Origin of the sequence: Kitasatospora sp. NPDC086791 (assembly GCF_040685975.1) — a bacterium.
Classification (GTDB): domain Bacteria; phylum Actinomycetota; class Actinomycetes; order Streptomycetales; family Streptomycetaceae; genus Kitasatospora.
This window is the reverse complement of sequence record NZ_JBFBOC010000019.1, coordinates 1-56,381: the sequence shown is the minus strand read 5'-3', so window position 1 is coordinate 56,381 and position 56,381 is coordinate 1. Positions and strand designations below refer to the sequence as shown.

50 protein-coding genes and 1 tRNA gene are annotated in these 56,381 nt (G+C 74.8%); 27 read left to right on the top strand and 24 right to left on the bottom strand.

Translation table 11 applies throughout. The features are described 5' to 3' along the window. Positions 1-258: 258 nt before the first annotated feature. Complete coding sequence (locus tag AB0Q99_RS23420; protein WP_363574777.1) at positions 259-1,086, bottom strand: MerR family transcriptional regulator; 828 nt, start codon at positions 1,084-1,086, stop codon at positions 259-261. A 375-nt stretch (positions 1,087-1,461) separates the two neighbouring features. Here AB0Q99_RS23420 and AB0Q99_RS23415 point away from each other — a divergent pair, with 375 nt between their 5' ends. Continuing rightward, complete coding sequence (locus AB0Q99_RS23415; protein WP_363574775.1) at positions 1,462-2,364, top strand: ribosome-inactivating family protein; 903 nt, start codon at positions 1,462-1,464, stop codon at positions 2,362-2,364. 245 nt (positions 2,365-2,609) lie between these two features. On the opposite strand, the gene AB0Q99_RS23410 is transcribed toward AB0Q99_RS23415, so the two are convergent. Together AB0Q99_RS23410 and AB0Q99_RS23405 are read right to left on the bottom strand one after the other, a co-directional pair. Continuing rightward, positions 2,610-3,116 (bottom strand): NUDIX domain-containing protein, encoded by a 507-nt coding sequence (locus tag AB0Q99_RS23410; protein WP_363574773.1) that lies wholly within the window; start codon positions 3,114-3,116, stop codon positions 2,610-2,612. Further along, positions 3,113-3,409, bottom strand: a complete 297-nt coding sequence (locus tag AB0Q99_RS23405) for a hypothetical protein (protein ID WP_363574771.1) — start codon at positions 3,407-3,409, stop codon at positions 3,113-3,115. The genes AB0Q99_RS23410 and AB0Q99_RS23405 overlap by 4 nt, the downstream gene beginning before the upstream one ends. 128 nt (positions 3,410-3,537) lie before the next feature. On the opposite strand from AB0Q99_RS23405, the gene AB0Q99_RS23400 reads away from it, so the two are divergent. Both AB0Q99_RS23400 and AB0Q99_RS23395 read left to right on the top strand, forming a co-directional pair. After that, positions 3,538-4,377: a helix-turn-helix transcriptional regulator gene (locus AB0Q99_RS23400; protein ID WP_363574769.1), complete on the top strand. Its 840-nt coding sequence runs from the start codon at positions 3,538-3,540 to the stop codon at positions 4,375-4,377. After that, positions 4,370-4,579, top strand: a complete 210-nt coding sequence (locus AB0Q99_RS23395) for a DUF397 domain-containing protein (protein ID WP_363574767.1) — start codon at positions 4,370-4,372, stop codon at positions 4,577-4,579. The genes AB0Q99_RS23400 and AB0Q99_RS23395 overlap by 8 nt, the downstream gene beginning before the upstream one ends. A 96-nt stretch (positions 4,580-4,675) precedes the next feature. Here the strand turns inward: AB0Q99_RS23395 and AB0Q99_RS23390 are convergent, their stop codons facing one another. Beyond that, the gene (locus tag AB0Q99_RS23390) at positions 4,676-5,035 is read right to left on the bottom strand and encodes a VOC family protein (RefSeq protein WP_363574766.1); all 360 of its coding nucleotides are present in this window, start codon (positions 5,033-5,035) and stop codon (positions 4,676-4,678) included. A gap of 348 nt (positions 5,036-5,383) precedes the next feature. Between AB0Q99_RS23390 and AB0Q99_RS23385 the strand changes: the two genes are divergently transcribed. Then, the gene (locus AB0Q99_RS23385; RefSeq protein ID WP_363574764.1) at positions 5,384-6,040 is read left to right on the top strand and encodes a hypothetical protein; all 657 of its coding nucleotides are present in this window, start codon (positions 5,384-5,386) and stop codon (positions 6,038-6,040) included. Positions 6,041-6,119: 79 nt separating this feature from the next. Here AB0Q99_RS23385 and AB0Q99_RS23380 read toward each other — a convergent pair whose 3' ends face one another. Both AB0Q99_RS23380 and AB0Q99_RS23375 read right to left on the bottom strand, forming a co-directional pair. Further along, the gene (locus AB0Q99_RS23380; RefSeq protein ID WP_363574762.1) at positions 6,120-6,842 is read right to left on the bottom strand and encodes a heparin lyase I family protein; all 723 of its coding nucleotides are present in this window, start codon (positions 6,840-6,842) and stop codon (positions 6,120-6,122) included. A gap of 158 nt (positions 6,843-7,000) precedes the next feature. Continuing rightward, positions 7,001-8,404, bottom strand: coding sequence for a solute carrier family 23 protein (locus AB0Q99_RS23375; protein WP_363574760.1), 1,404 nt, complete (start codon positions 8,402-8,404; stop codon positions 7,001-7,003). A 369-nt stretch (positions 8,405-8,773) separates the two neighbouring features. On the opposite strand from AB0Q99_RS23375, the gene AB0Q99_RS23370 reads away from it, so the two are divergent. Then, positions 8,774-11,680 carry a BTAD domain-containing putative transcriptional regulator gene (locus tag AB0Q99_RS23370; protein ID WP_363574758.1) on the top strand — a complete coding sequence of 969 codons (2,907 nt, stop codon included), beginning with the start codon at positions 8,774-8,776 and terminating at the stop codon, positions 11,678-11,680. On the opposite strand, the gene AB0Q99_RS23365 is transcribed toward AB0Q99_RS23370, so the two are convergent. The 3 genes from AB0Q99_RS23365 to AB0Q99_RS23355 form a co-directional block, all read right to left on the bottom strand. Beyond that, a complete protein-coding gene (locus AB0Q99_RS23365; protein ID WP_363574756.1) occupies positions 11,641-12,198 on the bottom strand; it encodes a TetR/AcrR family transcriptional regulator in 558 nt (185 codons plus the stop codon). The two genes, AB0Q99_RS23370 and AB0Q99_RS23365, sit on opposite strands and share 40 nt — an antisense overlap. 80 nt (positions 12,199-12,278) lie before the next feature. Next, positions 12,279-13,673, bottom strand: a complete 1,395-nt coding sequence (locus AB0Q99_RS23360) for an amidase (protein ID WP_363574754.1) — start codon at positions 13,671-13,673, stop codon at positions 12,279-12,281. Then, positions 13,673-13,882 carry a hypothetical protein gene (locus AB0Q99_RS23355; protein ID WP_363574752.1) on the bottom strand — a complete coding sequence of 70 codons (210 nt, stop codon included), beginning with the start codon at positions 13,880-13,882 and terminating at the stop codon, positions 13,673-13,675. Before AB0Q99_RS23355 ends, AB0Q99_RS23360 begins: the two co-directional genes overlap by 1 nt. A gap of 141 nt (positions 13,883-14,023) precedes the next feature. Here AB0Q99_RS23355 and AB0Q99_RS23350 point away from each other — a divergent pair, with 141 nt between their 5' ends. The 3 genes from AB0Q99_RS23350 (at position 14,024) to AB0Q99_RS23340 (ending at position 15,833) form a co-directional block, all read left to right on the top strand. Next, positions 14,024-14,917, top strand: coding sequence for an MBL fold metallo-hydrolase (locus AB0Q99_RS23350; protein ID WP_363574750.1), 894 nt, complete (start codon positions 14,024-14,026; stop codon positions 14,915-14,917). A gap of 131 nt (positions 14,918-15,048) precedes the next feature. Continuing rightward, positions 15,049-15,534 (top strand): hypothetical protein, encoded by a 486-nt coding sequence (locus AB0Q99_RS23345; protein ID WP_363574748.1) that lies wholly within the window; start codon positions 15,049-15,051, stop codon positions 15,532-15,534. After that, entirely contained in the window at positions 15,531-15,833 is a 303-nt protein-coding gene (locus AB0Q99_RS23340) for a hypothetical protein (protein WP_363574746.1), read from the top strand. The genes AB0Q99_RS23345 and AB0Q99_RS23340 overlap by 4 nt, the downstream gene beginning before the upstream one ends. 118 nt (positions 15,834-15,951) lie before the next feature. Here the strand turns inward: AB0Q99_RS23340 and AB0Q99_RS23335 are convergent, their stop codons facing one another. Beyond that, a complete protein-coding gene (locus AB0Q99_RS23335; RefSeq protein ID WP_363574744.1) occupies positions 15,952-16,575 on the bottom strand; it encodes a TetR/AcrR family transcriptional regulator in 624 nt (207 codons plus the stop codon). 133 nt (positions 16,576-16,708) lie between these two features. Between AB0Q99_RS23335 and AB0Q99_RS23330 the strand changes: the two genes are divergently transcribed. Together AB0Q99_RS23330 and AB0Q99_RS23325 are read left to right on the top strand one after the other, a co-directional pair. Continuing rightward, complete coding sequence (locus tag AB0Q99_RS23330; RefSeq protein ID WP_363574742.1) at positions 16,709-18,937, top strand: MMPL family transporter; 2,229 nt, start codon at positions 16,709-16,711, stop codon at positions 18,935-18,937. Between the two features lie 86 nt (positions 18,938-19,023). After that, a complete protein-coding gene (locus AB0Q99_RS23325; RefSeq protein ID WP_363574740.1) occupies positions 19,024-19,851 on the top strand; it encodes a hypothetical protein in 828 nt (275 codons plus the stop codon). Between the two features lie 280 nt (positions 19,852-20,131). Here AB0Q99_RS23325 and AB0Q99_RS23320 read toward each other — a convergent pair whose 3' ends face one another. The 3 genes from AB0Q99_RS23320 to AB0Q99_RS23310 form a co-directional block, all read right to left on the bottom strand. Next, positions 20,132-22,156, bottom strand: coding sequence for an NHL repeat-containing protein (locus tag AB0Q99_RS23320; RefSeq protein ID WP_363574738.1), 2,025 nt, complete (start codon positions 22,154-22,156; stop codon positions 20,132-20,134). 215 nt (positions 22,157-22,371) lie between these two features. After that, positions 22,372-23,577, bottom strand: a complete 1,206-nt coding sequence (locus AB0Q99_RS23315) for an MFS transporter (RefSeq protein WP_363574736.1) — start codon at positions 23,575-23,577, stop codon at positions 22,372-22,374. Between the two features lie 250 nt (positions 23,578-23,827). Further along, positions 23,828-24,295: a MarR family transcriptional regulator gene (locus AB0Q99_RS23310; RefSeq protein WP_363574734.1), complete on the bottom strand. Its 468-nt coding sequence runs from the start codon at positions 24,293-24,295 to the stop codon at positions 23,828-23,830. A gap of 268 nt (positions 24,296-24,563) precedes the next feature. Here AB0Q99_RS23310 and AB0Q99_RS23305 point away from each other — a divergent pair, with 268 nt between their 5' ends. From AB0Q99_RS23305 to AB0Q99_RS23280, 6 genes are all read left to right on the top strand, one after another. Beyond that, positions 24,564-25,154, top strand: coding sequence for a lytic polysaccharide monooxygenase (locus AB0Q99_RS23305; RefSeq protein ID WP_363574732.1), 591 nt, complete (start codon positions 24,564-24,566; stop codon positions 25,152-25,154). A gap of 269 nt (positions 25,155-25,423) precedes the next feature. Beyond that, positions 25,424-26,521, top strand: coding sequence for a chemotaxis protein (locus tag AB0Q99_RS23300; protein ID WP_363574730.1), 1,098 nt, complete (start codon positions 25,424-25,426; stop codon positions 26,519-26,521). 373 nt (positions 26,522-26,894) lie between these two features. Then, positions 26,895-28,157 carry an FAD-dependent oxidoreductase gene (locus tag AB0Q99_RS23295; protein ID WP_363574926.1) on the top strand — a complete coding sequence of 421 codons (1,263 nt, stop codon included), beginning with the start codon at positions 26,895-26,897 and terminating at the stop codon, positions 28,155-28,157. Positions 28,158-28,443: 286 nt separating this feature from the next. Continuing rightward, on the top strand, positions 28,444-29,235 hold the full coding sequence (locus tag AB0Q99_RS23290; protein ID WP_363574729.1) for a sigma-70 family RNA polymerase sigma factor: 792 nt from the start codon (positions 28,444-28,446) through the stop codon (positions 29,233-29,235). Beyond that, positions 29,232-30,206 carry a MerR family transcriptional regulator gene (locus AB0Q99_RS23285; RefSeq protein WP_363574727.1) on the top strand — a complete coding sequence of 325 codons (975 nt, stop codon included), beginning with the start codon at positions 29,232-29,234 and terminating at the stop codon, positions 30,204-30,206. Before AB0Q99_RS23290 ends, AB0Q99_RS23285 begins: the two co-directional genes overlap by 4 nt. 107 nt (positions 30,207-30,313) lie before the next feature. Continuing rightward, a complete protein-coding gene (locus AB0Q99_RS23280; protein WP_363574725.1) occupies positions 30,314-31,807 on the top strand; it encodes an SDR family oxidoreductase in 1,494 nt (497 codons plus the stop codon). A gap of 30 nt (positions 31,808-31,837) precedes the next feature. On the opposite strand, the gene AB0Q99_RS23275 is transcribed toward AB0Q99_RS23280, so the two are convergent. From AB0Q99_RS23275 to AB0Q99_RS23260, 4 genes are all read right to left on the bottom strand, one after another. Next, positions 31,838-32,143, bottom strand: a complete 306-nt coding sequence (locus AB0Q99_RS23275) for a hypothetical protein (protein ID WP_363574724.1) — start codon at positions 32,141-32,143, stop codon at positions 31,838-31,840. 293 nt (positions 32,144-32,436) lie between these two features. Further along, positions 32,437-33,324, bottom strand: coding sequence for a biotin-dependent carboxyltransferase family protein (locus tag AB0Q99_RS23270; RefSeq protein ID WP_363574722.1), 888 nt, complete (start codon positions 33,322-33,324; stop codon positions 32,437-32,439). Then, complete coding sequence (locus AB0Q99_RS23265; protein WP_363574720.1) at positions 33,321-33,998, bottom strand: allophanate hydrolase subunit 1; 678 nt, start codon at positions 33,996-33,998, stop codon at positions 33,321-33,323. Before AB0Q99_RS23265 ends, AB0Q99_RS23270 begins: the two co-directional genes overlap by 4 nt. After that, positions 33,995-34,570, bottom strand: coding sequence for a hypothetical protein (locus tag AB0Q99_RS23260; RefSeq protein WP_363574718.1), 576 nt, complete (start codon positions 34,568-34,570; stop codon positions 33,995-33,997). The genes AB0Q99_RS23265 and AB0Q99_RS23260 overlap by 4 nt, the downstream gene beginning before the upstream one ends. Before the next feature lie 222 nt (positions 34,571-34,792). Here AB0Q99_RS23260 and AB0Q99_RS23255 point away from each other — a divergent pair, with 222 nt between their 5' ends. From AB0Q99_RS23255 to AB0Q99_RS23235, 5 genes are all read left to right on the top strand, one after another. After that, positions 34,793-35,491: a GntR family transcriptional regulator gene (locus AB0Q99_RS23255; protein WP_363574717.1), complete on the top strand. Its 699-nt coding sequence runs from the start codon at positions 34,793-34,795 to the stop codon at positions 35,489-35,491. Positions 35,492-35,761: 270 nt separating this feature from the next. After that, positions 35,762-36,571 (top strand): GNAT family N-acetyltransferase, encoded by an 810-nt coding sequence (locus tag AB0Q99_RS23250; RefSeq protein WP_363574716.1) that lies wholly within the window; start codon positions 35,762-35,764, stop codon positions 36,569-36,571. A gap of 67 nt (positions 36,572-36,638) precedes the next feature. Then, complete coding sequence (infA, locus tag AB0Q99_RS23245; RefSeq protein ID WP_363574715.1) at positions 36,639-36,863, top strand: translation initiation factor IF-1; 225 nt, start codon at positions 36,639-36,641, stop codon at positions 36,861-36,863. 136 nt (positions 36,864-36,999) lie between these two features. Next, the gene (locus AB0Q99_RS23240; RefSeq protein WP_363574713.1) at positions 37,000-38,001 is read left to right on the top strand and encodes a DUF4232 domain-containing protein; all 1,002 of its coding nucleotides are present in this window, start codon (positions 37,000-37,002) and stop codon (positions 37,999-38,001) included. A gap of 329 nt (positions 38,002-38,330) precedes the next feature. After that, entirely contained in the window at positions 38,331-38,666 is a 336-nt protein-coding gene (locus AB0Q99_RS23235; RefSeq protein WP_363574711.1) for a hypothetical protein, read from the top strand. Positions 38,667-38,877: 211 nt separating this feature from the next. Here the strand turns inward: AB0Q99_RS23235 and AB0Q99_RS23230 are convergent, their stop codons facing one another. After that, entirely contained in the window at positions 38,878-39,858 is a 981-nt protein-coding gene (locus tag AB0Q99_RS23230) for an AraC family transcriptional regulator (RefSeq protein WP_363574924.1), read from the bottom strand. A gap of 184 nt (positions 39,859-40,042) precedes the next feature. Between AB0Q99_RS23230 and AB0Q99_RS23225 the strand changes: the two genes are divergently transcribed. Further along, a tRNA-Glu gene (locus AB0Q99_RS23225) sits at positions 40,043-40,111 on the top strand. 100 nt (positions 40,112-40,211) lie between these two features. On the opposite strand, the gene AB0Q99_RS23220 is transcribed toward AB0Q99_RS23225, so the two are convergent. Continuing rightward, positions 40,212-41,315, bottom strand: coding sequence for a serine hydrolase domain-containing protein (locus AB0Q99_RS23220; protein ID WP_363574922.1), 1,104 nt, complete (start codon positions 41,313-41,315; stop codon positions 40,212-40,214). Between the two features lie 513 nt (positions 41,316-41,828). Between AB0Q99_RS23220 and AB0Q99_RS23215 the strand changes: the two genes are divergently transcribed. Next, positions 41,829-42,821, top strand: coding sequence for an LD-carboxypeptidase (locus AB0Q99_RS23215; RefSeq protein WP_363574710.1), 993 nt, complete (start codon positions 41,829-41,831; stop codon positions 42,819-42,821). Positions 42,822-42,839: 18 nt separating this feature from the next. Here the strand turns inward: AB0Q99_RS23215 and ligA are convergent, their stop codons facing one another. From ligA to AB0Q99_RS23200, 3 genes are all read right to left on the bottom strand, one after another. Then, on the bottom strand, positions 42,840-44,957 hold the full coding sequence (ligA, locus tag AB0Q99_RS23210) for an NAD-dependent DNA ligase LigA (protein ID WP_363574709.1): 2,118 nt from the start codon (positions 44,955-44,957) through the stop codon (positions 42,840-42,842). 238 nt (positions 44,958-45,195) lie between these two features. Next, positions 45,196-45,396: a hypothetical protein gene (locus AB0Q99_RS23205; RefSeq protein ID WP_363574934.1), complete on the bottom strand. Its 201-nt coding sequence runs from the start codon at positions 45,394-45,396 to the stop codon at positions 45,196-45,198. Between the two features lie 367 nt (positions 45,397-45,763). Next, complete coding sequence (locus AB0Q99_RS23200) at positions 45,764-47,446, bottom strand: FAD-dependent monooxygenase (RefSeq protein WP_363574707.1); 1,683 nt, start codon at positions 47,444-47,446, stop codon at positions 45,764-45,766. 301 nt (positions 47,447-47,747) lie between these two features. Here AB0Q99_RS23200 and AB0Q99_RS23195 point away from each other — a divergent pair, with 301 nt between their 5' ends. Further along, on the top strand, positions 47,748-48,779 hold the full coding sequence (locus tag AB0Q99_RS23195) for a glycosyltransferase family 2 protein (RefSeq protein ID WP_363574705.1): 1,032 nt from the start codon (positions 47,748-47,750) through the stop codon (positions 48,777-48,779). Positions 48,780-48,828: 49 nt separating this feature from the next. On the opposite strand, the gene AB0Q99_RS23190 is transcribed toward AB0Q99_RS23195, so the two are convergent. Together AB0Q99_RS23190 and AB0Q99_RS23185 are read right to left on the bottom strand one after the other, a co-directional pair. Next, the gene (locus AB0Q99_RS23190) at positions 48,829-49,035 is read right to left on the bottom strand and encodes a hypothetical protein (RefSeq protein WP_363574703.1); all 207 of its coding nucleotides are present in this window, start codon (positions 49,033-49,035) and stop codon (positions 48,829-48,831) included. 504 nt (positions 49,036-49,539) lie between these two features. Next, positions 49,540-49,812 (bottom strand): hypothetical protein, encoded by a 273-nt coding sequence (locus AB0Q99_RS23185; protein WP_363574701.1) that lies wholly within the window; start codon positions 49,810-49,812, stop codon positions 49,540-49,542. A gap of 790 nt (positions 49,813-50,602) precedes the next feature. Between AB0Q99_RS23185 and AB0Q99_RS23180 the strand changes: the two genes are divergently transcribed. The 3 genes from AB0Q99_RS23180 to AB0Q99_RS23170 all read left to right on the top strand — a co-directional run. Then, positions 50,603-51,583, top strand: coding sequence for a thioredoxin domain-containing protein (locus AB0Q99_RS23180; RefSeq protein WP_363574699.1), 981 nt, complete (start codon positions 50,603-50,605; stop codon positions 51,581-51,583). A 238-nt stretch (positions 51,584-51,821) separates the two neighbouring features. After that, positions 51,822-52,637, top strand: coding sequence for a thioredoxin domain-containing protein (locus tag AB0Q99_RS23175; RefSeq protein ID WP_363574697.1), 816 nt, complete (start codon positions 51,822-51,824; stop codon positions 52,635-52,637). 1,066 nt (positions 52,638-53,703) lie between these two features. After that, positions 53,704-56,381 (top strand): hypothetical protein (locus tag AB0Q99_RS23170; protein WP_363574695.1); only part of this gene is annotated, 2,678 nt, incomplete at its 3' end.

Here is a 56,381-nt window from a genome sequence, read left to right as displayed (position 1 = left end):
GCCCGGGTTCGCAGGGGTCACCACGAGGTCGAAGGTCAGACGGATCGATGACCTTGGTCCCGAAGCGGACGGGCCCTCCGCCCGTGCCGATCCACGGCCCGCCCAGTGCTGGCGGGGCCGATCGCCGTCCGCGCGCCGGATCGTGCACACGGCGTGACCCTGCTCACTCCGAGGGGCCCGGACGGCCCCGCCGCTGTGGCCCGTCCCACAGCGGCAGGGCTCCGGCGGTTGCGCTCGGCCGGCCGTGCTCAGCCGTGCTCAGCCGGTCGCGCCGCGCAGCGGTACGGCGACGTCCGCCACGTGCTCCTCCGGGGCGGCGGTCGCCCAGTTGGGGTGGTACACCTCCCGGTTGCAGCCGGCGCGCTCGTACCCGTGGGCGGCGGGCCAGGCGGCGACGGCGTCGTGGGCGGCCGCCATCGTGGCGAAGTCGCCCTGCCGCCGGGTCAGTTCGGTGTACGCCTCGCGGTGCGCGGGCTCGACGCGCACCCCGATCGGTCCGTCCGGGCCGATCGCCGCCTCGGTCGGGGCGCAGACCTCGACCAGGGCGGCGGAGTCCTCGGAGACCAGGCCGTGGTAGTCGGCGAACAGCGGCCCGGACAGGCAGGCCCCGGCCTGCCCCAGCCTGTCGAACAGCAGCTGGGAGGCTTCGGCGAGGAAGCCGGGCAGTGCGGCGGCGTCCACGTGCCGCCGTACGAACAGGACCTGCTGCTCGGGCACGTCGCGTTCGGAGATCTCGTACACGGTCGGGTTCCTTCCCATCAGCACCGCGCGGGCGTAGCCCACCGCCTCCCGGCGGGCCGCGTGTGCGTCCTCCTGCTCGCGCCAGTACGCGAGCAGCCGCTGTTCACCCTCGGCGCCGTCCGCGTCCAGCACGGCCGCGATCCGGGCCAGCGGCAGCCCGGCCGAGCGCAGCAGCGCGATCCGCCGGGCCCGCTCGACCTGCCCGGGGCCGTAACGGCGGACCCCGCTGCCCGGATCGGTGCGGGCGGGCCGCAACAGCCCCCGCTCCCCGTACAGCCGCAGGGCCTTGAGGCTGAGCCTGCTCCGAGCGGCGAGCTCCCCGATGGTGATCAGTTCCTCTTCCACGCCGCCACTGTGCCCCCTGCCCCTGGGGCAGGGACAACCCCGGCCCGGCGCCCCTCCGGGACCACCGCCGTGCCCATGCTCGGTCCGGAGGGGGAGAGGAGGGCGTGATGGCGACCGGTCAGATCGTGGGGATCCCCGGCTGGGCGGAAGGCCGCGGGACGCTCGTCCGCGGGGGACGGGCCCGAACGGCTCGAACCGGTCGAGGAGGCGCCCGCCCCGGTCGTGGTCGACGGCACCGCCGTCGCCGCCCTGCGCCCGGGCGTTCGGCCGTTGTGCGCGGTGGGGACGGGGGTCGTGCGCTGGGGGCGAAGTCGGCGTTCCTGTCCGCTGGAAGGGTCGGTCGTGTTCCCGATCACCCCTCACAGGAGTCAACTCGTGCACATCCACACCGCAGTGGGCCGGAGGCTCGTCGGCCTCCTCCTCGCGCTCGGTCTGGCGCTCGGCCTGGTGCAGGCCGCGTCGGCGCCGGCCGCGCACGCCGATCCGAGCGATTCGATCACCAAGTTCGACTGGGACATCGGCGACCTCGAATGGGGCGGCGAGGCGGCGCACTCGAACTACTGGTACGCCATCGACCAGCTCCACCGGATCAGCGGCCACGACATCCCCAACCACCCCGAGGTCGCCTCCCAGCTCGACGAGACGACGCTGCTGCCGACCCGCCTGATCGAAGCCCGCATCCTCACCCACGGGCAGTACCGCGGATCGCTCTACTGGTGGGCGGACAACCTCTACTTCGCCGGTTTCTACCAGCCGGCGTACGACAACCACCAGGGAACCCACTACGTCTTCCCGGACGTCTGGCCCACCGAGTTCCAGCAGGTCACCCACAGCGGCAACCTCCAGCGTCTGCCCTGGGACGGCAACTACTCCCGGCTGCCCGGCGGCGGCACGGGCGAGCGCGCCGGGCGGGCCATCGGCTACGCCAACCTCACCAACGCCATCACCAGCATCGCGACCGCGGCCACCCGCATCCAGCGCGACTCGAACGCCTTCGCCCGCGAGATGGTGACGATCATCCAGGCGACCTCCGAGGCCGCCCGCTTCGGTCGCGTCTTCGACAACATCCGGGGCAACATCCGCGACTACACCTCGAACGCCATGGGGGCGGAGAACGTCGACCTCCAGCAGCACTGGGACGACGCCTCGACGTTCGTGTACCGGCGGCTGAGCGGCCAGACGCCCACGTTCAGCATCAGCGGCCGGACGTTCCAGACGCTGGCGGCCTTCCTCGCCTACGTCGGCTACATGGAGCTCCACGCCAAGGTGCCCCGCTGATCGTCGGGTGCCACGGGCGGTCGGGCGGTCGGGCGGGCTGCGGCACCAACGCCCCGGCTCCCCTCCCTTTCACCGGGCAGGTGCACTTTCCCGTTCGGGTCGATCAGGCCCGGGAACCTCGGTCTTCTCGACCCGAGAGCGCGCAGGCGCACCTGTCGTCTTCGGGTCCCAGTCGAATTCCGTAGAGGTGGCCCGGACCGTACGCGGTCCGGGCCTACGGGTGTCACCGCCGGGCGGGGTCCTGGTCAGCCGAGCGGGACCGGGACGCCCCGGACGAGGAGCGGGAGGCCGGCGCCGTGGTCCCAGGCGTCCCAGGCGTCCTCGACGCGCCGGTACTGGTCGTCCGCCATGACCCTGCGCAGCTTGGGCTGGGGTACCCAGTGGAGGGCGCGGATGCCCTGCGAGGGGTGGTGCGGGCGGACGGCTCCGGCCTGCCGGGGGGTGACCACCCCGCCCGCGTAGACGAAGTCGAGGCTCTCGGGGAGGTCGGCGGCGGGGGAGTAGTCGACCGTGAGGATGGTGCGCAGCGGCAGGACGAGCCCGGTCTGGGTTTCGAGGTGCCGACGGGCGGCGAGGTGCGGCAGCTCGTCCTGTTCGGCGCTGCCGCCGGGCAGGGTCAGCCCGTCGTGGTGGACGGAGTCGACCAGGAGGACGAAGAGCTCGCCCGACCCTCCGGGGTCCTCCCGCAGGACGAAGACCTGCTGGATCGACCGGCGGACGGGGGGCTTGCCGATGAGGCAGGTCGTGCTCAACTCTGCTCCAGGTATGAGGAATTGCTGTCGGACGGGAGCGGCCACCCGTCGAACGGCCGACGGCGCGGCTTCCCGCAGGTGCCCGGCGCGAACTCCCTCGGGTCGAGCGACCGGATCGAGGAGAGGGCGACCCGCCGCTCGGGCCCGCGCGCCCCCAGCGGCCGGAGCACCGCCTTGCCGAACTCGGCCTCCACGAAGACGCCCTCGCACGGCTTCCCGCTCTCCGGGCAGCTGAAGTCCTCCACCACCTCGTGGAGTTGGAAGAAGGATTCGGGTCTCTGTGCGTCAGGCATAGGAGTCTCCACAGGTAGCGCTGTGCTTCCGGTGAACTACCGGTTGTAGCCATGATGGTGTGATTGCCTCTACGATCGGAAGCCGATCTGAAGCTTGAAGTCGGCGCTCGGCAAGTAGGTGAAGCTCGGTGAACCTCAAGGGACTTGATCCAACATCAGGGCCGTGGGCGCCCTTCGGGGTGCAACTTCGCAGGTCACGCAAGGCCGCTGGTCTCACGCAAGCCCAGCTGGCGAGGCTCGTGGGAGTCGATCCCTCCTACGTCTCCTACGCCGAACTTGCTCCGCCCGGCCGGACCCCGCCGAGCGAGAAGTTCGCACGTGATGCCGATCGAGTGCTGGAGACCGGCGGGACCCTGCTGCTGATGTGGCTTCAGGCCAAGCACTCGGCATTGCTGGAGGGGTTCCCCGAGTACGCAGCCAATGAGACGCGGGCCAGTGAGATCCGAATCTTCGAACTCGGCGTCATCCCCGGTTTGCTGCAAACGAAGTCCTATGCAGCCGCTCTTGCAAGGGCGGATGTTCGCCGAAAGGACATCACCCCCAAGCAGGCAGAGGAGAGGCTGACCTTTCTGCTCGCGCGACAGGAAGCCCTGGTGCGACGAGATCCGCCACTCATCCACGCAGTGCTGGACGAGAGCTGCCTCCGGCGGGTCATCGGCGGCCCCGAGGTCATGCGGGAGCAGCTCGGGCAACTTGAACAGTTCTACGAACAGGGGCGTGTAGTACTTCAGGTAGCGCCGTTCAGCATGGGGGAGCACAGGCCGTTTGCCTTGCCCATGCGACTGTTGACACTCCCCGACGGTTCTCTGTTTGGCTACTCTGAGTCCGAGGGGCGGGGGCACGTCGAGCGAGATGACGACCGGCTTCGTGAGTGGCGCAGGAGATACGATCGCCTCCAGGTAGGGGCGCTGGCCGAGTCCGCGACTCTCGAACTGATACTCCATGCCCGGAAGGACTCTCATGGCTGACTTCGACTTGACTACCGCTTCGTGGGTGAAGTCGACGTACAGTCAACAGGGCGGTGACTGCCTGGAGGTGGCCCCCGGCTTCCCCGGTGTGATGCCCGTCCGCGACTCCAAGGACCCCGACGGTCCGGCCCTGGTCTTCCCGGCCGCCGCCTGGGAGTCGTTCGTCGCCGCCGTCCGCAGCGGCGAGTTCGGCGACGTCTGAGTCAGAGCCCTGAACCGCAGGCCCGGACCGCGCACTTGGCGGTCCGGGCCTGGGTTGTTTCCGGGGCGCACTGCTCCCGGACACCCGGCCGGGTGGCTACGGGCCTTCGATGCCGACGATGGTGCCGAACGGGTCGCGCAGTTGGGCGATCCGGCGCCCCGGCTCGATGGTCAGCGGGCCGCGGTGGTGCTCGCAGCCGGCCGCCAGCAGCCGCTCGCGGGCCCGGTCGACCTCGTCCACGCCCCAGTACACGACCGGGCTGCCGCCCCGGGGGTTGCGTTCGTCGTCCACGGGATGGAAGCCGACCTCGACCCCGCCGATCTCCACCCAGGCGTAGACCGCCCCGGTGTCGCCGACGTCGAGCTTCACAGGGACGCCCAGGAGTTCGCTCCACCACCGGGCAGATGCACTGGGGTCTGCGGCGAAGGTCATCACCGTACGGACGCTGTTGAACACGGGCCCACCTCCAGAGGGGTTCTCATTCCTGCGGGTGAGGCTTCCCCGCCGTTGGCGTCGAACGAGGCGGAACCGCAAGGCCCGGACCGCCGCCACCGTGAGGAGATTCGCGTCACAGGGGAGTGCCCTCAGGTCGGCCGCCCGGTGCCGACGGCCCGGGGCGCACCTGCCTCACCAGCGCTTTCGGGATTCGCACAATGACCATGTGTATTCATATTGAAGATGCCGCGCCAAAATGTAGCGGGGCTAGTTAATCGCACGAATTCGAATTCCCGTTGCCACTTATCGACGCGCCGTGGAATCGTCTCGGCCAATCGGTTGCCACGTCAGCAAGGGGAGTGTGCCGAGATGACCAACCATGCCCAGGAACAGCGCGCGGTACCGCGTGCCCGCCGTCGGGGAAGGACGGCCGCAGCCCTCGGCGGCGTGGTCGCCGCCGCGCTGGTCGGCGGCCTCCTGATCGCAGGCGCCGACGAGCGGCCCACCGCCGTGGCGGCGCCCGCAGCCGTGCAGCAGATCGCCTCGGACCCGCAGAACCTCACCGCCGCCGAGCTGGACGACTGGGCGCAGCGGACCGCCACCCCCGAAGCGCGGGCCCGGCTGATCGCCGACCTCCAGGACGCCTTCTCCGGCGTGGCGACCGTCGGCACCGGCCCCCGGCCCGGCAACGGCGACGAGGGCGGTTCCGCGACGTCCGCGACGTCCGCGACGTCCGCGACGTCCGCGACATTCGTGACGTCGAGCGGTGAGGGCCGCGTCGTCCAGGCGTTCTCGTCGGGAATCGACTGGAACCACTTCTGGATCATCGCGTCGTACGCGGACATCGTCCACGGGGCGATTCCCGCCGCCGTGCGTGCCTGTTCCGCCCGCGTGCCGGCCTGGCTGTGCAGCGGCGCCGGAAGTCTCCTGACGTCGTGGGCCAGCGGGTGGGGCGCCGGTGCGAACCACGGGGTGTGGGCCGCCGTCTACTGGAACCCCCCGCACATCACCGGCGGCCGCTGGTAGTACCCATCGGCCCGGCCGCAGCGCCCGAGGCCCGGACCGCCCCCACGTGCGGTCCGGGCCTCGGGGCTGCGGGGGAGGGCTACGAGCCGGCGGTGGCGGCCGCCAGCGTCGTGGCCATGACCGGGCTGGTGAAGGTGTTCGTCGCGTCTCCCGTGGACTCGTGGTACGAGCCCCACTTGAGGTAGTTGCGGTCGCCGTCCCAGGTGGTGCCCTTGAAGGTGCCCGAGCCGGTGGTGAAGGTCTGCTTCTTGCCGTCGAACCAGAAGTCGATGGTGCCGTCCGTCCTGCCCAGGCGGATCTTCAGCGCGTAGGAGTGCCACTGGCCGTTCGTCGTCGGCGCGGTCCACAGGGTGTGCGAGACGTGCGCGGTGTCCCACTCCTGCAGGCGGATGCGCCCGTTGGTCGCGTCGATCTCGATCGGGTGGTTGGCGGTGTTCGTGCTCGGCGAACACTTCAGCTGGAACACGTAGCGGCTGTTGGCGTCCTTGATGTCCACCTTGGACGACCAGCCGAGGTAGAAGGTGTCGCCGTTCTTCAGCTCGGGGCTGAGCGTCTCGCAGCGCTCCTGCCCGGCGGCCTGGTACGCCCGCCACACCTTGCCCTTGGCGGCGTCGTCGACGACCTTGAAGTTGCCCGAGGCGCACTGCACGGAGGCGAAGGAGGACGGGCCCTCGCTCGTGCTCGGGGTCCACAGCACCTGGCCCGCCGCGTTGCTGGGGGTCGCGGTGGCCCAGGAGAGCGAGAGCACGGCGGCGGCCGCGCCCCCGTAGGCGAGCGTGCGGCGGCGGGACGGACGGGACATGGGTCTCCCCGGGGAGGTGCGGAATCGGACGTGGGCCCGGGCCGGGACGGCCGGCCCGAGCGTACGCAGCGATTCGACCATCCGCCGGGCCCGTGAACCAGGCGGAACCACGGGCGGAAGTAACCGGGGGACAGTTCCGCCGATGCCGTGACGGTCCGTCAGTCTCCGGTCCCGGCGGTCTGCTCGGCGGTCTGCTCGTCGTAGGAGGAGGTGCCCTCGTCCAGCAGCGGTTCCTGCACCTTGAGGTGGGCCGGGGCCAGGGCCCGCAGCGCGTGGTAGCCGGTGATGACCACCAGCGTGCCGAGCGCGATGCCGCTGAGGCTGAAGGTGTCGGTGAACTTCAGCGTCACGTTGCCGATGCCGATGATGATGCCCGCCGCGGCCGGCACCAGGTTCAGCGGATTGCGCAGGTCCACCCCGGACTTGGTCCAGATTTGCGCGCCGAGCAGGCCGATCATGCCGTACAGGATGACGGTGATGCCGCCGAGCACCCCGCCGGGGATCGCGGCCACGACCGCGCCGAACTTGGGGCAGATGCCGAACAGCAGCGCGAAGCCGGCCGCCGCCCAGTACGCGGCGGTGGAGTAGACCCGGGTCGCGGCCATCACGCCGATGTTCTCCGAGTACGTGGTGTTCGGCGGGCCGCCGACCGCGGTGGAGAGCATGGAGGCGACGCCGTCGGCCGAGATCGCGGTGCCCAGCCTGTCGTCCAGGTTCGAGCCGGTCATCTCGCCGACGGCCTTGACGTGCCCGGCGTTCTCGGCGACCAGCGCGATCACCACGGGCAGCGCGACCAGGATCGCGGACCACTGGAAGGAGGGCCCGTGCAGGGTGGGCAGGCCGACCCAGTCCGCCTTGCCGACGCCCGACAGGTCCAGGCGCCAGTGGTCGGTGAGGTGCCCGCTCGCGTCCACCGAGTGGATCTTCCCGAAGACCCGGTCGAACAGCCAGGAGATCCCGTACCCGAAGACCAGCCCCAGGAAGATCGCCACCCGTGACCAGAAGCCGCGCAGGCCCACCACGGCGAGCCCGGTGAAGAGCATCACCAGCAGCGCCGTCCACTGGTCCTGCGGCCAGTACACCGAGGCCGTCACCGGGGCCAGGTTGAAGCCGATCAGCATGACCACCGCGCCGGTGACGATCGGCGGCATCGCCGCGTGGATGATCCGCGCCCCGAACCGCTGGACCGCCAGGCCCACCAGGAACAGTGCCACGCCCACCACGAACACCGCGCCGGTCACCGTCGCGCTGGTACCGCCCTGCGCCCGGATCACCGCGGCGACGCCCACGAAGGACAGCGAGCAGCCCAGGTAGCTGGGCACCCGGCCGCGGGTGGCCAGCAGGAAGATCACGGTCGCCACGCCGGACATCATGATCGCGAGGTTCGGGTCGAGCCCCATCAGCACGGGCGCCACGAAGCTCGCCCCGAACATCGCCACCACGTGCTGGGCGCCAAGTCCTGCCGTGCGGGGCCAGGAGAGCCGTTCGTCGGGGCGGACCACCGCCCCCGGTGCGGGCGTGCGCCCGTCACCGTGCAGCTTCCAGCGCACGCCGAGATCCATGAGGGGGTTTCGCTTTCTCTGTACTTCCGGTGGACTGAGGCACCATTTTCATGGTCACCGGGTGTTCCGACGAATCCCCGCGTCTCGGTCAAGCGTTCCAGGCGCCCGGTATCACCCCTGGTCAGGGCCTGCTCGGGCGTTCCACCGTCCCTGACCGCCCATCACCGCCGGCGGCCGGGACGGATCGTCGCGCAGGATTTCCGTCCGGCGCCGCGCGGCCCGCGGCGGCCGTGCGCGGCGGCCCCGCGCACGCGGGCCGCCGCCGTCCGGTCGTCATCCGGTGGTCACCCGCGCGCCACCCGGGCGACGCCCTGTGATCGCCGAGTCGCCTACTGTCATATGCTTGTCACATCACATGGGGGGCGAGTCTTGGATTTCCGATTGCTGGGCTCGGTGGCCGCGGTGGCCGCGGACGGCCGCGAGCTGCCCGCCGGGTCCGCCAAACGCCGCAGCCTGCTCGCCATGCTGCTGCTGAACCCCGGCGCCCCGGTCACCGTGGACCGGCTCACCGAGACGCTCTGGGACGACGAACCGCCCCGGCACTCGCGCACCGTCATCCACAACCACGTCTCCGGCCTGCGCGCCCTGCTCGCCACGCACGGCGCGTCCGCCGCCGGCGTCGAACTGGTCACCGACGGCGGCGCCTACCTGCTGCGGGTACCCGAACTCGCGGTCGACACCGCCCGCTTCGAACACCTCCTGCACCGCGCCCGGTCGACACCCGACACCGCCGAGGCCGTCACGGCACTGCGGGAGGCACTCGCGCTGTGGCGCGGCCCCGCACTCGCCGGCACCGAACCCAGCGTCCCGCTGCAGTGCGCCGCGCACGCCCTGGAGGAACTGCGGCTCACGGCCGTGGAGGACCTGGCCCGCGCCCACGGCCGGCTCGGCGACCACGGCGCGGCGGCCGGCGTGCTGTCCACCGAGGCCACCATGAACCCGCTGCGCGAACCGCTGGTCGCCGCGCTCGTCCTGGCCCTCGGCCGGGCCGGACGGCGCTCGGAGGCGCTGGACTGGTTCCACCGCACCCGCCGGGCCCTGGCCGAGGAACTGGGCATCGACCCCGGCCCCGAACTCGTCGAGGCCTACGACTCGCTGCTGCGCACCGACGCCGCCTCGCTGCGCCCCGACCGGGTCCCGCCCCCGCGCGTCCCCACCGTCGGCGGCCCGGCCTCCGTCCCCGGCCCGGGCCCCGTACGCACCGCCACGACGTCCGCCGCCGCCGCACCCGCCGTCCCCGCCGCCTCCGCACCCGCGCCCGCCGCGCCCGTCCCCGTGCCCGCCACCGCCGGGCCGGCCGGCCCCGCCCGCCCGCCGCGCGCCACCCCCTGGCCCTTCCCCCGCCGCCCGCGCGGCTTCTCCGGCCGGGAGGACGAACTGGCCGCACTCGACCGGGCCACCGCCGGCCCCGCCGCCATCGCCGTCGTCACCGGCGGCGCCGGGATCGGCAAGACCACCCTCGCCCTGTACTGGGCCCACCGCCGCCAGGACGACTTCCCCGACGGCCGGCTCTACGTCGACCTCTGCGGCCACAGCCCGCTGCCCGAACGCTCCACCCCCGCCGTCCTGCGCGAACTGCTGCTCGGCCTCGGCCTGCCCGCCGAGCAGATGCCCGCGACCCCCGAGGCCCTGGCCGCCCGCTACCGCGAGCTGACCACCGGCCGCCGGATGCTCGTCGTCCTGGACAACGCCCGCCGCTCCGACCAGGTCCGCCCGCTGCTGCCCGACGGCGAGGACTGCGTCACCCTGGTCACCAGCCGCGACCGGCTCGGCGGCCTGGTCGCCTCCGACGCCGCCCGCCCCGTCCCGCTCGCCGAACTGTCGCCCCCGCAGGCCGTCACCCTGCTCGCCGCCACCCTCGGCGCCGACCTCGTCGCCGCCCAACCCGAGGCCGCCGCCCGGCTCGCCGCCCTGTGCGACGGCCTGCCGCTCGCGCTGCGCCTCGCCGCCGCCCGCGTCGCCACCGGCCCGGCCCGCGACCTCGCCGTCCTCGCCGACGAACTCGCCGACGAACAGGGCCGGTTGGGCATCCTCGACGTCGAGGACACCAGCGTCGCCGCCGCCCTCGCGCTCACCGTCCAGCACCTGTCCGAGCCCGCCCGCCGGATGTTCCACCGCCTCGGCGCCCACACCGGCACCACCCTCGACAGCCGCACCGCCGCCGCGCTCGCCGACTGCCGACCCACCGAGGCCTCCGGCGCGCTCGGCCAACTCGCCACCGCCCACCTCATCGTCGAGATCGGCCGCGACGCCTACACCCTGCACGACCTCGTCCGCCTCTACGCCCGCAGCCTGCCCGGTGAGATCGACGACGAGGTGCTGCCGCGCCTGCTCGACCACCTGCTGAACACCCTGCTCGTCGCCTGCGACGCCGCCGAACCGGGCAGCGAGCCCTGCTGCGCCCTGCCGCCCGGCACCCGCCCCGCCGAGGTCCGCCCGTTCCCCGACCGCGCGAGCGCGCTCAACTGGTACGCCGCCGAACGGGACACCCTGCGCGGCGCGGTCGAGGCGGCGGTCGCCGCCGGACTGCACGACCGGGCCTGGCGCCTGGTCCTGCTGCAGTGGCCGCTGATCGTGTGGCAGGTCCGGGACGGCTGGGTGCCGCTGCTCGAACACGGCCTGGCCGCCGCCGAGGCCGACCGCGACCCGGGCGCCCAGTCCCGCGCCCGCGCCCTGCTCGGCTGGGTCCTGCTGGAGGAGGGCCGCCACGAACAGGCCCTGGTCCACCTGGAACGCGCCCCCGACCTCGCCGCCCGGGCCGGCGACGGCACCGCGCAGGCCGTCGCCCTGATGAACCTGGCCGTCGCCCTCGGCCGCTACGGCCGCAACACCCGGGTCCGCGGCCTGCTGGTGCGCGCCCTCTCGCTGTCCGAACGGGCCGGCCGCATCGACCTGGTCGCCCTCGCCCGCCAGCACCTCGCCCAGGAATGCCTGAGCGCCGGCCACCCGGAGGAGGCCGCCCACCACGCCGCCCGCGGCCTGGCCCTCGCCGAACCGCCCTTCCCCGCCGCCCGCCGGGTCCTGCTGCAGACCCTCTACGGCCGCGCCCTCGCCGCCACCGGCCACCCGGAGGAGGCCGCCCGCCACCTCGACGCCGCCGTCCGCGCCGCCCGCGCCCACCAGTACGGCGACGGCGAGGCGGACGCCCTGGCGGCCCTGCGCACCCTGCCCGCCGCGGCCGCGGCGACCGCCACCGCCACCGCCACCGCCACCGCGGGGAGCGGCGGGGGAGCGGGTCAGCCGTCGAGGAGCCCGGCCACCAGCCGACGGGCGTAGGCGCCGTCCAGCCCGGCCGGGCGGAACAGGACGCGGTACATCAGCGGGGCGACCACGCGGTCCATCACCTCCTCGACGCCCGGGGCCGGCTCCCCGCGCCCGCGGGCCCGGGCGAGGACGGTGTCGACCTGTTCGGCGGCATAGGCCGAGCAGCGGCCGGCGTTGCCGCCGTCGGGATCGCCGAGCAGGGCGTCGCGGACGTAGGCGCGCCCCGCGGGGGAGGCCATCTCGTCGAGGAACTGCTCCGCCCAGGCCGTCAGATCCCCCCGCAGGCCGCCGAGGTCCTGCGGCGCGGCGTCGGGCCGCAGCCGCTCCACCGCGACGTCCGACAGCAGCTCCCGCAGATCGCCCCAGCGGCGGTAGACCGTCGACGGCGTGACCCCCGCCCGCTGGGCGACCATCGGCACCGTCAGCGCGTCGCGGCCCGCCTCCGCCAGCAGCTCGCGCACGGCGGCGTGCACGGCCTCCTGGACCCGGGCGCTGCGCCCGCCGGGGCGCACCATCTGCCTGCGACTCATGGCGCCCACCTTAAAGCACAGCCGTCGCGTTTACCGTGGCCCCGACGCCGGCCCCGACACCGGCCCCGAGACCGGGCCCGTCACCCGGGCACCGGGGCGAGGGTGCGGACCGGGCGGGTGTGCTCGTGGGCGTGGGCGACCCGCAGCAGGGTGCGTTCGCCGAGGGGGCGGGCGAGCACCTGCATGCCGATCGGCAGGCCGGCCGGGTCGTGGCCGACGGGCAGGGACAGCGCGGGCGCGCCGGTGATGTCGGCGGGGGCGGAGAGGCGGACGTAGGCGTCGGAGACGCTCTCGGTGGTGCCGTCGGGCCAGTCGACGCTCTCCTGGCCGGCCGGCACGGCGGTCATCGGGACGGCCGGGGCGGCGATCACGTCGACCCGCTCCCACAGCCGCGCCCACTCCTGCCGCATCAGGGTCCGGGCGCGCTGGGCGCGCAGGTGGTCCGCGGCGCTCATCAGCGCGCCGGCCTCCAGCAGGACGCGGACGTCGTCCCCGTAGCGTTCGGGCGCCGAGCGCAGGGCGGACTCGTGGTAGGCGGTGGCTTCGGGGACCATCAGGCCCCAGTGGGTGGCCCGGATGTAGCGGGTGAGCGGGATGTCGACCGGGACGAGCCGGGCGCCGAGCGCCGCCAGGTGTCCGACGGCCCGCCGCACGGCGCTCTCCACCGGTGCGGTGACGCGGTCGAAGTAGTAGGTGCGCGGCACGCCGACGCGCAGTCCGGTCAGGTCGGTGTCCGGGTGCGGGCGGAGGTCGGGGGCGGGGACGTCGAGCGAAGCGGGGTCGCGCGGATCGTGGCCGACCAGGGCGGCCAGGACGAGGGCGGCGTCCTCGGCGGTGCGGGTGAGCGGGCCGACGTGGTCCAACGACCAGGACAGCGGGGTGACACCGTGGCGGGGGACCAGTCCGTAGGTGGGCTTGAGGCCGACGACGCCGTTGAGCGCGGCGGGCACCCGGATCGACCCGCCGGTGTCGGTGCCCAGGGCGAAGGTCGCCGTGCCCGCGGCCACGGCGGCCGCCGAGCCGCCGCTGGAGCCGCCGGCGATCCGGTCGCGGTCCCAGGCGTTGCGGGTCCGCGGGGTGATCAGGCCGTAGGCGAACTCGTGGGTGTGGGTCTTGCCGACGAGGACGGCGCCGGCCGCCGCGAGCCGGGCGGTCACGGTGGCGTCGGTGTGCGCCCGGTGGCCCTCGCGCACCCGGGAGCCGGCCCCGGTGGCCAGGCCGGCGACGTCGATCAGGTCCTTGAGGGCGACCGGGACGCCGTGCAGCGGCCCGCGCGGACCGCTGCGGGCGATCTCCCGTTCCGCCTCGTGCGCCGCCAGGCGGGCCCGTTCGGCGGTGACCTCGGCGTAGGCGCCGAGGCCGGGCTCGACCCGCTCGACGCGGTCGAGGACCGACTCCACCAGTTCGACGGGGGACAGGCGCCGGGCGCGGATCTCCCGCGCGGCGGCGGCCAGCGACAGCTCGTACGGGTGCATCACGCCACCTCCGTGCCGTGGTCGTGCACCGCGCGGTAGGCGGCGGCCGGCGGGGTGTCCGCGAGGTCCAGCTCCCGCAGGACGGCGACCGTCGCGCGGATGTGCTCGGCGGCGGCCGCGACCGCCGCGTGCCGCTCGGTGGGCAGCGGGACGCCGGCGCGGGCGGCCTGACGGGCCGCCTCCTGCGGGGTGAGGTCGTCGGTGGGCATGGGTCCTCCCCTTTCAAAAGCTAAAGATTTGCTTTAGGTGACCGTAGGCCCTAGGGTCCACCTAAAGCAAACCCGTTGCTTTTAGCGTCCCCGTCCCTCGCCCGCCCCTCGCCGGCCACCGCCCGCACCGAAGGAGCCCCCGTGCCGACCCCCGCCCCCGCCCCTGCCTGGACCGTGGGAGACGTCACCGTCCACCGCGTCGACGAGATCCCGCTGCCGCCCGCCACCGGCCCCTGGCTGCTGCCCGACGCCACCCCCGAGCTGGTGCGGGGCCAGGACTGGCTGCACCCCCACTTCGCCGACCCGGACGGCACGCTGCGCCTGGCCAGCCACACCTTCGCCTTCACCGTGGGCGGCCTGCGCGTCCTGGTCGACACCGGCATCGGCAACGGCAAACAGCGCGCCAATCCCGCCTGGCACGACCTGGACACCGACTACCTGGAGCGCCTGAGCGCCGCCGGGTTCCCCCCGGACGCCGTCGACCTGGTGATCCTCACCCACCTGCACGCCGACCACGTCGGCTGGAACACCCGTGCCGTGGAAGGCCGTTGGGTCCCCACCTTCCCCCGCGCCCGCTACCTGACCGCCCGGGCCGAGCGGGAGTTCTGGGCCGGGCACCCGATGGAGGAGGCGCGCCGGCAGATGTTCGAGGACTCCGTGCTCCCGGTCGAGCGGGCGGGACTGCTCGACCTCCTCGACGTCCCCGCCGAGGGCCTGACCGTCGCCCCGGGCCTGCGCCTGGTGCCCACCCCCGGCCACACCCCGGGACACGTCGCCGTCGAACTGACCGGCGGGGGCGGCACCGCGCTGATCACCGGCGACTGCGTCCACCACCCCGTCCAGCTCGCCCACCCCGGCGTCGGCGCCTGCGTCGACATCGACCCCGCGCGCTCCCGGGCCACCCGCGAGGCCCTGCTCGCCTCGCTCGCCGACACCGGGACCCTCCTGCTGGGCACCCACTTCGCCCCGCCCACCGCCGGGCACGTCCGCCGCCACGGCGACGCCTACCGGCTGCGGCCCGTCCCCGCCGCCTGACGGCCGAACCGGGCCGGTCGTGGCCGGTAGAACCGTGCGCCGCAGGGGAAGTGACGTCGCATCAGTGCCGACGGGGCGGCACCGTGCCCGAACGGTTCGTCCCCGCCGGCCGCCCGAGCGAGGGAGACGCGATGACCGTGCCGTCGGAGTGGAGCCGCGAGGCCGAACTGCTGGAGCTCTACAAGCTCGCCGTGGAGATGGCCGACCGGGTCTCGGCCCGCCGGGGCACCGCCAACACCTACTTCCTCTCCGTGCAGACCGCCCTGGTCACCCTGATCGGCTTCGGCATACCCAAGCTCTCCGAGTCCCCGTGGTGGGTGCCGACGGCCGTCGCGCTGGCCGGCATCACCCTCTCCGTCGCCTGGTGGATGCAGCTGCGCAGCTACCGGGACCTCAACGCCGCCAAGTTCCAGGTCATCAACGCCCTGGAGTGCCAGCTCGCGGCGCGGATCTACACCGACGAGTGGGCCACCCTCAGGGGCGCCGCCCGGGGCGGCCGGTGGCGCAAGCACTACACCGAACTCGGCACCACCGAACGGGCCGTGCCGGTGGTCTTCGCGGCGGCCCACCTGATCCTCCTCACCGGCACCCTGGTCACCGGCACACTGGGCTCATGAGCCACCTCGACCCGATCGCCGACCTGATCCGCGACTGCCTGCCCGCGGAGGCGAGACCCCCCGCGCGCTCCGACGACCTGTTCCGCATCTACGCCGTCCTGCTGCAGGCCAAGGGCGACCAGGTCACCGACGAGGACGTGCACAACGCCTGGACCGCCTGGACCCAGTCCACCGACGACACCCACAAGGCGCTGGTGCCCTTCGACGAACTCGACGCCCGCACCCGCGCCCTGGACACCCCCTACACGCTGGCCATCCGGGCCGCCGCCCGCAAGCTGCACCCCCCGGTGGTCCGGTAGGACCGGTGGTCCGCCCCGACCACCCCGCTCCCGTTTCCTCTCCCTGCCGCCGCCCCGGCCCCGCCCCGCCGCCCGTCCGTCGCGGCCGGCGGGGCCGCCGCCCATCCGTGCCCGCCGCTCAGCCGTGCCCGCCCGCCCCGGCGCCGGCCAGGAGCGTGTGCACGGTGGCGGCCATGGCGTGCCGCGCCTGTTCGACGCTCAGGCCGCCCTCGCGCCAGTGGTACCAGGCGCTCCAGGTGGTCACCGCGTCCAGGCCGTCGAGCAGGTCGGCGCGGGCGGGCTCGGGCAGCGGGTCGAGTTCCGCGGCGAAGACCTGGGTGAGCCGCAGGCGGGCGAAGTCCAGCATCTGCCGGACGGCCTCCTGGATCCGCGGGGAGGGGTTCTCCAGGCGCATGACGGCGAGCCGGGCCGGGGTGACGCCCTCCAGGATGCGCGCGCGCTGTTCGGTGATGGCCGCCACGCGCACCTCGCGCGGCCCTTCGGTGGGCAACGGCCTGATCTGGGCCGCGAGTTGCTCCAGGCGCCGGCTGACGGCCACTTCGGCCAGTTCGGCCATGTCCGCGAAGTGGTGGAACACCAGCCGGCGCGAGACGCCCGCCCGCTCGGCCACCTTGTCGGCGGGGAAGTGCGCCTGGTTCTCGTCGAGCAGCGACAGCACCGCGTCGGCGATCTTCTCGCGGGTCTGCCGCCCGCGTGCCGTGCGCCCGTCGGGGACGGGCGTGGCGGTCTCGGTCTGCTTCACGTGGGCCCCTCGACCTCTCGTTGACATTCTTGCACCGCGGGTGCAAGTGTACGCGTTGCACGATGAGTGCAATAAGTTTGGCGGGGGCTCCTTTCGCGCTGCCCGCCGCACGAGAAAGGGCTGTCCGCCGCCGATGTTCACCACTGTGGGGCGCTGGTGCGCCCGCAGGCCCAAGCGCGTCCTCGCGGCCTGGCTGCTGCTGGCGGCCGCCGCCCTCACCGCCCTCGCCACGTTCGGGCGCGTCACCAGCGAGGCCGTCTCCATCCCCGGCAGCGACAGCCAGGCCGCGAAGGACATCGCCGACCGCGCGTTCCCCGCCCCGGCCTCCGGCAAGCAGCCCGTCCTGCTGCACACCCCCGACGGCGCCGCACCGCTCACCGACCCCGCCGCCACCGCCGCGGTCCGCAGCACGGCCGCGGCCATCGCGGCGGTGCCGCACGTGGTCGCCGTCACCACGCCCTACGACCCGGCAGGCGCCACGGCGATGAGCGCCGACGGCCACACCGCCTACCTCTCGGTCGAACTCGACGTCACCGGACGGGACGTGACGCCCGCGACGACCGACGCCGTACTCGCCGCGGCCGCCCCGGCCACCGCCGCCGGCATCGAGGTCACCCCGGGCGGCTACCTGGCCGCCGCGGTCGACAAGGGGAGCACCGGGCGCAGCGAGGCCATCGGCCTCGGCGCCGCCCTGGTGATCCTCGTCCTCGCCCTCGGCAGCCTCGTCGCCGCCGCCCTGCCGCTGCTCGCCGGCGTGATCGGCCTCGCCATCGCCCTGCCCGTCCTCGGCCTGGCCGGCCACCTGATGGACGTGCCCGAGGCCGGCGAGACCATCGCCGCCATGATCGGCCTGGGCGTGGGCATCGACTACACCCTCTTCGGCCTCACCCGCTTCCGGGACCTGCGCGCCGCCGGCGTCGGCGTCGAGGACGCGGCCGTGCGCACCACCGCCGGCTCCGGCAAGTCCGTCGCCTTCGCCGGCAGCGCCGTCGTCGCCGCGCTCGCCGGACTGGCCCTGGGCGGCCTGCCGCTGCTGTACGCCCTGGCGCTCGCCCCCGCGATCGCCGTGGTGACGGCGCTGGGCGTGAACCTCACCCTCCTGCCCGCCGCCCTCGTCCTGCTGGGCGGGCGGCTCACCCCCCGGCCCGCCGCCCCCGCCCCCGCCGGGCGCCCGCGCGGCTGGGGCCGGATCGCCGCCCTGGTCGCGGCCCGGCCCTGGCCCCTGCTGCTGGCCGGCCTCGCCCTGCTCGGCGCCCTCGCCGCCCCCGCCGCCGGCCTCCACCTCGGCCAGCTGGACGCGGGCAGCAAGGCCGCCGGGAGCATGAGCCGCACCGCCTACGACCGGATGGCCGCGGCCTTCGGCCCGGGCGCCAACGGCGCGCTCCAGGTCCTCGACGTGCTGCCCACCCCGGCCACCACCGGAGCCGCCGACCCGCGCGCGGCGACCGTGACCACCGCGCTGCGCACGGCCGAGGGCGTCGCCGCCGTCAGCCCGCCGGTGCTCGCCGCCGACGGCCGCACCGTCCGCTGGCAGGTCACCCCGACCACCGCCCCCGCCGACGCCGCCACCACCGCGCTCGTCCACCGGCTGCGCGCGGACGTGCTGCCCGCCGCCACCGCCGGCAGCGGCCAGGTGACGCACGTCGGCGGCACCCCCGCCGCCCAGGCGGACCTCAACGCGCGGATCGCGCAGCGGATGCCGTCCGTCATCGGCTTCGTCCTGGCCGTCGCCGGCCTGCTCCTGCTGCTGGCCTTCCGCTCACCGGTCGTCGCGGTGAAGGCCGCCGTGATGAACCTGGTCTCGGTCGCCGCCGCCTACGGTGTGCTCACCGCGGTCTTCCAGCACGGCCACGGTGCCCGGCTGATCGGCCTGGACGGTGCCGTGCCCATCCCCGGCTACGTGCCGCTGCTGATGTTCGCCGTGCTCTTCGGCCTGTCGATGGACTACGAGGTCTTCCTGCTCAGTGCCGTACGGGAGGGCTACCTGCGGGAGCGGGACAATCGCCGCGCCGTGGTGGCCGGCCTCGCCGGCACCGGACGGATCATCAGCTCGGCCGCCCTGATCATGGTCGCGGTCTTCCTCAGCTACCTGCTCTCCGACGACCCTGTCGTCAAGATGTTCGGCATCGGCCTGGCGACCGCCGTCGCCCTGGACGCCACCGTCGTGCGCGGCCTGCTGGTGCCTTCCACCATGGTCCTGCTCGGCGACGGGAACTGGTGGCTGCCTCGCTGGCTCGACCGCCTGCTGCCGCACGTCGACATCGAGGGCGACGGCCACCAGGAACACCCCACCGCGCCGGACCCCGCGACCCCGGACCCCGCGACCCAGGACCCCGCCACCCCGGCGGCCGCAGCCCGCTGAGCCCCACGGCCCCGCACCCACCGCCAGCCGCCACCTCGCGGCCGCACTTCTCCCCGACCCGATCCACCTGCCAGGAGCAGTTCCCGATGCACCCGCACCCGCGCCGCCTGTCGGCGCTCACCGCCCTCGCCCTCACCGCCGGTGCCGCCGCGCTCGCGGCGCCCGCCGCCCACGCCGCCCCCGACTGCGGGCGGGCGCCGGTCCAGTACTCCGTCGACGGCGGCGCCCACTGGACGAACAGCGCGACCATGCCCGCCGAGTCCGCCACCGTCCAGGTCCGATTGGCCGGCGAACCGGCCGCCGGCTGCGACTACCACGTCTCCCTGGGCTCCTACGAGGCCCAGGGCCCGACGTGGGCCACCTCGGGCCGACAGACCTTCCTCGGCTGGGCGACCACCACACTCACCCGCGAGCACTACCGGGACACCCTCGACGTCACCGGCCACCTGCCGCACTGCTACGGCGAGTTGGCCCTCTACGCGGTCGGCGAGAAGTACGACGGCAGCGACAGCGACCACCCGCTGCCGCACTACCCGGACGAGCCGTTCTCCGGCCTGGCGATCGCCTCCTGGAACGGTGGCACGGCCTGCGCACCCACGCCCACGAGCAGCCCCACGCCCACCACGCCGCCGCCCGGCCCGACCGCCGGCCCGACCGCCACGACACCCGCCCCCACGGCGCCCGCCCCCACGACGGCCCCGACCGGCGGGGCCTCGCCGGCCGGCCCCGCACCGGCACCGTCCCCCACCGGCCCGGCCACGCCGTCCCGGACCCCGGCCCCGGTGGCGGCCACGACCGCTCCCGCACTGGCCGCCACCGGGACCGACGACGGCCTGCTGACCGCCGCCGCGGTCGCCGCCGCCCTCCTGACCGCCGTCGGCGGCGCGGCGGCCTACGCGGGTCGGCGCCGCTGACGGCGCTGACGCGGCGGGCGACGCACCGCGCCGCCCGCGCCGGCTCCTCCGGCCGACGGCCGTTCCGACCGCCCCGCCCGGGCCCCCGCCCCCGGCGGGGCGGTCACCGTCAGGCCGTCCTCGGCCCGGGGCCGGGCCGAGGACGGTCCTACGCCCCCTCACCCTCGCCCTCGGCTCGATGTGCGGCAGGACCGGTCTCATCGAGCCGAGGTCCACAGTGCGGAAACGCTGCGCCGGATCGGCGCAGCGTTTCAGCGGGCCGGGCCACAGGGGCAGTGGGTCAGGGCCGGGCGGGTCCGCCGAGCCGGGGGGTGGTGACGGGGGCGGCGGCGCCGATCAGGACGACCAGTTCGTGGCCGCCGGGGTTGGTCTGGACGGGCACGGTGCGCCAGTTGTTGGCCAGCCAGACGTTGCCCGAGGGGTCGATCTGCACGCCGGTGTTGCGGTCCAGCCCGTCGCTCGGGTAGCCGGTGCCGGGCGGGGAGATCGGCTGTCCGGTGCGGTGGCCGGGCGGGCAGGCGGTCAGGTCGGTGCCGCACAGCCGGGCGACGCGGTGGCCGCCGAAGTTGGCGACCCAGACGGTGTCGTCCCCGTCGACGGCCACGCCCCAGGGCAGGTACAGGCCGCCGTCGGTGAAGGGCGCGGGGGCCGGGGTCCCGTCGGGTCCGATCAGGGTGACCGAGGCGCCCGGGAGCGGGCCGGTGCCGGTGTCGGTGGCGACGGCGGTGGCGAAGTCGTCGGCGGTGGTGTTCCCGCAGGGCACCGGCAGGATGCCGCTGTTGCTGACCCAGGCGTAGCCCTTGCTGTCGGTGGCGACGGCGAGCGGGCGGCGCAGGCCGCCGCCGGTGACGGTCCGTTCCGGGGTGCCGTCGGGGGCCAGGACCTGGACGCCGTCGTTGCCGTTGCCGCTGACCCACAGCCGTCCGGCGGGGTCGACGGCGGCGCCGAAGGGCTTGCTCAGCGCGGGGGTGGGGACCTCCCGGGCGCGGGTGGCGTCGCCGTCCGGGATCCGGGTCACGCCGTCGCCGCCGCAGTTGGCGATCCAGACGGTGCCGGCCCGGTCGGCGGCCATGCCCTGCGGCTGGGCGATGCCGCCGCGGCGCCAGCCCTCGGGCGGGGAGAGCGGGGTGCCGTCGGGGGCGAACTGGGAGGCGCTGCGTTCGAGTCGGGTCGGGTCGACGGGGCAGCCGCGGCCCTGGAAGCCGAAGTTGCCGACCCAGGCGCTGCCGTGGGCGTCGACGGTGACGCCGAAGCCGGCGCCGTACAGGCCGCCGCCTCGGTAGGGCGCGCCGGGGGCGTCCCGGCCGGTGGGGGTGAACTTGAGGACGGTGCGGCCGCCGCAGGCCGGGACGGCGGGGTCGGCCTGGTACGCGTAGTTGTTGCTGACCCAGGCGTTGCCCTCGGCGTCGAAGGCGAGGTTGCCGGGGCCGTCGAGCTCCTGGCCGTTGCCGTCGTAGCGCAGGGCGACGGTCCAGGCGTCGGGGGCGGCGGGCAGGGCGGGCCGGTAGGTCGGGGTGGTGGCGGCGAGGGCGAAGAGCTCGGCGGTGTCGTGGCCGGGGTCGTGGGCGATGTCGACGGCGGCGCGCAGGGTGTCGTGCGGCCGGTCGTGGCCGGGGCGGCGGGCGAGGTCGAACAGCTGGTCGCAGGCGCCGCCGGTGACGCAGGCGGCGAGCAGGTCGGCCAGGGTGTTGAACTCGGCCATGGTCGAGGTGAGGGCGCCGTTGGGCGGGGCGGCGAGCAGGGCGGCGATGTCGCCGGTGCCGGTGTCGGCCAGGTTGTGGGCGACACCGGCGGCGTTCTGCAGGCCGGGGTGGGGGCCGGAGACGCCGGCCGGGCCGGTGAAGCGGGACAGGGCGTAGGCGACGGCGACGGTGGTGCGCTCGTTGACGACGAGTTCGGGCGGGGCGGCGGCGCCGCTGAGCACGGCGGCGAGCACGACCGGCCCGTCCTGGGGCGGCCCGTCCGGCGGCGCGGTGTCCGGCCCGGTGCGCTGCCCGGGGTGCCCGAGGTCGGCGAGCACGTAGAGCACGGCGCGCGGGTCCTGCGGGCGGCGGTAGTCGAGGGTGAAGCGCCCGTCCTCGGCGCTGCGGGCGCGGGCCAGCACCCGTGGCGCGGCGCCCGCGCCGTCCCCGGCCTGGTAGAGCGTCACCTCGGCGCCGCCGAGCGGGGTGTCGCCGCTGCGGACCACCCCGCACTGGTCGGTGGGCTCCCACCCGGCGCCGGCGGAGGCCACCGCGTGGGAGGGTCCGGCGGCGAGCTGGGCCAGGAGGGCGGCGGTCAGCAGGACGCCGCGGCGTCGGCGCATGGGGGCTCCGTTCGGTCGCAGGGGGACGGCGGCCGGTGCGCCCGGTTCGGGCAGGGCCGCCGTCCTCCTGCCTGCCACATCCGGGCCCCGCCGCGCGCGACCGGCCGCGGGACGCGGCGGAAATTGCCCGGTACGGGCGAGGGGAGGCCGTGCCCCGGCCCGGGAAGCCGGCCCCGGCCCCCGGGGTGACGATCCGCGCGCGGGCCGGGCGGTGGTCAGTGGTGCTGCAGGGCGGCGGCGCGGGGGGCCGGGGCCGGCGTGACGGCGGCGCGGGCCCGGTCGCGGCGCTCCAGGGCGGCGGACCAGAAGGCGAGCAGCAGCGCGGCGGCGGCGAGGGCGGCGCCGACCCAGTTCGGGGCGGTGTAGCCGAGGCCGGCGGCGATGACGGTCCCGCCGAGCCAGGCGGCCAGCGCGTTGCCGAGGTTGAACGCCCCGATGTTGACGGCGGAGGCCAGGGTGGGCGCGCCGTGGGCCTGGTCGAGCACCCGCTTCTGCAGCGGGGGGACGGTGGCGAAGCCGAGGGCGCCGACGAGCGGAATGGTGACGGCGGCCAGGATCCTGTCGTGCGCGGTGAGGGTGAACAGCGCCAGCACGACGGCCAGGCCGCCGAGGGTGACGTAGAGCAGCGGCATCAGCTTGCGGTCGGCGTACCTGCCGCCGAGCAGGTTGCCGAGGAACATCCCGACGCCGAACAGCACCAGCAGCCAGGTGACCGCGCCCTCGGAGTAGCCGGCGACGTCGGTCATCATCGGGGCGATGTAGGTGATCGCGGCGAAGACCCCGCCGAAGCCGAGCACGGTCATCGCCATCGCCAGCAGCACCTGCGGGTTGCGGAAGGCGGTCAGCTCGCGGCGCAGGTGGGCGCCCTCGGGGCGCGGCATCGCGGGCACCAGCCCGGCGATGCCGAGCAGGCCGACCACGCCGAGCGCGGCGACGATGCCGAAGGTGGTGCGCCAGCCGACGGCCTGGCCGATGAAGGTGCCCAGCGGCACGCCGACGATGTTGGCGACGGTCATCCCGGTGAACATGGTGGCGATGGCGCCGGCCTTCTTCCCGGGGGCGACCAGGTCTGCGGCGACGACGGAGCCGATGCCGAAGAAGGCGCCGTGGGCCAGCGAGGTGACGATGCGTCCGGCCAGCATCAGCGGGAAGGTCGGCGCGAACGCGGAGAGCAGGTTGCCGACCGCGAACAGGCCCATCAGCAGCATCAGCATGGTCTTGCGGCTGATCCGGGTGCCGAGGGCGGTCATCAGCGGCGCGCCGAGGACGACGCCGAGGGCGTAGCCGCTGACCAGCAGGCCCGCGTTGGGGATGGAGACGCCGTAGTCGCCGGCGATCTGGGGCAGCAGGCCCATGATCACGAACTCGGTGGTCCCGATCCCGAACGCGCCGATGGCCAGGGCGAGGAGAGCGAGGGGCATGGGCCCATCCCTTCTGGTGGCTGCTTGAACGAGCGCCTAGTGTGCTTTCACAATAGTTGCAGGCGCTCGATAAGTGCAAACGCCGACAGGGGGCGTGCGCCATGGGGTCTGGTGGGAGGGCGCGCATGGGTGCCGGGGTGCCGGGGTGCCGGGGAGCGCGACCGGGCCCGACTCGTCCGCGCCGCGGGGCGGCGGGGGCGGGTCGGGCCCGGTGGGGGTGGATGGGGGAGCGGCCGCGGGCCGCCCGGGGTCAGGGGCGGGGCGAGGCGGCGTCCACGGCCTCGACGGCCTGGACCAGCGAGGCCAGCTCGGGGTTCCGGGCGGCCTCGTCGAGCGCCTGCCGCAGGGCGGCGTCGTTGGTCGGCCGGGCCTCCTCCAGGAGCTTCAGGCCGTCCTCGCTCACGTTGGTGTAGATCCCGCGGCGGTCGGTCGGGCACAGGTAGCGCAGCAGCAGCCCGCGGTCCTCCAGTCGGGTGACCAGGCGGGTCGTGGCGCTCTGGCTGAGCACGACGGCGTCGGCGACCTGCTTCATCTGCAGGTGTCCGCCCTCGCCGTCGTGCTGGCGGCTGAGCACGTCGAGCAGCGAGTACTCCCGCACGCTCAGGTCGTGCTTGGACTGCAGGGCGCGCTCGATGTGCGACTCGATCCGGCCGTGCAGGAGGGACAGTGCGCCCCAGCCGCTGGCGAGGGCGGTGAGCGCGGGGTCCGTGGCGGTCATGGGGCCCGGCCTCCTTCCGGATGCGGATGTACTCCAGCCAGGATAAGCCATGAATTGAAATATCGGCTAGAGCCTATATAAAGCTCGTGCAAGTATTTTCCCCGGAGTCGGGCACTGGTTCAGACCATTGACGCACGGGAAGGCGGCTCCTACGGTGTCCGCAACCGGTCTGGCGCGGGCATGCCACCCCATGGCAGGGCCCCACGCGCACCCCACGCGCACGCCCCGCGCCGGGCGCACACTCCATCCACCCCCACGGAGGAGCACCATGCGCACACGCCACCTGATCGCGGCCGCCGCGGCCGCGATCGTCCTGCCGATCGCGACGGCCCTGCCGGCCCAGTCGCACGGCTTCATCAACCAGCCGCCGAGCCGCTCCGCGCTCTGCGGCGCCGACGCCGTCCCGTGGGACTGCGGCGACATCCAGTGGGAGCCGCAGAGCGTCGAGGGCCCCAAGGGCTTCCCGGGCCGCGGCCCGGCCGACGGCACCATCTGCGCCGGCGGGGACGCCCGCTGGGCCCCGCTGGACGACCCGCGCGGCGGCGCCTGGCCCACCACCAGGGTGACGGCCGGCCAACGGCTCACCTTCACCTGGGAGATCGAGGCCCGGCACGCCACCACGAACTTCACGTACTACCTCACCAAGCCCGGCTACAACGCCTCCCGGCCGATCACCCGGGCCGCCCTGGACCTGACCCCGTTCCTGACCGTCCCCTACAACGGCCGCCAGCCCGCCGCCACCACCACCCACACCGCGACCCTGCCCACCGGCCGCACCGGCCACCAGGTGATCGTCGCCGTCTGGGAGATCGCCGACACCGGCAACGCCTTCTACTCCTGCACCGACGTGCAGTTCTGACCCGCCGCCCCGTTCCGGCCCTCCGCTCCCGCCCCCGGGCCCGACCCGCGGGCCCGAGCCACCGCCGCGTCCCGCCGGTGCCGCCCGCCCCCGCCCGGGCGGCACCGGCGGGACGCCGTACGTCCGGGCCCCGCGGGCCCCGCGGGGCGGTCCGTTCCTCGCGCGCCGGAAAAGCCGCAGATCTGTACATTGAGGGCATTTGGGGGGAGCAGCGCCAGGCTCCGCGCGTCCACGCACAGAAGGCCGAACCGCCTTCGGAAAGGGTCTCCATGCACCCCGCCCTCAGCCCCGCCGTCCTCGCCGAGCTGCGCCGGCCCCGGCCCTACCCGGTGGTGTCGATCCTGATGCCCACCCACCGCCGGGAGCCGGACAACGCGCAGGACCCGGTCCGGCTGCGCAACCTGGTGGCCGAGGCGAAGGAGAAGGTCCAGGCCGACCCCGCGGTCTCCCGCGCCGAGCGGATCGACGTGCTGGAGCAGCTCGACCGGGCCCTGGGCGAGGTCGACCTGGTGCACGCGGAGGACGGCCTGGCGATCCTCGCCGCGCCCGGCGAGCACCAGGTCTGGTCACTCGGGCGCACCGCCCCCGCCCGGGTGGTCCTGTCCGACACCTTCCTCACCCGCAACCTGGTCGCCGCGCACGCCGCCGAGCGCCCCCACTGGGTGGTCGCGATCGCCGCCGACCGGGTGGCGCTGTGGGGCGGCACCGGGGAACGGGTCGTCGAGGAGACCGGCGACGGCTTCCCGCTGGTGCGCGTCTTCGACAACCCCGACCCCGAGCGGCAGGAGCAGATCGGCGACACGCCCAGCACCTTCCGCGACGAGGAGACCAAGACCTTCCTGCGGCAGGCCGACGCCGGGATCGCCAAGGTGCTCGCCGCCGACCCGCGCCCGCTCTACGTGGTCGGCGAGGCCGCCGCGCTCGCCCTGCTGGACGCCGTCGGCCCGATCGCCCAGCAGGCCACCGCGCAGATCCCGCACGGCGGCCTCGCCCAGGCCGGCGCCGAGACCGTCCGTCAGGTGGTCGAGCCCGCCGTGCGCGCCCAGGCCGAGCGCGAGGTCGCCGACGCGCTCGCGCTGCTCGACAAGGCCCGCGGCCGGCAGGGGTTCGCCGCCGGCCTGGACGAGGTCTGGCAGGCCGCCGGCGACGGCCGCGTCGACCGGCTGGTGGTCGAGGAGAACTACCGCGCCACCGTCCGCGACGACGGCGAGCACCTCGTCCCCGCCGAGGCCGGCCGGCCCGGCGCCCGCGAGGACATCGTCGACGAGGTCATCGAGCGCGCCCTCGACACCGGCGCCCGGGTCAGCTTCGTCCCGGACGACACCCTCGCCGACAGCGGCCGGATCGCCGCCGTCCTGCGCTACTGACCCGCCGCCCGGCCCCGCCACCGTCCGAACCCGCCCACGGCCGCCCGCCGGAGCCACCCTCCGACCGGGCGGCCGCGGCGTGTCCACCAGGCCAACAGGCCTTCCACCGAACAGAACTGACGCTGTATCAGTCCCTGCCGCCCGGCTCCACGCCCCGGCGCGCGGAACCGGGAAGCGCCCCCAATCCGCCGCCCGGCCCGCTCCGAACACCGGATGCGGCCCCCGCGGGCGCCGCCCAGCCGCACCGCCACCGCACCGAGCGCACCGCACCGGGCCGACCGGGAGGGAACCCCCGTTGACCACACCCAGCACCGCCCCGCCCGCCGCCCCGCCCGCCCCGCGCACCCCGCGCAGGACCCCCGAAGGCCGCCGGATCGCCGTCGTCGGCGCGGGCGTGGCCGGCCTCACCGCGGCCTGGGAACTACGGCGCGCCGGCGCCGAGGTCGAACTCTTCGAAGCCGGCGCACGGCTCGGCGGCCACGCCCACACCCAGCCCGTCCCCACCCCCGACGGCCGCCGACTCGCCCTGGACACCGGCTCCCTGGTCCACGACGAGCGCACCAGCCCGCACCTGGCCCGCCTGCTGCGCGACCTCGGCGTCCACACCCGCGACGCCGACCCCAGCATCTCCGTGCACTGCGACGGCTGCGGCCTCGCCTACGCCGGCACCGACGGCCCCACCGGACTCCTCGCCCGCCCCGCCCCCCACCTGCGCCCGCGCTACCTGCGCCTGCTCGCCGACATCCCGCGCTTCCGGGCCCGCGCCCGCCGCCTGCTCGCCACCCCCGGCGCCGGCGACCCCACCCTGCGCGACTTCCTCCTGGACGAGTGCTTCTCCGGCTACTTCCTCCACCACTACCTGATCCCGCTCGCCGCCGCGGCCCCGCCCCGCGCCCCCGAACCGGCCGGCGACCACCCCGCCCGCCACCTGTTCGCCCTCCTGGACCACCACGGCCTGCTCTCCGACGCCCGCCCGCCGGCCTGGCGCACCGTCACCGGCGGATCCGCCGCGTACGTGCGGCGGATCGCCGACCACCTCACCGCCGTCCACCGCCGCACCCCCGTCCGAGCCGTCCGCCGCCACCTCGACGGCGTCACCCTCACCACCGACGACGGCCGCCGCGCCGAAGCCGACGCCGTCGTCATCGCCACCCACGCCGACCAGGCCCTGCGCCTGCTCGCCGACCCCACCCGCGCCGAACGCGAGGTCCTCGCGGCGTTCCGCCACACCCGCACCCCCACCGTCCTGCACCGCGACCCCTCCGTCCTGCCCCGCGCCCACTGGGCCCGCGGCTCCTGGAACTACCGCATGCCGCACTGCGCCGCCCCGGCCGGCGCCGCCCGGATCAGCCACCACCTCAACCGGCTGCTGCGCCTGGACACCTCCGAGGACTACCTGGTCACCCGCAACGAGTCGCCGCACGACCCCGTCCCCGAGCACCTGGTGATCTCCCGCACCGTCCACGAGCACCCCGTCCACACCGCCGAGACCGTCGCCGCCCAGCGCCTGCTGCCCGGGCTCACCACCGGGCGCACCGCGTTCGCCGGCGCCCACCACGGCTGGGGCTCCCACGAGGACGGCTGCCGCTCCGGCCTGGCCGCCGCCCGCGCCCTGCTCGGGGCGGGCGCGCCGTGACGGCCACCGGGGCACCGCACCGGGGCGCCGCCGGGCGGGCCCGGGTCAGCACGCGTACCTGACCCGCAGCCAGGGCGCGTGCCGGTCGATCAGCGCGCGCAGCTCGGCCGGCGCCGCGGCCTTGCTCCGGGCCCGGTAGCGCATCGAGCAGGGGCACGGGGCGAGCGGCGGGGGACACGGATGACCTCCGGGGCTGCCGATCGCAGGGCGCCGCCGGGCCAGGGCGAAAACGCTGCGCAAGCGCTGCGAATACCGGTGCGGACCGCTGCTGCGCGACGGTCGGAGTGTGCAGGCGACGATCGACCGGCCACCCGGCGGGAGTGCCGCCGCCAAGACCTCCGGCGCTCCCGGGGCACCCGCTGCCTCCGGGGTGCCCGCTGCTCCCGGGGCGTCCGGTGCTGCCCGGACCGGCGGTGCCGCGCGGGCCGGCGGGGCCGAGGACACCGGCGACGGACGGGCCGGACTGCGCGCGCTGACGGCCCGCACCGCCCACGGCGACGAACGGGCCTTCGAGGACCTCTACGGCGCCCCCGCCGCCCCCGTCCTCGCCCTGGTCCTGCGGGTGCTGCGCGACCGCGCCCAGGCCGAGGAGGTGGCCCAGGAGGTGTTCTGGCAGGTCTGGCGGGAGGCACCGCGCTACCGGCCCGAGCGCGGCGAGGTCCTGCCCTGGGTGCTCACCCTGGCCCACCGGCGCGCCGTCGACCGGGTCCGCTCCGCCCGGGCCGCCGCCGACCGCGACCGCGCCGCCGCCCGGCGCGACCACACCCCGGACTTCGACGAGGTCGCCGACCGCGTCGAGGACGCCCTGGAACGCGACCGCGTCCGGCGCGCCCTGGCCGTGCTGAGCGAGGCCCAGCGCGAGTGCCTGCTGCTGGTCTACTTCGGCGGCTGCGCCCAGGCCCAGGCCGCCGCCCGGATCGGCGCTCCCCTGGGCACCGTCAAGACCCGCATCCACGACGCCCTGCGGCACCTGCGCGACCACCTCGGCGACACCCCGCCGCCCCCGCCGACCACGCCCCGCCGGTACGCGCGTCCGCCGGGCGCGCCGCCGCGCCCCGCCGTAGGCTCACGGCCGTGACCGCCCCCGCCCCCGCCGCCGCGGCCGCCGCGCTGACCACCGGAGCCCTCGCCCGCCGGCTCGGCGTGTCGCCCACCACCATCCGCTCCTGGGAGAGCCGCTACGGCATCGGCCCGGCCCACCGCGACCCCGGGCGGCACCGCCGGTGGGAGCCGCACGACGTGGCCGTGCTGGAGGAGATGTGCCGCCTCACCGCCCGCGGCGTCACCCCCGCCGAGGCCGCGCGCGTCGCCCTGGCCGTGGCCGCCCGCCCCGCCGCCCCCGGCACGCCGCCGCTGCCGTCACCGGCCGTGCCCGCCCCCGGCGGCAACATCCTGCCGGTGGGCACCGTGCGCCCCGAGTGCCGGGGGCTGGCCCGCGCCGCCGTACGCCTCGACGCCCCCGAGATGGCCCGCATCCTGCGCCGCAGCATCGACGACCTCGGCGCGGTCACCGCCTGGACCGAGGTCATGACCCCGGCCCTGCGGGCGGCCGGACGCAAGTGGGCCGCCGAGGGCGAACGCTGCGTCGAGGTGGAACACCTGCTGTCCTGGCACGTCGCCGCCGCCCTGCGCCGGGCCGCCGACCGCGCCGACGACCGCGCCGGCCGTCCGCCCGGCCCGGCCGCGCTGCTCGCCGGCACGCCCACCGAACTGCACTCCCTGCCGCTGGAGGCCGTCGCCGCCGGCCTGGCCGAACGCGGCCTGGCCTTCCGCATGTTCGGCCCCGCCCTGCCCCCCGAAGCGCTCCTGGAAGCGGTGCGCCGCACCGGACCGCCCGCCGTCCTGCTCTGGTCCCAGGCCGCCCGCACCGCCGACCGGGCGCTGGCCCACCGCGTCGCCCGGACCACCTGGGGCCCGCACGGCGCGCGCACCGGGCCCGTCGTGCTGACCGCCGGCCCCGGCTGGGCCGGCCCGCGCCGCCCCCCGGGCACCCTGAGACCCCGCGACCTGGCCACCGCCCTCGACCAGCTGGAACGACTGCTGCGCTGACGGTCCACCCCGGGGCGGAGCCCCCGCCCCGGAAGGACGACACCCCGCCCGGAAGGACACCCCGCCCGGAGGGAACCCCCGGCGCAGCCGCAGGAAAGGAACCGACAGTGGACGAGCGAGCCCCGACCGGGCGGCACTGCCTGGTCACCGGAGCCACCGGCTACATCGGCGGCCGACTGGTGCCCGAACTCCTCGCCGCCGGGTACCGGGTGCGCTGCCTGGCCCGCGACCCCGGACGGCTGCGCGACCAGCCGTGGCGCGCCGAGGTCGAGGCCGTCACCGGCGACGTCACCCGGCCCGAGACCCTGGCCGGTGCCTTCGACGGCATCGACGTCGCCTACTACCTGGTCCACTCGCTCGGCACCGGCGCGGACTTCGAGGACACCGACCGGCGCGCCGCCCGCGCCTTCGCCCGCGCCGCCGCCGCGGCCGGGGTCGCCCGGATCGTCTACCTCAGCGGACTGCTGCCCGCCGGCGTCCCCGAGGCCGAACTCTCCCCGCACCTGCGCTCGCGCGCCGAGGTCGGCCGGGTCCTGCGCTCCGCCGGCGTGCCCACCGTCGAACTGCGGGCCGCCGTCATCATCGGCTCCGGCTCCGCCTCCTTCGAGATGCTCCGCTACCTCACCGAACGCCTGCCCGTCATGGTCACCCCCCGCTGGGTCAACACCCGCATCCAGCCCATCGCCGTCCGCGACGTGCTGTCCTACCTGGTCGGCGCCGCGGCCCTGCCGCCCGAGGTCGACCGCCCCTTCGACATCGGCGGACCGGACGTCCTGACCTACCGCACGATGATGCGCCGCTACGCCCGCACGGCCGGCCTGCCCCGGCGGGTGATCGTGCCCGTACCCGTCCTCTCCCCGGCCCTGTCCAGCCTCTGGGTCGGCCTGGTCACCCCCGTCCCCGGCCCGCTCGCCCGCCCGCTGGTGGAGTCCCTGCGCCACGAGGTGGTCTGCCACGAGCACGACATCGCCCGCTGGATCCCCGACCCGCCCGGCGGCCTCACCGGCTTCGACCGCGCCGTCGAACTCGCCCTGCGCCGCATCCGCGACGCCCGGGTCACCACCCGCTGGTCCTCCGCCTCCCTGCCCGGCGCCCCCAGCGACCCGCTGCCCACCGACCCCGACTGGGCCGGCGGCAGCCTCTACCAGGACCTGCGCGAACGACACGTCGCCACCGACCCCGCAGCCGTGTGGCGGGTCGTCGAGGGCATCGGCGGCGACAACGGCTGGTACTCCCTGCCCTACGCCTGGGCCCTGCGCGGCACCCTCGACCGCCTCGCCGGCGGCGTCGGCCTGCGCCGCGGCCGCCGCGACCGCCAGCACCTGCGGGTCGGCGACGCCCTCGACTTCTGGCGGGTCGAGGAGATCGAACCCGGCCGCCTGCTGCGCCTGCGGGCCGAGATGCGTCTGCCCGGTCTGGCCTGGCTCGAACTGCGGGTCACCCCGGACGGGAGCGGCGGTACGCGGTACCGCCAGCGTGCCCTGTTCCACCCGCACGGCCTGGCGGGTCACGCCTACTGGTGGTCGATGGCGCCTTTCCACGGCCTGGTCTTCGACGCCATGGCCCGCAACATCACCGACCACGCCCGCAGCGCCGCGTGACCGCCGCGCGGCGCGGGTCGACGCCGTTGTTCACACGGCGGCCGGCTCGACGGGCCGGGGGGTGGGGGCGGGGGTGGGGACGGGGTGCTGCGGGCCGGCGACTGCGTCGGGGGCGGCCGGGTCCACGGCCACGTCGAGCACGTCCACCATCCGGCGCAGCTTCTGCTGGACGCGTACGGCCTCGGGGCGCGGGACGCGGACGACGGCCCGGGCCGAGGCCGGCGCCGCGGCGCTGAAGGCGAGGTCCAGGACCCGGTGGTTGTTGAGGACGGAGGCGAGCCGGGCCAGCGTCCCGGTGGTGGGGCGCAGGGTGACGGTGAGCCGGGCGAGTTCCATGGCGGCGGTCCTGTCTGAGGGTGGGACTGGCGGGGCCGGGAAAGCAGAAAGACCCCTCGCGGAGTGCGAGAGGTCTGCGTGCGGGCGGAGGGCCGGGGATGGTCACTCCTCCCGGCGTGGTGCCGGCACGCTGCCGCTGGTAATCAGCTGCTGCTGCATGCCCCGCATGCTGGCAGAAACCCGCCGGGGTGGGACGTGGCGTCTCACACTGCGGGACATCGGCGGTGCCCGGCGGCCTGCCCCGCCCGGCCCGTACCCGCGTCCGGCCCCGGGCCGGCCCGAGTCGCGGGCGTTCACGCCGGGCGGAAGCGCAGCCGACGGCCCGGGCCGGCCTGGGCCGCGTGGCAGAGGTCGTCCTCGTGGACGGTGGCGATGACGGGGTACCCGCCGGTGACCGGGTGGTCGGTGAGGAAGAGGATCGGCTGCCCGTTGGGCGGCACCTGCAGGGCGCCGGGCACCGCGGCCTCGGAGGGCAGCTCGCCGGTGCGGGCGCGTTCCAGCGCGGGGCCGGACAGCCGCATCCCCACCCGGTCGCTGTGGTCGGTGACGGTGTAGGGCCGCCCGCACAGGAGGGCGAGGGCCTCGGGGGTGAACCAGTCGTCCCGGGGGCCGGGCAGGATGCGCAGGACCGGTTCGGCGGGCAGCGCGCGCTGCGGGGCGAAGTCGGCGGCCGGCCAGCCGTCGGTGAGGTCGCCGACGGGCAGGAGGTCACCGGCGGCGAGCCGCGCGGGTCCGAGCCCGGCGAGCGTGTCGGTGGAGCGGGAGCCGAGGACGGGCGGCAGATCGATGCCGCCGCGGACGGCGAGGTAGACGCGCAGCCCTTCGCGAGGGGTGCCGACGGTCAGGCGCCGGCCGGGTTCCAGCCGGACGGGGGCGTTCAGGTCCACCGCGCGGCCGTCGACGTGCGCGGGGCAGGGCGCGCCGGTGAGGGCGACGGTGGCGTGGTGGTCGACCTCCAGGACCAGGCCGCCCAGCGGGGCCTCGACGCCGGCGGCCCCCTCCTGGTTGCCGACCAGGCGGTTGGCCAGGCGCAGGCTGCGGCGGTCCGCGGCGCCGGACGGGCTGACCCCGAGCGCGGCGTGGCCGGGGCGGCCCAGGTCCTGGACGGTGGCGCCGAAGCCCGGACGGACCACCCGCAGCGAGCGGGCGGGGGCGCTGCGGCGGGTGCGGTGGGCGGTCACAGTTCGTCCTCCTGGGTGGTGACGGTGGTGGCGGTGGTGACAGCGGCGACGGGCCGGAACCGGACGACGGTGCCGGGGGCGAGCAGGGCGGGCGGGTCGGCGTCCGGGGCCCACAGGGTCAGGCCGGTGGTGCCGAGCAGGTGCCAGCCGCCGGGGGAGGGGCGCGGGTAGACGCCGGTGAACTCGTCGGCGACGGCGACGGCGCCGGCCGGGACCCGGGTGCGGGGAACGGCGCGCCGCGGCAGCCGCAGCACGGGGTCGATCCCGGTGAGGTAGGCGAAGCCGGGCGCGAAGCCGCAGAAGGCCACCCGGTAGGTGGCGGCGCTGTGCCGCGCGACGACCTGCGGGACCGTCAGGCCGCACAGCCGGGCGACCTCCGGCAGGTCCTCGCCGTCGTAGCGGACCGGGATCTCCACCGCCTCGGCCCCGGCCGTCGGGGCGGCGCGCAGGTCGAGGGCGCGCAGGGCCTCGGTGAGGCGGCGGTGGTCGGTGACGCCGGGGTCGTAGCGCAGCAGCACGGTGCGGGCGGCGGGAACGAGCTCGTGGACGCCGGCCGGCGGCCGGTGGCGCAGGGCGGTGTGCAGCCGGGCGACCTGGTCGAGGTCGGCGACCTCGACCAGGAGGGCGCGGCTGCCGTAGCGCAGGACGCGCAGGGCGGGGGTGTCGGTGGTCATCGGTCGGACTCTCCTTCGTCGGATGGTGCGGCCGGGCGGCGGGCTCCGGCCGGGCGTTCCGGCCGTGGACCGGGGGTGTCGGGTACGTCGGGCGTGGCGGGCGTGGCGGGTGCGTCGGTGCGCGAGGGGCGCCGGCCGGAGGGCGGGCGGCGGCGGACGGAACCGAGCAGCACGGGCAGGTCCGTCCCGGGCGGGAGGGGGCCGAGCGCGGCGGCCACGCCGAAGCCGCGCCCGCCCAGCTGCACGCCCACCCCCAGGTGACGGACCGGCCGCCGGTGCCGGACCACCGACACGCTCACCCCGCGGCCACCGGCGCAGCGGTAGCGCCCGGCGTGCAGGGACAGCGGACCGGCCTCGATCAGCCGGCCGCCCAGCGTCAGCACCATGGCGCCGATCGCCGCCGCGAGCCGCAGGAGCGGCGGCAGGTCCAGGCCCGCGTCCACCAGCACCGCGGACAGCGCCGCCGTGATCGATACGCGGTCGGGGCCGCCGCGCGGAGGCCGGCGGTGGTCGTGGTTGCGGCCCGAACGGGTCCGCGCCGTACGGGTCCGGTTCGAACGTGAATGCGCCATAGTCCTGCCAACCCCCTTCTGAGGTAAGACCGTTGACTCGACAGTGGCAGGGGGAGCGGTGCTCCACAAGGAATCGGGACGCCGGATCTGCTCTCTCGGTAAGAGGGGCGGTCAACGCGTGACTCGTTGAACAAATGAATTTCTCGCCGAACCCCCTGACCGGGCGTCAGCCCGCGTGGTACGAAAAAGCGACACGAACGGACGGGCGGGAAGGGGAGGGCCATGGACGGCGACATCGAGGACTGGGCCGAGGAACTCGCGGTGCTGGGCTGGAGCAGCAAGGCCGAGCACGTCGCGGGGATCCTCCGCAAGCGGATCGCCGAGGGCAAGCACCTGCCCGACGTCCGGCTGCCGGAGGACCGGATCAGCGCGGGCCTGAAGGTCTCCCGCAACACCCTGCGCGAGGCGTTCCGCCTGCTGACCCACGAAGGACTCGTCGAACACCGGCTCAACCAGGGCGTGTTCGTCCGCCGGCTGACCGTGGCCGACGTGGTCGACCTGTACCGGCTGCGCCGCGTCGTCCAGCCGGCCGTGATCAGGGACCTCAAGGGCCGCACGGTCGACCTCGGTCAGGTCCGCGCCGCCGTCGAGGCCACCGAGGCGGCCGGGGAAGGCGCCGACTGGCGGGTGCTGGGCACCGCCAACCTCCGCTTCCACCAGGAGCTCACGGCCCTGGCCGGCAGCCGCCGCCTGAACGCGCTGATGGACCGGGTGCTCGCCGAACTGCGCCTCGTCTTCTACGCGATGCCCGACCTGCGCGAGTTCCACGTCGTCTACGGGGCCCGCAACAAGAGGATCCTCGAACTCCTGGACGCGGGCGCTCACGTGAAGGCGGCCAACGCGATGTCCGCCTACCTGCGGGACGCGGAACAGGACCTGGTCGGCCGGTACCGCGAAGGCGGTCGCCCGCCCCAGGCCTGAACCGCCCCAGGCCTGAACCGTCCCCGGGCCCGATCCGTCCCGGGCCCGATCCGTCCCGGGTGTGGGACGGATCGGGGTGCCGGCCGTAAATCGGTTGGGCCCGCGCGCCCGCAGCTGCTACGGTCTGCGCAGCCGTGAGAGAACGCGAGGAGGTGAGACCCATGAAGGCGGTATCCGTGTGGGTGCTCCCCCTTTCCGTCACGGTGGGCGGTTGATACAGGTGTCGCCCCGGGAGCGCCGCAGACCAGGCACTCCCGAAAGGCAACACCCATGAACCCCGCCCATCCGAACTCCGAGCACCCCGCCCCGGGCGCCGACGACCCCGCGGTCGTGGTCACCCGGATCTCGGACACCCAGTGGCACGCCGTGGACGACGACCGCGTGGTCGGCTCCGGCGACGCCTCGCGCCGGCCCGACGGCCGGCTCTTCGTCAGCGTCGACGCGTGGCACGACGCGGTCTTCGACCGCCTCGCCGCGGCGCTCTCGGCCGACCTGCCCGAACCACTGCACACCGTCACCGACGAGGCCGACCAGGACACCACGGCCGCCTGGCAGCGGGCCGGTTTCACGACCGTCCGCCGCGAGCGGGGCTACCGGATCCCCACCGACCCGCGGGCCACCGGCCTCGGGCCGGTGCGGCCCCCGGCGGGCGTGACCATCGTGCCCGCCGGCCGGGCGGAGGAGGGACCGCTGCGCGCCCTGGACCGGATCATCCACGCGGAGGTCGAGGCCGGCATCGGCTGGCCGGCGATGCCGGCCCAGGTGCTGCCCCGCCCGGCCCGCACCACGGTGGTCGACCCGGCCCGGTACGCGGTGGCGCGGCAGGACGGCGACTACGTCGGGCTGCTGCGGGTCGCCCCGGCCGGCCGGCCGCGGATCGGGCTGCTCGCCGTCCGCGCCGACCACCAGCGCCGCGGCATCGCCCGCGCCCTGCTGGCCCACGCGCTGGAATCGATGCACCGCGACGGCACCGCCTGGGCCTGGGCCGACGTGGCGGAGTCCAACCCGGCCGCCACCGCGCTCCTCGAGGGGATCGGAGCCCGCTGCGCGGGCGCCACCCTCGAACTCGTCCGACACTGACGCCACCGACACCACTCACGACACCGACGCCACCGACGACCCACCACCGAACGGAGAGGTGAGGGACATGACCAAGACAGCAGACGGAATCGAAGTCGAAGGCACCGTCACCGAGTGCCTGCGCAACGCCACCTTCAGGGTGGAGCTGCCCAACGGGCACATCGTGCTCGCCCACATCAGCGGCAAGGTCCGCAAGAACCACATCAAGATCCTCCCGCATGACCGGGTGCTCGTGGAGCTCAGCCCCTACGACCTCACCCGCGGCCGGATCCGCTACCGCTACCGGTCCTAGCGCGCCGCGCCGGGGGAAACCCGGCGACGTCGGCCGGGCGGCGCCCTCGCGCGCCGCCCGGATCACAGCCGACCTGTTGCACGGGGAGTGGCCCGGCTCACAGCCGTTCGGGTGCGCAGCGTGATCGACTCGGCCGATGCGTCAGTTCGACAACCACCCGGCCCTCCTGACGGCCCGCCGGCCGACCGCCCTCGTCGCCGCCGCGGCCGTCACGGCCGCCGTCACGCTGCTCACCGGCTGCGGCTCCCCAACGACCGGCACGACCGCCCCGGCCGGAGCCGCCGGAGCGGACGGCACCCCGACGGCATCCGGCACCGCCGGCCCGTGCGGGGCGTCGCTGCCCTCGCCCACCGGCGCCCGGGCCCCGTCCGGACTCGCCCAGCGCGGGGTGCGGATCACCGCCGTCGGCCCGGCCTGCGCGGAGTACGAGGTGACCAACCCGGACCCCGAACCCTCCGACGTCACGGTGGTGTTCGGCCTCCTCGCGGCGGCCGGGGCCGCGCTGGACGACGTGACGCACACCGTCACCGCGCTCGCCCCGGGCGCCACCGAGAAACGGCGGATCGACCTGCCCCCGGCCGGCCCGGCCCGGCCGCCCGCCCGGCCCCAGGTGAAGATCGCCCAGGTCCGCAGCGTGCCCACCGCCGAGGCCCCGCGGCCCGCCGGCCCCTGCCCGGCGTCCGGCCTGCGGCTGTACGCGGACCAGGGCGACGCCGCGATGGGCCTGCGCGTGGTCGGCCTGCACCTGCGCAACTGCGGCACGGCCACGGTGACCCTCGACGGCTACCCGGTCCTGCAGCCGCTCGACCAGGACCACCGGCCCGTCGACGGCGTACGGCTGCTCTCCGGCGGCGCCGAGATCGCCACCGGCACCGGCGCGGACAACCCGCCGCAGCGGATCGCGCTGCGCCCGGGCGAGGGCGCCCGCGCCACCCTGGTGTGGCGCAACACCACCGGGGACGGCGCCCCGGTGAACGCCCCCTACCTCCGGGTCCGCGCCACCCCGGACGCGGCCCCCGTGACGGTCACCCCGGAACTCGACCTGGGCACCACCGGCCGCCTCGGCATCGGCGCCTGGGCCAGGGAGGACGGCGACGCCCGCCCGCCCGCGACCAGGCCGCCGGCCCCGGCCGGCTGACCCCGGGCGGCTGACCCCGGAACACCCGGGCGAGGCGTCCGGAGGGCCCCCACCTCGGCAGCGGTCGTTTCCGGCCGTTCCGGGGCCCGGCGCGGCGCCCCGCCCGTCCCGAGGCCACCGCGCGCCCCGGGAGTCCGGGCGGCCGGGGGAGAACGCGCTGCCCCGGGCCGGTGCGGTGCATTTCCCGCCGCCGTACGCGGCCGGAGCGGGCGGATCCCTAGAGTCACCGCAGCGCCGACGGACCGGGTCGGCGACCCGGCACGACGGCCCGGCACCAGGGCGCGACGGCACCCCACCCCACCCACTCCGACACCGAGGGCGGATTCACTGTGAGCACCCGGACCAGGAACAGGATCGCCGGCTTCCTCGTGACGGCGGCCGCCGCCGCGACCCTGGGGATCGCGGCCCCGGCCGCCCAGGCGCAGACCGCCTCGCCCGCCGCCGTGCTGAGCGTCAACTGCAGCACCGGCAGCTTCGGCAGCGACGGTACCCAGCAGTACTTCACCATCTCCTGTTCGGCCACCGGCACCACCAAGTGGTGGGTGAACGTGAGCTGTTCGAACGGCACCACGCGGACGGCCGGCCCGTACACCACCTTCCAGAACGTGCGGGTGTACTGCCCGCCGAACACCACCGCCCTGCGCGGCTGGGTCAGTTACGTCTGACCCCGCACGGACCGCCGTGTGACCGACGGCCCGGCACGCTCCCCCGTGGCGTGCCGGGCCGTCGGTGTCCACCGTGGAGGATGCCAGGGCGCGCTCCGGCGGTGTTGGCACTGCGTGGACAGTTCCTTGGCACCGCGTCGACCCGCCGCCGCGCGGCCACCCCGCCGGCCCGCGCCCCCGTCGGGCCCACGCCCGCCGGCCCGCGCCGCGGCTACCCGTCCGCCGGCCCGGACAGCGCCCGGCGGCGGTGCTCGCTGGGCGAGAGCCCGTACGCGGCCCGGAAGGCGCGGCTGAAGTCGGAGGGGCGGGGGATGCCGCAGCGGGTGGCGAGGGCGTGGACCGGCACGGTGCGCAGCGCCGGGTCCGCCAGGTCGCGGTGGGCCTTCTCCAGCCGCTGGCGGCGGATCCAGGCGGCGACCGTCTCGCCCTGGGCGTCCTGGGTGAAGAGGCGGTGCAGGTAGCTGACGGAGATGTGGTGGGCGTGGGCGACGGCGGGCGGCGTCAGTTCGGGGTCGTGGAGGTTGCGCCGGATGAAGCCGCGGACGTTCTCCACGATGGCGCGCCGGCGGCCGTCGTCCGGCAGCGCGCCCTCGGCGTCGAGTTCCCGGGCCAGCCAGGCGGCCACCAGGTCGACCACGACCGTTCCCAGCCGGGGGGTCTCGGCCGGTCCGAGGAGGGCGGCCTGCCGGTCGAGGCCGACCACGAAGTCCGTGAGCAGCGCGCTGGTGCCCTCGCGCCCGGAGAACGCCCGGCCCATCACGGTGCGCAGGCGGTGCGGCGGCAGCGGCAGCGCGGACACCGGGAAGTCGACGCCCACCGCTTCGACCCGGCGGGGGCCCCGGGCGGTCGCGCGTGCGCCCAGGCCCCGTACGTCGTACGGCTGCGAGCTGTCGAGGACGTACAGCTCGCCCGGGCCGAACACGGCCGTCGGATCGCGCTCGTCGCGGGTCAGCGACAGGCCCCCGTCGAGCACCAGGGTCAGGTGGTAGACCCCGGGGTCGGAGCGCCGCACCCGGTCGGCGGTGCGCCGGAACCGCGCGGGCGGGAACGACGACCGCAGGAGCGTCACCGGTCCGAGCTCCAGGCGTCGCATCTCCGCCTGGAAGTCGTCGGCGTGAACGCTGGTCATCTCGCTGTCCCGGGTCCTTCCGACCAGCTCCCGCCAGCAGTCGAACCGTTCCTTCGCGGGCACCCCCTCGCCCCGGAACACACTCGCCGTCCCCGCCCCACTCACGTTCCCCGCTCCCTCCGCCCGCGGACGTCCCCGCCGGCCGACGGGGGCGGTCCGCCCGATTTTCCTCATCCGATCATGAGCTGGTAACTTATTCCCCGTCGGCAGGACACGATCGCGAAAGTGGTCGGGGAACGCCGGACAGGCGTCGGTGGTGCAGTGGTAGCACGCCCACTTTCAGTGGGAGGGGTTCGTTCGATCCGAGCCCGGCGCTCCGAGAGACAGGGGCGGAAGTCGATTGCGACTTCCGCCCCTGTCGGCTTTCCGGCGCAGGCCGGCCCCCGGCCCCCGGCCCCAGGGCCTCCGCAGGAGCCTCAGTCGGCCGACAGCGCGCAGACGAAGTCCTCCTCGACCGCGCGCAGGTGCGCCAGCAGGTCCGGGGCGACCCTCTCGTTGACCTGCGTGGTGACGGAGACCGTGACGCCGCGCCGCCCGTCCGGGGTGCCCGCGCCGAACTGGGTGTACCCCGCGGTGTTGCCCGTGTGCCCGTACACCACGCCGCAGCGGGTGGCGTACTCGAAGATCGCCAGCCCGGCGCGGTTGGCCCCCGGGCCGGCCGGCTCGGAGGCGCCCGCGACGAAGGACCGCTGCTGACGGCGGGTCGCGTCGCTGATCAGCGGGCCGCCCGCGTACCCGGCCGCGAACGCGCCGAAGTCCCTCGGGGTGGACACCACACCGCCCGACGCCCAGGCGCCCGAGGCACCGAACAGGGTGCTGACGTCCTGCGGCGGCCCGGGCGGCTGGACGGCGTAGCCGTGCAGGTACGGCGCGGGCAGCTCGTAGCCGGAGGGCAGGCTGGTCCGCGTCAGCCCCAGCGGCCGGTAGACCTCGGAGGCCAGCAGGTCCTCGTAGCGCTGCCCGGTGGCGGCCTCCGCCATCAGGGCGACGGCGATGTTGTCGGAGTTGGAGTAGTGGTACCGGGAGCCGGGGGCGAACTCCAGGTCCCGGTCGGCGACGAAGTCCAGCAGGTGCCGGGAGTCGAACACGTGGTGCGGGTCGGCGCGGATCAGGTCGACGAACCCCGGCGCCGCGCTGTAGTCCGGCAGCCCGCTGGTGTGGTGGAGCAACTGGCGCAGGGTCACCGCGCCCCAGGCGGCGGGCAGCGTGGGCAGCCGCCCGGCGATCGTGTCGTCCAGCCCGAGCAGCCCGCAGTCGACCAGGCGCAGCGCGACCGCGCCGCTGAACGCCTTCGCGGCGCTGGCCAGGCGCATGTGGTCGTCGATCCGGGCCGGGCGCCGGGTGCCGACCTCGGCCGTCCCGGCCCGGAACACCCGCACCCGGTCACCGTCGCGCAGCACCGCGATCGCCCCCGGCGGGCCGTCCGGACGGTCGACCAGCTCCTGCAGCCGGGCCCGCAGCGCGAGGTCGTCGTCGTCCCGGGGCGCGGCCGCGGCGGGCCCGGCGGGTGCCAGCGCCAGCACGGCGGTGAGCAGGGCGGCGCCCGTACGCCCGGGACGGCGGGACTGCGGCGAGCGGCGGGAAGGGAGAGCGGGGAGAGAGGGGCGGGAGCGCAGGGACACGACGGGGCCTCCGGACAACGACGCGGGTGGCTGGGGCGGTTCAGGCGGAGAGGGGCACGCGGCGACGGGGATGCACCGCCGCCCTGGCCGCAAGGGATCACCCGCCACCGCCCGGCGGAAACGGCCCCGGGCCCGCCGTGACCCGCCCAGCCGAGCCCACCGGCTCCGCCGGCTCCGCCCGCCCGGACGGCCCCGCCGCCCGTTCACCCACCGCCGCCCTGCTGCGCCCGACCGCACCCCGGCGCACCCGGGCGCCGCCCGGTGGAGCCGCGGCGGGCGAAAAACCGGTTGCCGGAGCGGTGGCGGGCCGCGAGACTGCGGTCCGACCTGCCCGGACGGCGCGCCCGCCCAGGGTGTCCCGCCCCTCCGGCAGCGGCCGGATCCGCCCACCTGTGAAACCGGGGTCGCCACGTGCCCGCTCTGCTCCGTCCTCGCGCCCTGTGCCCCGGCGACCTGGTCGCGGTGACCGCGCCGGCCGGTCCGCTCGAAGCCGACGGCCGGCCGCTGCTGGCCCGCGGCACGGCCGTGCTGGAGGAACTGGGCTTCCGGGTGCGGGTCTGTCCGTCGGTCGCCGAGGGGCGCACCCGTTGGTGGGCCGCGGCCCGTCCGGCCGAGCAGGCGGCGGAGTTCAACGCGCTGCTGCGCGATCCCGAGGTGCGGGCGGTCGTCGCGCACAGCGGCGGGCAGGCGGTCACCGGCTGGCTGGACCTGCTGGACCTGGACGCCGTGCGCGCCGATCCGAAGCCGGTCCTGGGCTGCAGCGACGTCTCCCAGCTGCTGCTGGCCCTGCACGCCCGCACCGGCCTGGTCGGCGTGCACTCCGACATGGTCACCTACGGCTTCGGCGGCGCGTGGAGCGAGCGCTTCGCGGGCGGCCCCGGGGAGGACGGCGCGCGCCGGGCCCTGCGCGAGGCCTACACGCGGGTGCTCACCGAGCCGGTCGCGCCCGGGCCGCTGCCGGCGCTCTCCCCGTGGCAGTGCTGGCGCGACGGCCGGGCCCGGGGCCGGCTGGTCGGCGGTCTGCTCAACCGCCTCGTCGCCCTCCAGGCGACCCCGTACGCCCTCCCCGCACGGTGCTTCGACGGCGCGGTGCTCTTCTGGGAGGAGGTGGACCGGCCGCTGTCCGCCGTCTGGAGCGACCTGCACGCGCTGCGGCTGTCGGGCGTCCTGGACCGGATCGCGGCGATGGCGGTCGGCACCCCGCTGCGGGTCGGCGCCGGCGACGCGGCGGAGCCGGCGCTGCGCGAGGTGGTCCTGGACGTGCTCGGCGACCGCCCGCTGCCCGTCCTCGCCGGTCTGGACGTCGGCCACGCCGGCCCCAACCTCCCGCTGCCCCTCGGCGTGGAGGCCGAGCTCGACGCCACCGCCCGGACGCTCACCCTGGCCGCCCCGGCGGTCTCCTGACCCCCGCACGCCCGCTCGTCAGGCTTCCGTCCCGGCCTCCGCCTCCGTCCCGGCCTCCGCTTCCGTCCCGGCCTCCGCCCCCGGCAGCTGGCCGGCGACGAGGACCGCGAAGTCGTCGGGGGTGACGATCCGGATGCCCAGCTCCTCGGCCTTGGCCCGCTTGGAGCCGGCCTTCTCGCCGGCCACGAGCAGCGTGGTGCGCTTGGAGACGGACGAGGACGCCTTGCCGCCGGCCCGCTCGATCAGCTCGTTCATCTCGTTGCGGGACAGCGCGGCGAGCGGACCGGTCATGCTGCCGGTGACGACGACCGCCTCGCCCGCGAGCGGCCCCGCACCCCCTTCACCCGCCACCGCCGGCCCCTCGGCCGCCGCCGAGGCGCCCGCCGCCGCGACGGGCGCCTGCGGAGCGGTGACGGCGGTGCCCACGTCCCGGGCCGCCAGGCGGTCCAACAGCGGCGCGAGCTCGGCGAGTTCGGCGACGATGACGCGGGCCTTCTCCGGGCCGATGCCGTCCACCCGGGCCAGCGTCTCGGCGTCCGCGGCGCGGATCGCGGCCATCGAGCCGAAGTGCGCGGCGATCCGGCGGGACATGGTGCGCCCGGTCCCGCGCACGCCGAGCGCGCAGAAGACCCGGTTGAGCGGGCGGCTGCGGGCGGTCTCGATCGCGGCGAGCAGGTTGTCGGTGCTGGTCTCGCCCATCCGCTCCAGGCCCAGCAGCTGCTCGCGGGCGAGGGAGAACAGGTCGGCGATGTCCGTGACCAGGCCGGACTCGACGAGCTGCACGGCGCGGGTGCCGCCCAGGCCCTCGATGTCGAGCTGGTCGCGGCCGGCCGCGTAGATCACCGAGGCGACGGCCTGGCAGTTGCGCCCGCGGGCACAGCGCCAGCGCTGCTCGGTGCTGTCGATGGCGTCGCCGCAGCGCGGGCACGCCTCGGGGAACACGATCGGCCGCTCGTCGCCGGTGCGCTCCTCGACCAGCGGCGCCTCCACCCGCGGGATGACGTCGCCCGCGCGGTAGACGAAGACCCGGTCGCCGAGCATCAGGCCGCGCCGGGTGATGTCGGCCGGGTTGTGGAGCGTGGCGTAGGTGACGGTGACCCCGTCGATGACGACCGGCTCCAGGACGGCGCGCGGGGCGATGATGCCGGTGCGCCCGACGTTCCACTCGACGTCGAGCAGCCGGGTGACCTTGTGCTCGGCGGCGAGCTTGCGGGCCACGGCCCAGCGCGGCGCCCGGGACCCGGACCCCGCGTCCTGCTGGTCCACCGAGGAGTCGGCCTTGACCACCACGCCGTCGATGCCGAACGGCAGCTCGGAGCGGAGCGCGGCGATCTCCTCGATGCGCCGCTGGGCCTCCTCCAGCGTGGCGCAGCGCAGCGGGCGGGCGGCGGTCGCGGCGGCGGTGTGGGCGCCCAGGGCGGCCAGGCGCTCCAGCAGGGCGGCGTGGTCGAGGTCGTCGGCGCCGACGGCGGAGTAGGCGAAGAAGGTCAGCTCGACGCGGTAGGGGCGGTCCTTGGCGCGCAGGGTGCCGGCGGCGCCGTTGCGCGGGTTGGCGAAGGGGACGGCGCCGTGCGCGGTGCGGACCTCATTGGCGTGCTCGAACTGTTCGCGGGTGAGCAGGACTTCGCCGCGCAGCTCGATGTCGACGGGCTCGGCGAGTACGGCGGGCAGGCCCAGCACGGCGTCGGCGGCGTGGCTGATGTCCTCGCCGGCCAGGCCGTCGCCGCGGGTGATCAGCTGGTGCAGGCGCCCGGCGCGGTAGCGGGCGGCCACCGCCAGGCCGTCCAGCTTGGGCTCCACGCACCAGGCGGCCACCGGGCGGCCCAGCCGGCGCTCCAGCCCGGCCGCCCAGTCCGCCAGCTCCTCGGCCGAGAAGACGTTGTCCAGCGACAGCATCGGCACGCTGTGCGGCACGTCGCCCCCGACCGCGCCGCCCGCGACCTTCCCGGTGGGGGAGTCCGGCAGCACCTCGTCCGGGTGCGCCTCCTCGTAGGCCGCGACGGCGCGCAGCAGGGCGTCGTACTCGTCGTCGCCGAGTGGTGTGCCGCCGTCGGTGTAGTAGGCGGCGGCCGCCCGGACGGCGGTGGCAACGGCGTCGGCGTAGTCGCCGGGGGTGAGCAGAGCGGCGTCGTTCATGGACAGCATCATCACCACCGGCACTGACAACACCGGTCCGGCGGGCCCGACGATCGTCGGCAGCGGCACCGACCCGGCGTGCTCGTACCGGAACCTGCGCTTCCCCCGAGCCCGCGCCGGTCGGTCTCCAGCCGGTGCCCGGTCGGTATCCGTTCCGTGTCCGGGCAGTCCGGTCATGCGGGCCGGGCGGGTCGGGGAACCGGACGGGCCGGCGGCGTCGGCCGGTTCCCGCCTCCGCTCAGGGGAGGTAGCGCTCCAGCGCCGCGGCGCCCTTGCGTTCGATCTCCTGCCGCGCCCACTCGATGCGATCGGGGGTGACGTCGCGGCCCGACGCCATCACGAGGTCCTCGGGGTCGAAGGGCCGCTCGGCCCCGGAGTAGAGCTGGCGCTGCATTCCGGATGCCGACTCCGGCACGCCCTCGGTCGTCGATTCCCGCATGTCCATCACCTCATCGGCTGGTGTCCCGTACGCACGGTCCTTCGATGGTCGTTCCGACGGCCGGACCATGACGGGTGGAGCACGACCAAGTTACTCCGTTCGGGTGAATGCGCGACCTGGCCGCCTCAGGCCCGGCCGCGCCCGCCCGCCGGGGCGCGGTCGCCCATGTCGCCACCACGGGGATCGGCCCGGATACCGTCCGTGCCCGGTCCCCGGAGGGCGTTCCGGGGCCCACGCCCCCCGACGGAGCCCCGGCGGGCGGTCGTCGATGCGGCGGGAAGTCGTCCCGCCCCGGCGCTCGGGGGTGTCAACCTTCTTGCCCTTGGAGGAAGTTGACGCCCAATCGCTCCGGTGCCCCGGCCGGCGGTCAGGCCGGGGTGAAGGTACGGCGCAGGTGGGCCACCAGGCGGGCCGGGTCGGCGGCGGGCAGGCGGGCGGCGAGGTAGCCGTCGGGGCGGATGAGGAGAGCCTCGCCGTCGCCCGGCCGGTAGGCGGCGCGGAAGGCGGCGGCGGTGTCGCGGACGACGGGCAGGCGCAGGCCCTCCGAAGCGGTGGGCGACTGCGGGGAGCCGGGGGGTTCCGAGGGCTGGGGGGAGTCCGGGGCGAGGACGGCGTACACGTCGAGCAGCCCGTGCGCGGCCGCGTGGGCGGCGGCCGCGCAGGTGTGCAGGGTCCGGGCGTCGGTGGCGGGGCCCGCGGACAGCAGCAGGGTGTGGCGGGTGCCGCGCAGCAGCTCGTGCAGGCGCTGCGGGTAGGAGGTCAGGGGGCGGGTGAGGCCCGGGCAGTCGGGGGCGCGGTCGCCGGGGGCGGGACGGGTGCCCGGGGCGGGCTCGGTCAGCGGGCCGTCGCGGTAGCCGACCAGGAGCTGGGCCTCGCGCAGCAGCGGGATGACGGGATCCTCGGGCTCCGAGCCGCCCTCGGCGCTGGCGTCGGCGTCGGCGCCGAAGCCCGCGCGGGAGTGGCGCACGGTGCGGGAGACGACCTCCTCGCCGACCGGGTGGCGTTCGGCGTGGTAGCTGTCGAGGAGGGTGGCGGTGGCGACGCCGCGCACGGTGAGGGCGAGCTTCCAGGCGAGGTTCCAGGCGTCCTGGATCCCGGTGTTCATGCCCTGGGCGCCGGTGGGCGGGTGGATGTGGGCGGCGTCGCCGGCCAGCAGCAGACGGCCGTCGCGGTAGCGGTCGGCGAGGCGGTGGCTGATCCGGAACACCGAGGACCAGCGCAGCGCGGACGCGGTGACGGGCCGCGGCGACAGCCGGTCCAGGCCCTGCTGGAGGTGCCGCAGTTCGGGGGTGCGGCCGCCTTCCAGTCCGTGCGCGACCCCGCGCACCGGGCCGGCGGCGGTGGCGAGTTCGGCCGGGACGGTCATGGACACCCGGTAGCGGCGCCGGCCGGGCAGCGGGACACACACCAACGTCTCCCCGGGAGTGCCGTCGGTGGCGCCGCGGGTGGCGCGCACGGCGTAGCCGGGCGGCAGGTCCCAGTCCAGCTCGACGTCGCCGAGCATGAACCGCTCGGGGAAGGCGTCGCCGCCGAAGCCGATCCCGGCGGCGCGGCGCACCGTGCTGTGGGCGCCGTCGCAGCCCACGACCCAGCGCGCGGACAGCTCGCGCGGCCCCCCGGGGGCGGCCAGGGTGACGCGCACGCCGTCGTCGTCCTGCCGCAGGCCGAGCACCTCGGTGCCGCGCTCGACCACGGCGCCGTGGCCGGCCAGGTGCTCGGTCAGCAGCCGCTCCGTGGCGTCCTGGGGCAGCGCGGCGAAGCGGTACGGCACGTCGGCGGGCAGGTCGAGGTCGATGCGCGGGCCGGGCTCGCCGTCGGTGAAGACGAGCTGGCCGAGCAGCGGCACCGCCTCGTCCAGGACGCGGCGCACCAGCCCCATGGCGTCCCAGACCTCCAGCGTGCGGGGCTGGATCCCCACCGCCTTGGCGTACGGCTGCGGAGCGTCCAGCCGGTCGACCATCCGGCACCGCACCCCGCGCCGGCACAACTCGGCGGCGGCGGTCAGGCCCACCGGTCCGGCCCCCACGACCAGTACGTCGGTGTCGTCCATGCCCGCTCCTCGGTGCCCGGCACCGGCGGTGCCGCCGTACTCCCCAGGCTGCCCTCCGCCGGGGGCCCCCGCCCGCCGTCCGCCCCCGGCACCCGCGCCCGCCGTCCGGGCCGACGGCGTTTGCGCACGGTTGACGCCGGTCACGCCTGCTCCACCGATCCGCAGCCTCGACGTCACTCCTCGTTCGCCCAACGGTCTTGTAAGATCCCTACATTCGGTCCACTGCCGGTGATCGGCCGTCGGCGGTGCGTACCCGCCCGGCCACGCCCGGCCCGTCCGCTCCTCAGCGAAAGGCCGCCCGATGGCCCCCCGCCTGTCCGTCGTCGTCCCGATCTACAACGTCGAGCGCTACCTCCGGGAATGCCTCGACTCGATCGCGGCCCAGACCTTCGAGGACTTCGAATGCGTCCTGGTCGACGACGGCTCGACCGACGACGGCCCCGCCATCGCCAAGGCGTACGCCGAGCGGGACCCGCGCTTCCGGCTGGTCCGGCAGGAGAACAAGGGCCTCGGCGCCGCCCGCAACACCGGCTGGCGCCACCTCGCCCCCGGCACCGAGTACCTGGCCTTCGTCGACAGTGACGACACCCTGCCGCCGCACGCCTACCAGCTGATGATCAGCACGCTGGACGAGACCGGATCCGACTTCGTCACCGGCAACGCGCTGCGCCTGCGCACCACCGGCCTCACCCCCTCGCACGGCCACCGCCGCGCCTTCCGCGAGACCCGGCTGCGCACCCACGTCAGCGAACTGCCCGCCCTGGTCACCGACCGCACCGCCTGGAACAAGGTCTACCGGCGGTCCTTCTTCGACGCGGCGGCCATCCTGTACCCCGAGGGCATCCTGTACGAGGACGCCCCGGTCAGCGTGCCCCACCACTTCCTCGCCGAGCGGGTCGACGTGATCGCCGAGCCCGTCTACCACTGGCGGGTGCGCGAGGACGGCGACCTGTCCATCACCCAGAAGAAGACCGACCCGCGCGGCGTGGTCGACCGGGTCCGCTCGATGGAACTGGTCCGGGAGTGGCTGCTCGCCCGCCCCGAGCCGGAGTTCGCCGGGCACCTGAGCGCCTACGACCACAACTGCCTGGTCGAGGAGATCCCGATGTTCTTCTGGTCCGTCCCGGACGGCGACCGCGCCTACCGCGAGGCCTACCAGCAGCACGTCAGCCGGCTGCTGCGGGCCATCGGCCCCGAGCGGCTGGCCGGGCTCAACAGCCGGCTGCGGCTCAAGTACCGCCTGACGCTGGCCGATCGGATGCACCGCTTCGTCGCCGTGCAGCGCCTGCACCGCCTCGCCCGCCGCACCCGGCAGGCCGCCGTCCGCAGGTGAGGCCGGGGCTGCGGCGCCGGGAGGGGGCGCGGCACCGGGAGGCGGGCGTTCAGCGGCCGCCGTCGCGCGGCAGGAGCAGGTCGCGGCCGTGGGCCGGGGCGCCGTCCAGCCACTGCGGCAGGCACTCGCCGAGCAGCCGGAGGACCTCCTCCAGGGCGTCCTCCACCCAGTCGCCGTCGTGGTCGTCACCGCCCCCGCCGCCGTCGGCCGGGGCCTCCGCGAGGCCGGCATCGAAGTACGCCAACTCCTCTCGCATCAAAGGGGGTTCACCGCGCCGCGCGAGCACCGGGAACGGCCACGGCCACGGCGGGGCGGCCGACTCCTCGCACCGGGGGAAGGACCAGCCGCGCCCCCACAGGCCGGCCGGCGCCGGCCGGCCCCAGGCCCGCAGCGGCCCGACGGGTCGTCCCAGCCGCGCCCCGGCAGGACCGCCGCCCCCAGCGGCTCACCCACGACCGGGGCGACCAACGTGCCGACGGCCGAGGCACTCGACCGCCGCGGCCTGCTGCCCGCCGCCGAGCGGGTGCAACGGGACCTGCTCGCACGCCGGCCGGGCGACGCCGACCGGGGTCCTGGTCCGCCCGGGCGGCGTGGTCGCCTGGGCCTGCGACCCAGGCTCCGACACCGGCTCCGACGCCGCCGCCGGGTCCGGCCCCGACACCGCCGCCCTCGAAGCCGCCCTGCACCGCTGGGCCGGCGCGCCGTCGTCGTCCGCACCCCGCGGCACCCGCGGCGGGCTGACCCCCGGCCCGCAGGCGCCTCAGTCGCCGCCCGGCCGACCGGCGCGCGGCCCGGCACCGTCGAGCACGGCGAGCAGACGGGCCCGGACATCGGCGGCGGCCTCGCGGGTGACCGGGTCCGCGCTCTCCAACTGCGGGGCGATCAGCTCCGCGGCCGCGGCCAGGAGCGGGAGGGGCACCTCCACGGTCCGCAGGTGGAGGAGCTGCGACGCCGCCCGCTGGCCGGGCGTGGCCGGCGCGGGGGCACCGGGGATCAGGGCGGTGATACCACGGGGGAGCTGACTGTCGGTCACCCGCCCATTGTCCCGCCCCCGGCCGGCGACGATCACCAGGTCCGGCCGCCCGGCGAGGCGGAGCAGGTTCCGCTTCACCGCCCGGACCGGGTTCCGTACCGGACACAGACCTCACAGTCGCAGCCGGTCAGGGAGTTGGCCCCGCAATGGGCCGCCGGCCAGTACGCGGACGCACAGGGGCCGGGCCCGAGGGGAGAGCCGTCGTCGGGCAGGGCACGCCGGCACCAGCCACAAGCTCCGGCGGTTCAGGGCGACTTGGGAAGGTCACCCCCTTCAACCGGAGCTTCGATGCGTTCGTGACGGTCCGGTCCGGACACCTGCATCGCCCTAACCTGCGAACTCACGAGCTCACCGGGAAGCCAGGACACGGACCTGGACACCCACACCACCGACGTCGTCCGGCTGATCGACGCCACCCCCGCGCCGCACCTGGTACTCGTCGGCCACGACTACGCCATCCACCCCGTCCTCGCCGCGGCACGGCAACGGGCCCACTGCGACGAGCCGACGGAAGGCCTTTCCGCACCGGCGACCGCGTCATCGCCGTCGCAACGGCCCCCGAAAGGGCATCCTCAACGGCACCAGCGGCACGGCTCGGGGCGCCAGAATTCCAGGGGATGCGCTTCAAAAAGGCAAGATGATCAGTAAACACTAAGATAGTGCATTCGTGGGATTTCATCGACCCTGTGGCGTGGGCGATTGAGTGCAGCCGCCAGGCGCTCGTAAATCGGGAGAGGCCACCCCAATGAGGGTCGGCCCGAAAACACGCCCCGACGGCTGGTGGGAATTCATGTCCACGTTTATCGACAGCACCCAAGACCACGAGGGGCAACCCGGCCCCGCCGCGCCCTCCAACCCCTTCGCTGCGAAGCTGACGCCACCGCCCCGACGACGCCGGCCACGCAGACCGGGCCGCCGCCTGCTGATGGTCTCCGGCCTCGCCGCGATCCTGGTCGCCGGCATCGTCCTGTTCAGCCCCTTCTCCGACGACTTGCCCGTCACTGCCCCCAAGGGAACCGAGCACGACGCCATCACCATCGGGTACGAGAAGGCACCGGCGACCTTGACCCTCTACGAGGACTTCACCTGTGCGGCCTGCCACACCTTCGAGAACGACTTCGGGCCGACGGTCCGCCAGCTGCTGACGGAGAACCGGCTGAAGGTCGTCTACAAGCCGGTCGCCGCCAGCGGCAACGGCGCCGCCCCACTGTCCGCACAGGCCGCGAACGCCGTCGCCTGTGCCCAGGACGCGGGGAAGTTCGATCCCTACCGGCAGGCCCTGGTGGGCGCTGCTCCCACCGACGTCTCCGGCAAGGCGGGCCTGCTAGCGGTCGCCGACCGCGTCGACGGACTGCGCACACCTCAGTTCGAGCAGTGCCTCAACAAGAGCACACACGCCGGCTGGGTGGAGCGCCTCAGCAAGGAATTCGCCAAGCAGCCCCACAAGGACACCATCGCTGCCGCGCTCAACGGCAAACAGCTGGACATCGACGGCCCTCAGGCTGCCACGACGTTCTGGAAGACCGTTCAGGACATCGCGCTGCAGGACGTCACATTCATGCCCCCCGTACCGCCGAAGCCGAGCGCAGCGGCAGCCCCCTCCGCACAGATGCAGGGCGGACCGACCGGTCAGAGCCCGTCGGGTACGGCTTCCTCAGGCCAGGCCGCGGACGTCCGACAGCCTGCCGATCCGGCCAGGTCCGGCGCTGCCCAGCCGCCTGCCGACGCCAACGCCACAACCCCCGGCCCGGCATCGCAACCCGGGGTCTAGCACAGGCCGCTGGTCCGGTTCCGGCTTCGAGTCGCGCCTTCCCGTTCGGACCCGCCCGGGACCGGACGGGAAGGCGCTCATGTGTTGCCGCCACACAGCGGCGGGTGCGTGTGAACGACCACAGATATGAACCACCGAACGGGCAGCACCGCCTGCCACCGATCCCCCGGAGCAAACCATGAGTCGAGCGAATCGTGAAGGCAAGCAACGCGCCCGGGAACGTGCCCAGCAAGATAGCGTGATTGCCGTCGAACTCGCCAAGAAGCGCCGCAAGTACCTCACCTACGGGGTGGCCCCCCTGGTCATCGCCACCGCCGGCGTCATCGGAATCACCATCCAGAACAACCGCTCGTCCGGCCCCACGCTCGCTCCACTCGGCGCCGCCGCCGACGGTAAGTCCATCGCGGTGGGCGCGGCGACGGCCCCCGCGACCCTCGACATCTTCGAGGACTTCCGCTGCCCCGCTTGCCAGGGCGCCGAAGCCCGCCTCGGCGAGGCCTTCCAGAAACTCGTCCAGGCCGGTCAGCTCCGGATCAACTACCACACCGCCGCTCTCATCGACGCCGGACACGGTGGCAACGGCTCCAAGCGAGCCGCCAACGCCGCCGCCTGTGCCCAGGACCAGAACAAGTTCGGTCAGTATCACGCCGTCCTTTTCTCCAAGCAGCCTCCGGAGAACGAGGACGGGTTCGGCGACCGGAAGACCCTCCTCAAGCTCGCCGACGAGGTCCCGGGCCTGCACACCCCCGTCTTCGAGGAGTGCGTCAAGAACGGCGTCCACGACGGTTGGGTACGCGACGTCACCCAGGACTTCCACGACCGCAAGTTCGTCGGGACCCCCACGATGCTTCTCAACGGGGACAAGCTCGACCCGACGGTGACCTCCGGCCCGCTCTCCTCCTCGGACGCCTTTGCCGCAGCGGTCGCCGAAGTCATCCCCAAGAACTCATCTTCTCCGCAGAACGCTCCCAATGCCGCACAGTCCGCCGCCACCTCCCCGTCGTCGGCGGCCTCCGCTCACGCAGGTTCCTCAGAACACACACCGGTCGGGTGACGACCGGGCCGGCGGCATGATCGGCGACTGAACGAGGCTCCCGAAGGTCGAGTGAGATGCCCGTGCATCTCAACTCTCCTTGCAGGGAGCCTCGTTGGTTATCCGTCCGCACTGTCCGCCGGATTCGCTCGCTTGGTGGAGCGACGGTGCTGTCGTTGAGTCGCTTCGAGGGTGGCCACGCCTCGTCCGTCGGACTGGCGAAAGTGGACGCGGTTCAGCGATCTCCGCCCGGTGGCGAGCCCGATCAGGAGCCAGGCCGTGCCCGCCCCCGGTGGCCCCGAGCGCCGGCGCGGTGCTTCAGCGGGCATTCACTGCGGTGCCTCGCGGGGGAGCGACAGGTGTCCCCGCTGCCGTCCCCGCGGGGCCTCTTGCGACTACGCCAAGTGAGTGCTTAGCGACAGAACGTCACTTCAGTGCCGTCAGCCCGGACCATCGAACTCCTCTTCCCTGGTGATGCCCGACTCCTGAGGCGACCACGGGCACTCGTCACGAAGGCACGAGCATGAATCACACCAGCTTCCAGGCCCGGCGGACGCCAACCGTGCGTTCCGTCGTGCCCGGCGCGGAAGGCGAGCGCCATGCAGCGACGGTTGACGTCGCTTCAGCGCGTGCGCTCCGCAATGACGTCGCATCCCGTCCCGCGTCGGGTGACGCGGGGAGGGCTTGCGTGCGGCCTCCCCCCGAGTGCCGGCGAGGCTGTCCTGGCCTCGGCTGGAATCCTCGCGAGCTGTCTCGCGGCTGCGCTACGCAGCAACCGAAGTTCCCTGCTAGGCGCCAGGGACACCACCTCTCGGAGAGGGTGCGCGGCGCCAGTCCTTCCCGTTGAAAGGGTTCCGTTATGAGACGCTGTGCGGCTTCACGCATGGCTCGGGACCGGCGTAGAGCCGGCCCACGGGGCGTCGGGTCTTCCGGCGCCGCGGCATCTGCTGTGGGCAGATCGCCGGGAGACAGGACTTTCGTGGCACTTGCCGCGTTGTGGGGGGTCGTGTGCGTTGCCGCACACCGGACCGTGTCGGTGGCGGGTTCGCTGCTGATGCGCCGGTGCCGCAGGCGTACCTTGACGGCAATGCGGGCGGCGCTCACGGTGCTGGTGGCGCTGGCGGCGGCACTGTCGTCGTTCTCGCTGCCCGCGCTCGCGGTCACCGCGAAGAAAGCCCCGGCGCGGGCCCCGGCGGCGCTCGCAGCACCAGCCGCGACACCCACGCTGACGAAGACCGGTGTGGACCTGACCACCGGCAGCACCACGACGGCCAACCCCGGTGACACCCTCCAGTGGGTGGTGTCCTACACCAACCCGGACGGCAGCCTGCAGTCGGCGAGCATCACCGACATCATCCAGGGCGGCCCGGGGACCACTCCGCAGGCACAGACCTACGTGCCGGGGTCACTGCAGGTACCCCCGGGGTTCACCCCCCAGTGGTCCACCAACGGCGGCACCAGCTTCGTGACGACCGACCAGGGCACTGCCACGAACGCCGTGCAAGCCGTCAACCCCAACATCGTCTCGCCGGCGACCGGCACGGCCACGCTGATCCCCGCGCCGTTCACCCCGGTCAACACGTCGACTGGCGGCGACGGGTTCATCCCGATCCTCTTCACGGCGACCATCAACGGACAGCCGGTCAAAGAGGCGTGGAACATCTACCACCATGCGAACACCACGGTCATGCCGATCGTGGTCTGCACGGATCTGGAGACGAACCTGCCGTGCACCACTCCCACAGGCGCTCCGCAGACGTGGCCGCAGGCGTTGAACTCCTCCGTCGCCGGAACGCTCACGGGTAATCTGCGCACCACACGCAAGGAACAGTACGTGCTGTCCGGCTCGCAACTGTTCTACCCGGCCGCCCTGGCTGCGACGCCGACCCAGATCGGGGTCGGCTGCATCAACCTGCAGACCCAGCAGAGCTGTGGCTTCACGGTCCTACAGAACGCGACGGCCACCGGAGGCAACAGCATCGGCGGCCTCGTGCAGGCGTCGAACGGTTTGATCTACGGCGTGTCCTCAAGCGGGCAGGTCCTCTGCTACGACCCGACGACGAACACGTCCTGTGGCACGTTCAGCATCGGCCTGCCGCCCATGCCGTCCGCGTCCACCCTCGTGCCCAGCGACTACTTCGGCACGATGGACATCGTCAACGGGATGATCTACATCACCATCACCACGCGAGTGGGGGTTGCCAACGCCACGGAGATGTCCTGCTTCGACCCCACGACCAACGCGGCGTGTCCCGGCTGGACCGTTCCGAAGACGCTCGCCACCCAGACCGCCGGCTTCGGCACGATCGTCAACGACAACATCTTCGCGGCCTACAACGCGGCCGGAACCCCCATCGGCGTGTGCACGATCGTGGGTTCGGACATCACGACGACCTCCGTGCCGGCCCAGGGAACCGTGGAGTGCTTCGACTTCACCGGAACGTCCATCGCCACGCCGCCGGGCCTCCAGGCACTCGTCGGCGCACACGCCTCCCCCACGGGCCAGAACGTCTTCATGAACCCGTTGACGATCACCGCGCCGAACGGGCACCTGGAGACCGAGTTCCCCTTCTGGTCGAGCACTCCCACCGTCGCCAACTACAACTACTGCTACGACTGGACGACCCAGGCGCCGTGTGCCTCGTACGGCTCGAGTGGAACCCTGTCCGGGCCGTCCAGCGTGAACGGCGGCAATACCCGTCCCTACGGCTACGCCTATGACGGGCAGTGCAAGTACGGCCTGGGTGACACCGGCTACCTGTGGTCCATGGACCCGGTCACCGGCGCGAGCCCGTGCCTGAAGGTCACGGCCACGTCCACGCTCAACCCCTCGCAGTTCTACTGCGACGGCAAGACCGGGCACGTGACGTCATACGGCACCGTCTCTCTGGGGAACATCGACCCGACGACTGTTGACTTCGCGAACTCCTCGGTCACGGTGGAGAACTCCAGCGGAACCGTGCTGGGCACCTTCCCGTTCAACGTCACCACCCAGACCGCGGACATCTCATCGATCCCGGTCTCGGTCTCGCCGATCAAGGTGATCACCAACATCACGCTGCTCAACGAGTCCTCGTTCACCCCGACGAACCACCCTCAGGCCCTGGTGACCTTCGTCGGCGACCCGCCGCAGCTGTGCTTCGAGACCACCGTCGGCAGCGACTGCTCCATCACGTCGGTCTCCGACCAGGCCACCTCCGTCACCGGCACCCTTCCCGCCGTCACCTCGAACACGGTGACGTTCCAGGTCAACCACGGCACGTCCTGCCAGCCCGCGATGACGGTGCTGAAGGAGGTCTGCCTCTCGGCGAGTGCCGCTGACTGTGGTCAGGGTGGTGTGGGTCCGTGGGGTCCGGTGACTGATGTTCCGTCGGGTGGTACCGCGTACTGGCGGATCACCGCGACGAACACCGGGCCGGTGCCGATCACGGGGGCGACGCTGACAGACAGTGTGGCGCCGTCGTGCGTGACAGCGGCAGGAACGTTCAATCTTGCTGTGGGCGCGAGCGTGCAGTTCTTCTGCTCGTCCAGCAACATCACGCAGTCGACCACGAATACGGTGACGGGGAGCATTCCGAATCCGACTCCGGGTCAGCCGCCGATCACGACTCCGCCGTCGTCGGCGACGGCGAACGTGTCGACGCTGGTCGTGAAGAAGGAGGTGTGTCTTTCCAACGTTGCGGCGAACTGCCAGGCTGGTGGTAGTGGTCCGTGGGGTCCGGTGACTGATGTTCCGTCGGGTGGTACCGCGTACTGGCGGATCAC

Excerpts from the sequence above, each read along its gene's own strand:
- AB0Q99_RS23405 (WP_363574771.1), bottom strand. The coding sequence starts at position 3,409 with ATGCCTGACGCACAGAGACCCGAATCCTTCTTCCAACTCCACGAGGTG.
- AB0Q99_RS23395 (WP_363574767.1), top strand. The coding sequence starts at position 4,370 with ATGGCTGACTTCGACTTGACTACCGCTTCGTGGGTGAAGTCGACGTAC.
- AB0Q99_RS23385 (WP_363574764.1), top strand. The coding sequence starts at position 5,384 with ATGACCAACCATGCCCAGGAACAGCGCGCGGTACCGCGTGCCCGCCGT.
- AB0Q99_RS23380 (WP_363574762.1), bottom strand. The coding sequence starts at position 6,842 with ATGTCCCGTCCGTCCCGCCGCCGCACGCTCGCCTACGGGGGCGCGGCC.
- AB0Q99_RS23375 (WP_363574760.1), bottom strand. The coding sequence starts at position 8,404 with ATGGATCTCGGCGTGCGCTGGAAGCTGCACGGTGACGGGCGCACGCCC.
- AB0Q99_RS23365 (WP_363574756.1), bottom strand. The coding sequence starts at position 12,198 with ATGAGTCGCAGGCAGATGGTGCGCCCCGGCGGGCGCAGCGCCCGGGTC.
- AB0Q99_RS23360 (WP_363574754.1), bottom strand. The coding sequence starts at position 13,673 with ATGCACCCGTACGAGCTGTCGCTGGCCGCCGCCGCGCGGGAGATCCGC.
- AB0Q99_RS23355 (WP_363574752.1), bottom strand. The coding sequence starts at position 13,882 with ATGCCCACCGACGACCTCACCCCGCAGGAGGCGGCCCGTCAGGCCGCC.
- AB0Q99_RS23345 (WP_363574748.1), top strand. The coding sequence starts at position 15,049 with ATGACCGTGCCGTCGGAGTGGAGCCGCGAGGCCGAACTGCTGGAGCTC.
- AB0Q99_RS23340 (WP_363574746.1), top strand. The coding sequence starts at position 15,531 with ATGAGCCACCTCGACCCGATCGCCGACCTGATCCGCGACTGCCTGCCC.
- AB0Q99_RS23330 (WP_363574742.1), top strand. The coding sequence starts at position 16,709 with ATGTTCACCACTGTGGGGCGCTGGTGCGCCCGCAGGCCCAAGCGCGTC.
- AB0Q99_RS23325 (WP_363574740.1), top strand. The coding sequence starts at position 19,024 with ATGCACCCGCACCCGCGCCGCCTGTCGGCGCTCACCGCCCTCGCCCTC.
- AB0Q99_RS23320 (WP_363574738.1), bottom strand. The coding sequence starts at position 22,156 with ATGCGCCGACGCCGCGGCGTCCTGCTGACCGCCGCCCTCCTGGCCCAG.
- AB0Q99_RS23315 (WP_363574736.1), bottom strand. The coding sequence starts at position 23,577 with ATGCCCCTCGCTCTCCTCGCCCTGGCCATCGGCGCGTTCGGGATCGGG.
- AB0Q99_RS23310 (WP_363574734.1), bottom strand. The coding sequence starts at position 24,295 with ATGACCGCCACGGACCCCGCGCTCACCGCCCTCGCCAGCGGCTGGGGC.
- AB0Q99_RS23305 (WP_363574732.1), top strand. The coding sequence starts at position 24,564 with ATGCGCACACGCCACCTGATCGCGGCCGCCGCGGCCGCGATCGTCCTG.
- AB0Q99_RS23300 (WP_363574730.1), top strand. The coding sequence starts at position 25,424 with ATGCACCCCGCCCTCAGCCCCGCCGTCCTCGCCGAGCTGCGCCGGCCC.
- AB0Q99_RS23275 (WP_363574724.1), bottom strand. The coding sequence starts at position 32,143 with ATGGAACTCGCCCGGCTCACCGTCACCCTGCGCCCCACCACCGGGACG.
- AB0Q99_RS23265 (WP_363574720.1), bottom strand. The coding sequence starts at position 33,998 with ATGACCACCGACACCCCCGCCCTGCGCGTCCTGCGCTACGGCAGCCGC.
- AB0Q99_RS23260 (WP_363574718.1), bottom strand. The coding sequence starts at position 34,570 with ATGGCGCATTCACGTTCGAACCGGACCCGTACGGCGCGGACCCGTTCG.
- AB0Q99_RS23255 (WP_363574717.1), top strand. The coding sequence starts at position 34,793 with ATGGACGGCGACATCGAGGACTGGGCCGAGGAACTCGCGGTGCTGGGC.
- AB0Q99_RS23250 (WP_363574716.1), top strand. The coding sequence starts at position 35,762 with ATGAACCCCGCCCATCCGAACTCCGAGCACCCCGCCCCGGGCGCCGAC.
- infA (WP_363574715.1), top strand. The coding sequence starts at position 36,639 with ATGACCAAGACAGCAGACGGAATCGAAGTCGAAGGCACCGTCACCGAG.
- AB0Q99_RS23240 (WP_363574713.1), top strand. The coding sequence starts at position 37,000 with ATGCGTCAGTTCGACAACCACCCGGCCCTCCTGACGGCCCGCCGGCCG.
- ligA (WP_363574709.1), bottom strand. The coding sequence starts at position 44,957 with ATGAACGACGCCGCTCTGCTCACCCCCGGCGACTACGCCGACGCCGTT.
- AB0Q99_RS23205 (WP_363574934.1), bottom strand. The coding sequence starts at position 45,396 with ATGCGGGAATCGACGACCGAGGGCGTGCCGGAGTCGGCATCCGGAATG.
- AB0Q99_RS23200 (WP_363574707.1), bottom strand. The coding sequence starts at position 47,446 with ATGGACGACACCGACGTACTGGTCGTGGGGGCCGGACCGGTGGGCCTG.
- AB0Q99_RS23195 (WP_363574705.1), top strand. The coding sequence starts at position 47,748 with ATGGCCCCCCGCCTGTCCGTCGTCGTCCCGATCTACAACGTCGAGCGC.
- AB0Q99_RS23190 (WP_363574703.1), bottom strand. The coding sequence starts at position 49,035 with ATGCGAGAGGAGTTGGCGTACTTCGATGCCGGCCTCGCGGAGGCCCCG.
- AB0Q99_RS23180 (WP_363574699.1), top strand. The coding sequence starts at position 50,603 with ATGTCCACGTTTATCGACAGCACCCAAGACCACGAGGGGCAACCCGGC.